This window comes from Streptomyces sp. NPDC104309 (assembly GCF_055584025.1).
Genome location: NZ_JBVJMV010000012.1, coordinates 1 through 57,671, shown reverse-complemented (window position 1 = coordinate 57,671; position 57,671 = coordinate 1). Strand labels below are relative to the sequence as shown.

Below are 57,671 nucleotides of genomic sequence, written 5' to 3'. Positions count from 1 at the left end.
CGCCAGGTCCAGCGCGGAGCCGAGGACCAGGTTCTCCAGGGCGGTGATCACCGTCATCACCTCGCTCATGGCGAAGCCGACGCCGAGCAGCAGCCGTACCGCGCGCTCGTACTGTTCCAGGACCTTCGGGGCGCGCACCGGTGACGTCGTCAGCAGCGGGATCGCCTGCGGGTGGGCGGCGAACGCGGCACGGTAGGAACGGGCCCAGGCCGTCATCGCCGCGTCCCACGGCTCCACGTCGAGGGTCGCCGAGTCGATCGCCGCACAGACGCGCTCCCGGACGAGCTCGACGACTCCGCCCCTTCCGTCCACATGGTGGTAGACCGACCCGGTCTGCACCCCGAGCCGCCGGGCTATCTGCGGGACGCTGAACTCACCCTGTTCATCGATGAGTTCGAGCGCCGTGGCGGTGATGCGCTCCCGGTCGAGCAGCGCCGTGCGCGGCCGTCCCATGTGCCGTTCTCCTGACGTATGCCTGCGGGCAAGTCTGCTGAAAGGTCTTCCCGGATGCCCATGGACGAGGCTACATTGCCGAAACCGAAAGCCTTTAGGTTTCTGGTCCCCGGTCCCTGCCCCGCCAGTCGCAGAAGGGCTTCCTTTCGTATGTCCGCGCCCACCCTCGGGAGAGGCACCCTCGGCACCGCCGACATCGCCTTCTTCGTCATCTCGGCCGCCGCACCGCTCACGGTGATGGCCGGGGTCGCCCCCATCGCCATCCTGCTCGGTGGCATCGGCGCCCCCGTCGGCTATCTGCTGGCGGGCATCACCCTCGCGGTCTTCGCCGTCGGGTTCACCACGATGAGCCGCCATGTCCGCAGCGGAGGCGCGTTCTACGCGTACATCACCCGAGGGCTGGGCCGCCCCCTCGGCATCGCCGCCGCCCTGCTCGCGATGCTCGGCTACAACGGCATGGAGATCGGCGTCTACGGGCTCCTCGGCGCGGCCACCGCCGACACCGCCCAGGCCCTGTGGGGCATCGACATCCCCTGGCTGCCGGTTTCCCTGGCCGGGCTGCTGCTCGTCTGGTACGGAGGCTTCCGCTCCATCGACTTCGGCGCCAAGGTCCTCGGGGTGCTGCTCGTCGCCGAGACCGGCATCCTCGTGCTGCTCGCGGGCGGTGTGCTGCTGGACGGCGGAGCCGACGGGATCTCGCTCGCCTCGTTCTCACCCGGCCATGTCTTCGTACCGGGCATGGCAGCCGTACTGGCCTGCGCCTTCGCCGCGTTCACCGGGTTCGAGTCCACGGTGATCTACCGGCGCGAGGCACGGAACCCGGACCGTACCGTGCCGCGCGCCACCTACATCGCCGTCGCGTTCCTCGGGCTCTTCTACTCGTTCATCGTCTGGACCGTCATCCAGGCCTTCGGTGACGCCCAGGTCGTCAAGGCCGCCGCCACCGATCCGGGCGGGCTGTTCTTCTCCGCCATCACCCACTACGTCGGCGGCTGGGCCGCGGACCTGATGCACATCCTCATCGTCACCAGCGTGCTCGCCTCGCTGCTCGCCTTCCACAACGCCATCAACCGGTACGGGCTCGCGCTCTCCGAGGAGGGGGTGCTGCCCGCCGCCCTCGGCCGCGTCCACCCCCGGCACCGTTCCCCGTACGTGGCCGGTGTGGCCCAGGTCGTGCTCGGCGCCGTGATCGTGATCGGCTTCGCGGCGGCCGGTGCCGACCCGTACGCGCAACTGCTGCTCTGGGTCAACACCCCGGGAATGATCGGCCTGATGGCGCTGCAACTGCTCGCCGCGATCGCCGTGCCGCTCTACTTCCGGCGGTTCGACCACGGCGAGGGCAGGCTCCGCACCGTCGTCGCGCCGGTTGTCGCGGCCGTGCTGCTCGCCGCCGCGATCGTCCTGGTCACGGACAACGTCGATCTGTTCTCCGGGGCCTCGACCGGCGTGAACGTCGTGCTCGTCTCGCTGGTGCCCGCGGTCTTCCTGATCGGGCTCGCGCTCGCGTACCGGCTCAAGCGCACCAGACCCGAGGTGTACGCCCGGTTCGCGGCCGAGCCGTCGCCGCCGGGAGAGGACGGGGCCGTGACCGTCCCCGACCCCACCGTGCCCGCCTCCACCACCGTCTAAGGAGCCCCACCGTGCCCGCAGCCGATCTCCTCCTCACCGGAGCCCATGTCCGCACCCTCGACCCGGCCCGGCCCGAGGCCACCGCCGTGGCGGTCAAGGACGGGGTGATCACCGCCGTCGGCGACGAGGCCGGGCTGCGCGAGTGGCGCGGTACCGGCACCGAGCGCGTCGACCTGGCGGGGGCCACGCTCACGCCCGGCCTGGTCGACGCGCACAGCCACCCCGTCTGGGGTCTGGAGATGGCCGACGGCACCGATCTCACCGCCGTCCGCGACCTCGACCAGCTGCGCGCCGCACTCGCCGGGGCCGAACGGACCGAGGGCTGGGTCATCGCCTGGGGACTGGACCACAACGCCTTCGGCGGCCGGCCCGTCGACCGGGCCCTCATCGAGGACGCCATCGGCGGCGCCCCCGCCTTCATCCGGCTCTACGACGGACACTCCGCGCTGGTCAGCGGCGCGGCCCTGGAGCGCGCCGGAATCACGGGCCCCCGCGCCTTCGCCCAGCGCTCCACCGTCGTCTGCGACCCCGACGGGCGCCCCACCGGCCATCTCGTCGAGCACGCCGCGATGGATCTGGTCGCCGGACGGCTGCCCAGGCCCTCGTCCGCCGAGCGCCGCGGCCGTCTCGTGGAACTCCTCTCCGGCATGGCCGCCACCGGTCTCACCGGGGCCCATGTGATGGATCTCGGCGACGGTTCCGTACCCGAACTGCTGGCCGCCGTGGAGGAGGAGACGGATCTGCCGGTACGGCTCCGGCTGGCCCCCTGGTGCATGCCGGGCGCCGACCAGGAGGCCCTGGACGAGCTGGTACGGGTGCAGAGCGAGGCGGGCCGACTCTGGCGGGTCGGCGGCGTGAAGTTCTTCATGGACGGCACGGTCGAGGGCGGCACCGCGTGGCTGGAGCACGCCGACTGCCACGGGGAGGGCACCGAGGCGTTCTGGCCGGACCCGGCGGCGTACACCGCGGCCGTGCACCATCTGCACCGCGCCGGGGTGGGGACCGCCACGCACGCCATCGGGGACGCCGCCGTCCGGCATGTGCTGGACACGGTGGAGGCGTTGGGGGAGAGCGGGCGGCTCCGCCACCGCATCGAGCACATCGAGACCGTGCCGGACGGTCTGGCGGCCAGGTTCGCCTCGCTCGGGGTGATCGCCTCGATGCAGCCCACGCACACCGCGTACACGCGTGCCGACCACACCGACGAGTGGTCGAAGCGGCTCGGCGACGAGCGGGCCGGGCGGGCCTGGCGCTGCCGGGACCTGCGGGACGCCGGGGCGTACCTGGCGCTGGGCTCGGACTGGCCGATCGCCCCCTACGACGTACGGCAGGTGCTGGCCACGGCCCGGCTGCGCCGGCTGCCCGGGGCGCACGGTACCGATCCGGTCACCGCCGAGCAGGCACTGACCGGGCTGATGGCGCTGGAGGGCTGCACCTCGCACGCGGCGGTCGCCGCCGGGGAGCAGCGGGTCGCGGGGCGGATCGCCGTGGGGTACCGGGCCGATCTGACGGCGCTCGGGGTGGACCCGGTGGCCGCCCCGGCGGACGAGTTGGGGGAGTCGCCGGTGCGACTCACGGTGTGCGGGGGGCGTGTGGTGCACCGGGGGTGAGGCGGTGGGGGGAGCGACCCCGACGGGCGCCTGCTCCCCCCATGGTTTCCGCATCGGCCCCGGTCCTCGGACGGGCGGGCCGGTGCCTTCAGCGGCGCGCCGTCGCGTCCGCCGTCGGACGCGGCGTCCGGACCGGCGTGCCCGTGGACAGGCCGGCCGGCCGCGGCCTCTCCCGTGTCGGCGGCACCCGTTTCGGGAGATGGTGCGGCAGCGAGCCGTGCCAGGCGTACGTGACCGCGTAACCGAAGGTCAGGCACGTCATACCGCCCAGCGCGTCCAGCCAGAAGTGGTTGGCCGTCGACACGATCACGAGCAGGGTGACCGCCGGGTAGAGCAGGCCCAGGACACGGGCCCAGGGGGCGGAGACCAGCGCGAACACGGTCAGGCCGCACCAGAGCGACCACCCGATGTGCATCGAGGGCATGGCCGCGTACTGGTTCGACATGTTCTTGAAGTTGCCCGAGGCCATCGAACCCCAGGTGTGATGGACCAGGACGGTGTCGATGAAATGGCCGCCGTTCATCAGGCGGGGCGGTGCCAGTGGAAACAGGTAGTAACCGAGCAGCGCCACGGCCGTCGTCGCGAACAGCGCCAGCCGGGCCGCCGCGTAGCGGCCGGGGTGACGGTGGAACAGCCACACCAGCACGCAGACGGTGACGACGAAGTGCAGTGTCGCGTAGTAGTAGTTCATCGACACGATCAGCCATGTCACGGAATTCACCGCGTGGTTGACGGTCTGCTCCACGGCGATGCCCAGGTGGGTCTCGACCGACCAGATCCGGCCGGCGTTGCGCAGGGCCTCGGATTTCTGCTCCGGGACGGCGTTGCGCACCAGCGAGTACACCCAGTAACTGGCTGCGACGAGCAGGATTTCGAACCAGATGCGCGGCCGGCGAGGGGATCGCAGAGAACGCAGTCTCGCCAGGTTGCTGTCGCGCCGCCTGACGTTCTGCTTCGCATGAGTCGCGGGGGCCGCCTCGTCCACGATGGGTGACGGGGTGGCCTCCGACCGGCCTTCCTGTGACCTCACACTCAATTCACCCATAGGCACAGAGTCTGCCAGAAATGTTCCTCCCGCCCGGTCATCCACCGCTCGGGAACGGGCCGCACATCTGACCGCCGGAACCGGGGAGTCCGCGCCGGGACCGCGGGCACACGACGACGGCTACGGCACCTCGCCGCGTTGTCGGAACGTCCGCATACATCCAGTATCCGGAATACGTCCAGTGTGCGGATGTCCCTCCGCCTTGCGATGCACCGCATCTGACGCCGCGCGCTGATCCACCAGGGATCGCGCTGATCCACCAGGGATTACGGGGCAGCCCTCAGGAGCGGGCGTGCGAACCTGGAACGGATCCGGTCGCGGCGGTCGGAGCGGGCCCGGGGCCCGCGGCCGTTGAACCACGAACGACCAGCTCGGGCATGAAGACGAACTCGCTGTGCGGAGCGGGGGTCCCGCCGATCTCCTCAAGGAGGGTGCGCACGGCGGCCTGGCCCATCGCCGTCACCGGCTGACGGATCGTGGTGAGCGGCGGATCGGTGAACGCTATGAGCGGCGAGTCGTCGAAGCCGACCACCGACAGATCGCGCGGCACCTCCAGCGACAGCCGCCGGGCGGCCCTGATCGCACCGAGCGCCATCATGTCGCTCGCGCACACCACCGCCGTGCAACCCCGCTCCATCAGCGCCGACGCGGCGGCCTGACCACCCTCAAGAGTGAACAGCGAGTGCTGGATCAGTTCCTCCACCGCGTCCGGAGCGAGGTTCAACTGCTCCTGCACGGTGGCACGGAAGCCCTCGATCTTGCGCAGGACCGGCACGAACCGCTTGGGCCCGACCGCCAGGCCGATCCGCTGATGGCCCAGCGACACCAGGTGCGTCACCGCGAGCCGCATCGCGGCCCGGTCGTCCGGTGAGATGAATGGCGCCTGTACCTTGGGGGAGAAGCCGTTGACCAGAACGAACGGGACGCCCTGGGCGCGCAGTTGCTCATAGCGCTGCATATCGGCCGAGGTGTCGGCGTGCAGCCCGGAGACGAAGATGATGCCCGAGACACCGCGGTCGACCAGCATCTCGGTCAGCTCGTCCTCGGTGGAGCCGCCGGGGGTCTGGGTGGCCAGCACCGGGGTGTAGCCCTGCCGGGTCAGCGCCTGGCCGATGACCTGGGCCAGCGCCGGGAAGATGGGGTTCTCCAGCTCGGGCGTGATCAGCCCGACCAGCCCCGCGCTGCGCCTGCGCAGCCGTACCGGCCGTTCGTAGCCGAGAACGTCGAGCGCGGCGAGAACGGATTCACGGGTGGCCGCTGCGACACCGGGCTTGCCGTTCAGTACGCGGCTGACCGTCGCTTCGCTGACCCCCGCCTGAGTTGCGATATCGGCAAGCCGTGCGGTCATGGAAGTGGACTGTACCGGGCGTATGTCGGATTGCCCACCATCCGCAGGAATCGGACGGCCGCACCCGACCGCTGGTCCGGGAGGGCGTCGCGGCAACTTCTTGCAAGGCCTTGCGGGCCCGGTTTGCCGACTGCGGTCAGATCGTCGTACCACGGGTTCGCGGGCTGTGGCCTGCCGCTGTCAGGAATCGACGGCTCCCGTCAAGAGGCTTGACGGCAACCGTGAGGACACGCGAATGTAACGATCGTCGAGGCTTGCAGAAATCTTCCGCAAACTCTTTCGGCGTTCTTTCATCCTTGTTACGTTCACGTCGACCCGGCGCCGCGACGGAGCGGTACGGCAGTTGAAGGAGTTCAGATGCGACGTGGCATAACGGCCACCGCCCTGGTCGCGGCCCTGGCGCTCGCGGCGACCGCCTGCGGCAGCGACGACAGCACCGACGGCACGAGCAAGAGCTCGGGCGAGCTCTCCGGCACGGTGACCTGGTGGGACACCTCCACCGCGGGCAGCGAGGACAAGGTCTTCAAGAAGCTCGCCGAGGGCTTCACGAAGCAGCACCCGAAGGTCCATGTCAAGTACGTCAACGTGCCCTTCGGTGACGCGCAGAACAAGTTCAAGAACGCGGCCCAGGCCGGATCCGACGCCCCCGACGTCATCCGCTCCGAGGTTGCCTGGACCCCCGAGTTCGCGGACCTCGGCTACCTGGCCCCGCTCGACGGCACCGCCGCGCTGCAGAAGCCGGACGACTTCCTGAAGCAGGCCGCCGCGTCCACCAAGTACAAGGACAAGACGTACGCGGTGCCGCAGGTCATCGACTCCATGGGCATCTTCTACAACAAGAAGATCTTCAAAGACGCGGGTGTCGAGGTCCCCACGACCATCGACGAGCTGAAGACCGTCTCCAAGAAGATCAAGGACAAGACCGGCAAGACCGGTATGTACCTGCGCGGCGACGACGCGTACTGGTTCCTCTCCTTCCTGTACGGCGAGGGCGGCGACATGGTCGACGCCTCCACCAAGTCCGTCACCATCGACAACCCCGAGGGCGTCAAGGCGATGAAGGTCGTCAAGGACCTCGTCGACTCCGGTGCGGCCAAGACCGATGCCACGGACGGCTGGGAGAACATGCAGGCGTCCTTCAAGGACGGCAAGGTCGCCATGATCATCAACGGCCCGTGGGCCGTCGCCGACACCTACGCCGGCAAGGAGTTCAAGGACAAGGCCAACCTGGGCATCGCCCCGGTCCCGGCCGGCTCCGCCGCGCAGGGCGCCCCGCAGGGCGGTCACAACCTGGCCGTCTACGCCGGCTCCAAGAACCTCGACGCCTCCTACGCGTTCGTCGACTACATGACGTCCGCGGACACCCAGGCCCAGGTCACCAAGGAGCTGAGCCTCCTGCCGACCCGTACCTCCGCCTACGCCAAGCAGGACGTCGTCGACAACGAGATCGTCGGCTTCTTCAAGCCCGTCGTCGAGACCGCCGTCGAGCGCCCCTGGATCCCGGAGACCGGCAGCCTCTTCGCGCCGCTCGTCACCGAGTACACCAAGGTCCTGACCGGCCAGACCACGCCGGAGAAGGCCGTCAAGACGACCGGCGACTCCTACCGCAAGCTCCTCAAGGGCTGGAAGTAACAGGAAGGCAGGCCGGCTGATGGCTGTCCACACCAGCCAGTCGGTGGTGAAGGCCGCGGGCGACGACGTCGCCCGCGGCCGGAGCCGCGGCACTGGCAACCCCCCGCCGCCCGGCAGGCTCCGGCGGGCCCTGTCGACCCACTGGTACGCGTGGACCATGGTCGCCCCGGTCGTCGTCGTGATCGGCGTGATCATCGGCTATCCGCTGGTCCGCGGCATCTACCTGTCGATGACCGACGCCAACGAGCGCAACGTCGCCCGGTCCATCGGTGTCAACCACATGCCCGCCACGTACAAATTCGTGGGCCTGGACAACTACACCGAAGCGATCACCGGCAATCAGTTCCTCGGCACGCTCGGCTGGACCCTGGTGTGGACGGTCTCCTGCGTGGCCGTCACCTTCTCCCTCGGCATGGCCCTCGCCAACATCCTCAACCGCCGGATCGCCGGACGCTCCGCGTACCGGATGGCGCTCATCCTGCCCTGGGCCATCCCCGGCTTCGTCTCCGTCTTCGCCTGGCGCTTCCTCTACAACGAGGACCGCGGGCTGCTCAACAAGATCCTCTCCGGCGGCGGGATCGACGGCATACCGTGGCTGAACGACCCCACCTGGGCGAAGTTCTCCGTCATCGCCGTCAACGTCTGGCTCGGCGTGCCGTTCATGATGGTCGCCCTGCTCGGCGGACTGCAGTCGATCCCCAGCGAGCAGTACGAGGCCGCCGAGATGGACGGCGCCACCGCCTGGCAGCGGTTCCGCCACATCACGCTGCCGGGACTGCGGCCGGTCTCCACCACGGTGATCCTGCTCTCCACCATCTGGACCTTCAACATGTTCCCGGTGATCTACCTGCTGACCCGCGGCGGACCCGGTGAGGCCACCCAGATCCTGGTCACCCAGGCGTACAAGTTCTCCTTCGAGATCAGCCCGCGCGACTTCGCGCAGTCCTCCACCTGGGGCGTGCTGATCCTCGTACTCCTGCTGATCTTCGCCGCCGTCTACCGGCGAGTCCTGCGCACCCAGGGAGACGACTGGTGACCACCGCCCCCGCGACCGCCGCCCGCGCGACCGCCGCACGGCACCCCGCGCGCAAGGTCCGGCTGCGCGGCGAGCGTTCGCCGATCGCCTCCGCCGGGCTGCACCTCACGCTGATCGTCGCGTCCGTGATCGCCGTCTTCCCCGTGCTGTGGGTCCTGCTCACCTCGCTGAAGCCCGCCGCGTACGCGACCACCACGGACTTCTTCAAGGAGACCACGTTCGAGAACTACACGAACCTGCTCCAGAACACGAAGTTCCTCACCTGGTTCGGCAACTCCCTGCTCATCGCGGGACTCACCACGCTGCTCGGCGTCATCGTCTCCGCCTCCACCGGCTACGCCGTCAGCCGCTTCCGCTTCCCCGGCAAGCGCGGGCTGATGTGGACGCTGCTGATCACCCAGATGTTCCCGGTCGCCGTCCTCATCGTGCCGATCTACAACATCATGGCGGGCATGGGGCTGCTGAATCAGCCCGCGGGCCTCGTCATCACCTACCTCACCATCTCGGTGCCGTTCTGCGCCTGGATGATGAAGGGCTTCTTCGACACCATCCCGCGCGAGATCGACGAGTCGGGGCAGGTCGACGGCCTCACCCCGTTCGGCACCTTCTGGCGGCTCATCCTGCCGCTCGCCAAGCCCGGCCTCGCCGTCACCGCGTTCTACTCCTTCATCACCGCGTGGGGCGAAGTGGCGTACGCCTCCGCCTTCATGGTCGGCGAGGACAACCTCACCCTCGCCGGCGGACTGCAGCTCTTCGTCAACCAGTACGGGGCCCAGTGGGGCGTGATGACCGCCGCGTCCGTGCTCATCGCGATACCCGCGGCCCTGGTCTTCCTCTTCGCCCAGCGCCACCTGGTCACCGGCATGTCCGCCGGAGCCGTCAAGGGCTGACACGGCACACCCCGTACGCCCCGCACGCACCAAGTCACGGCGACGCCGGGTACCCCCGGTCCCGGCGACGCTCCCCACCCAGACACCTCAGGGACGACATGACCCAGCACCTCGCTGCCCCCTCCACCGGCACGTTCGGCGACGCTCCGGCCCACCAGACCGGCTGGTGGCAGGACGCGGTGATCTACCAGGTCTATCCACGGAGCTTCGCCGACGGCAACGGCGACGGCATGGGCGATCTCGCAGGCGTACGCGGCAGACTCCAGCACCTCAAGGACCTCGGCGTGGACGCGGTCTGGCTCAGCCCGTTCTACGCGTCCCCGCAGGCCGACGCGGGCTACGACGTCGCCGACTACCGTGCCATCGACCCCATGTTCGGCACCCTGCTGGACGCCGACGCGCTGATCCGGGACGCCCACGACCTGGGCCTGCGGATCATCGTGGACCTGGTGCCCAACCACTCCTCCGACCGGCACGAGTGGTTCAGGCGCGCCCTCGCCGAGGGCCCCGGCTCGGCGCTGCGCGAGCGCTACCACTTCCGCCCCGGCAAGGGCGTGGACGGCGAACTCCCGCCCAACGACTGGGAGTCCATCTTCGGCGGCCCCGCCTGGACCCGGACCACCGACCCGGACGGCACCCCGGGCGACTGGTACCTCCACCTGTTCGCGCCCGAGCAGCCCGACTTCAACTGGGAACACCCGGCCGTCGCCGACGAGTTCCGCTCGATCCTGCGCTTCTGGCTCGACATGGGCGTCGACGGCTTCCGGGTCGATGTCGCCCACGGCCTCGTCAAGGCCGAGGGCCTGCCCGACCTCGGCACCCACGACCAGCTCAAGCTGCTCGGCAACGACGTCATGCCGTTCTTCGACCAGGACGGGGTCCACGAGATCTACCGTTCCTGGCGCATCATCCTCGACGAGTACCCCGCGAAGAAGGGGCCCGAGGGGCCTTCGTCGGAAGGGCGGTGGTGGGCGACGGGCGGGCGGATCCTCGTCGCCGAGGCCTGGACCCCCACCGTCGAGCGCACCGCCAACTACGTACGCCCCGACGAGATGCACCAGGCGTTCAACTTCCAGTACCTCTCCACGGCCTGGGACGCGGCCGAGCTCCGCGAGGTCATCGACACCTCGCTCGACGCGATGCGTCCGGTCGGCGCCCCCGCCACCTGGGTGCTGTCCAACCACGACGTGACCCGGCACACCACCCGGTTCGCCAACCCGCCCGGTCTCGGCACCCAGATCCGTGAGGCCGGCGACCGTGAGCTGGGCCTGCGCCGCGCCCGCGCCGCCACCCTGCTGATGCTGGCGCTGCCCGGCTCGGCGTACGTCTACCAGGGCGAGGAGCTCGGCCTGCCCGATGTCACCGACCTGCCCGACGAGGCCCGCCAGGACCCGTCGTTCTTCCGCGCGGAGGGCCAGGACGGCTTCCGCGACGGCTGCCGGGTGCCGATCCCGTGGATCCGCGACGGCAGCTCGTACGGTTTCGGCAGTGGCGGCAGCTGGCTGCCCCAGCCCGAGGGCTGGGGCGAGCTGAGCGTCGAGGCGCAGACCGGCGCCGCCGGTTCCACGCTGGAGCTGTACCGGTCCGCGATCGCCGCCCGCCGGGCGCACCCGGGGCTCGGCGCCGGGACCGGGGTGGAGTGGCTCCAGGCCCCCGAGGGGCTGCTGATCTTCGCCCGCCCCGGCTTCGTCTGCACCGTCAACACGACGTCCCGCCCGGTGCGCATCCCCGTGCGCGGCACCGTCCTGCTGTCCAGCACCCCGGTCGTCACCGACGGCGCCGAGATCGAGCTGCCCGCGGACACCACGGTGTGGTGGACGGTGTGACGGTCCCCCTGCCCAGGGCCTCTCTTCCGGATCGGGCCGAGCCCGGCAACCTCCGGAAGAAGGGCCCTGGAACCGGCGGTGCGCCGAGGCTCTCGGACATCGCCGGCCAGGCGGCGGTCAGCGAGGCGACCGTCAGCCGGGTGCTCAACGGGAAGCCCGGCGTCGCGGACACCACGCGTCAGCGGGTCCTCGCGGCGCTGGACATCCTCGGCTACGAACGCCCCGTACGGCTGCGCCGGCGCAGCGCGGGGCTGATCGGACTGGTGACGCCCGAACTCACCAACCCGATCTTCCCGGCCTTCGCGCAGTCCGTCGAACAGGTACTGGCCGGACACGGCTACACGCCGGTGCTCTGCACCCAGACGCCGGGCGGCGCCACCGAGGACGAGCTCGTCGAGCAGCTCGTCGAACGCGGCGTCGGCGGGATCGTCTTCCTCTCCGGGCTGCACGCCGACCTGTCGACCGACCCCGCACGGTACGCCGCGCTCACCGAACGCGGCGTGCCGTTCGTCCTGATCAACGGCTACAACGAACGGATCAGCGCCCCCTTCGTCTCACCCGACGACTCCGCAGCCGTACGGATGGCCGTCGGGCACCTCGCCGAACTCGGCCACCGCAGGGTCGGTCTGGCCGTCGGACCACAGCGCTATGTGCCGTCCCGTCGCAAGCGGGAGGGTTTCGTCGCGGCGGCCGTGAACCTGCTGGGGCTGGACCGTGCCGAGGCCGAACTCCTGGTGTGCTCCGCGCTGTTCGGTGTCGAGGGCGGCCAGGTCGCGGCCGGTGCGCTGCTCGACCTGGGGTGCACGGGCATCGTCTGCGGCAGTGACCTGATGGCGCTGGGCGTGGTGCGTGCGGCGCGGGAGCGCGGGCTCGACGTGCCGCGCGACGTGTCGGTGGTGGGCTTCGACGACTCGCAGCTGATCGCGTTCACGGATCCACCGCTGACGACGGTGCGTCAGCCCGTGCAGGCGATGGCGGCGGCCGCGGTGAGCGCCCTGCTGGAGGAGATCGGCGGCAGCCCCGTGCAGCGCACGGAGTACGTGTTCCAGCCGGAGCTGGTGGTACGGGGATCCACCGCGGCGGTCCGCGGCGTCTGAGGCCCGGCCGGGAGACGTCCGGGCGTACGGGATCCGGGCGTACGGGGTCCGGGCGTACGGGATCTGGGCGTACGGGGTCCGGGCGTACAGGAGAGGCACCGGGAGTCGGCCCTGAACGGGCCGGCGGGGAGTGAGCGACTCCGGGTGCCTCTCTTGTCCGTGACCGGCCCGGCCGGCCGGGCGCGTGGGGCCCCGGGGTCGCCGGAACCCCCGGCCGACCGGACCGGAGTCGGGAGCAACGTAACAGCACTGCAATGTTTTGCGTAAGTCCTTGCAGTAAGAAAACCGCTGGATTTCGTGGATGTGAGCGGCCGGTGTCCAAAGGGTTGACCGGGGCCGGGCGGGATCGTACGGTCTGCGCTGCGGCAAGGTTTGCATTCTTGCAGCAAGAACATTCAGGAGCCTTGAGGGCAGGGCGCGTTGCCACGTGAGGCTGCACCGTCACCCGCATTTCCCCCCACAGCAGGAGGAAGCATGGCACGCAGACCACTGTCCGCGGCGCTCGCGCTGATAGCGGGCGCCGCCGCCCTGGTGGCCCCCACCACGACCGCCCAGGCGTCCACGCCGGGCGACAAGGACGTCACAGCCGTCCTCTTCGAGTGGAAGTTCGACTCCGTGGCCAAGGCCTGCACGGACTCCCTCGGTCCGGCCGGCTACGGCTACGTGCAGGTCTCGCCGCCCCAGGAGCACATCCAGGGCAGCCAGTGGTGGACCTCGTACCAGCCGGTCAGCTACAAGATCGCCGGCCGGCTCGGCGACCGCGCGTCCTTCGCCCGGATGATCAGCACCTGCCACAGCGCCGGAGTCAAGGTCGTCGCCGACTCCGTCATCAACCACATGTCGGCGGGATCGGGTACCGGAACCGGCGGCTCCTCGTATACCAAGTACAACTACCCCGGTGTGTACTCCGCGCCCGACATGGACGACTGCACGGCGCAGATCAGCAACTACCAGGACCGGGCCAACGTCCAGAACTGCGAACTCGTCGGCCTCGCCGACCTGGACACCGGTGAGGAGTACGTCCGCGGCAGGATCGCCGGATACCTCGACGACCTCCTCTCCCTCGGCGTCGACGGCTTCCGCATCGACGCCGCCAAGCACATGCCCGCCGCCGACCTCGCCGACATCAAGTCGCGGCTGAGCAACCCGAACGCCTACTGGAAGCAGGAGGCGATCTACGGGGCGGGCGAGGCCGTCTCGCCCGACGAGTACACCGGCACCGGGGACGTCCAGGAGTTCCGGTACGCCCGCGGCCTCAAGCAGGTCTTCAACAACGAGAACCTCGCCTATCTGAAGAACTTCGGCGAGGGCTGGGGCTTCATGCCCTCGTCGAAGGCCGCGGTCTTCGTCGACAACCACGACACCGAGCGCGGTGGCGACACGCTGAACTACAAGGACGGCGCCAAGTACACCCTCGCCAGTGTCTTCATGCTGGCCTGGCCGTACGGCTCGCCCGACGTCCACTCCGGCTACGAGTGGTCCGACAAGGACGCCGGGCCGCCGGGCGCCGGCACGGTGAACGCCTGTTACAGCGACGGCTGGAAGTGCCAGCACGCCTGGCGCGAGATCTCCTCCATGGTGGGCTTCCGCAACACCGCCCGCGGCGAGTCCGTCACGAACTGGTGGGACAACGGTGGCGACCAGATCGCGTTCGGCCGCGGCTCCAAGGCGTATGTCGCGATCAACCACGAGGCCTCCTCGCTGACCCGTACGTTCCAGACGTCGCTGCCCGCCGGTGCCTACTGCGACATCCAGTCCGGCAAGGGCGTCACGGTCGACGGCTCGGGCCGGTTCACCGCGACGCTCGGCGCCGACACGGCCGTCGCGCTGCAGGTGAACGCCCGTACCTGCGCGGGCGGCGGCACCACGGAGCCCGGCACCGGCACCTCCGGCGCCTCGTTCGGCGTCGACGCCACCACCCAGCTCGGCCAGAACATCTACGTCACCGGCAACCAGTCGGCCCTCGGCAACTGGAACACCGGCAGCGCGCTGAAGCTCGACCCGGCGACGTACCCGGTCTGGAAGCTCGATGTGGACATGCCCGCGGGAACCTCGTTCGAGTACAAGTACCTCCGCAAGGACGCGAGCGGCAACGTCACCTGGGAGAGCGGCGCGAACCGCACCGCGACCGTTCCGTCGTCCGGCAGGGCGACGCTGACGGGCGACGTCTGGCGCAGCTGACGCCGGTGACCGGTCCGGGCCCGCCCGCGGCGCCCAGCACCGGCGCACGGGCCGGGCCGCGTCGGGGTGGGTCGCCCCACCCCGCCACCCGGTGGTCCGGCCCGCCCCGAGATCCTCACCCCGCACACAAGGAGACCTTGCCCGTGTCCCGTTCCACCCTCGGGCGGGGAGCCGTGGCCGCACTCTGCGCCGCGCTCCTCCCCGTCCTCCCGGCGGCATCCGCGTCCGCCGCGCCGAGGCCCCCGGGCCCGCCCTCGGACGCCCGGCTGGCCGCCGAGCCCGCCCGTCACGATCTGACGCGTGAGCAGTTCTACTTCGTCATGCCCGACCGGTTCGCCAACGGGGACACCTCCAACGACCGTGGCGGGCTCACCGGTTCGCGGGTGGAGACCGGCTACGACCCCACGGACAAGGGCTTCTACCAGGGCGGCGACCTCAAGGGCCTGACCGAGCGGCTCGACTACATCAAGGGCCTCGGCACCACCGCCATCTGGCTCGCCCCGATCTTCAAGAACCGCCCCGTCCAGGGCACCGGCAAGGACGCCTCGGCCGGCTACCACGGCTACTGGATCACCGACTTCACCCAGGTCGACCCCCACTTCGGGACCAACGCCGACCTGTCGAAACTGATCGACAGGGCCCACGGCAAGGGCATGAAGGTCTTCTTCGACGTCATCACCAACCACACCGCGGACACCGTCGACTACGCCGAGAAGACCTACGGCTACCGGCCCAAGGGCGCCTATCCGTACCTGGACCGGGACGGCCGCCCGTTCGACGACAGCAAGGGCCTGGCGAAGGTGGACGCGGACTCGTTCCCGTACACCCCCCGGAACACCGGGACCAAGGTCCCGTCCTGGCTCAACGACCCGACGATGTACCACAACCGCGGCGACTCGACCTACGCCGGCGAGTCCACCACGTACGGCGACTTCTCCGGGCTCGACGACCTGTGGACCGAGCGGCCCGAGGTCGTCTCCGGCATGGAGAAGATCTACGAGAAGTGGGTCCGGGACTTCGACATCGACGGCTTCCGGATCGACACCGTCAAACACGTCGACCTGGACTTCTGGACCCAGTGGGCGACGGCACTGGACACCTACGCGGCCCGGCACGGGCGCAAGGACTTCTTCATGTTCGGCGAGGTCTACTCCGCCGACCCGGCCGTCACCTCGCCCTACGTCACCCGGGGCAGGCTCGACGCGACGCTCGACTTCCCGTTCCAGGAGGCGGCCCGGCAGTACGCCTCGCAGGGCGCCCCGGCCTCGAAGCTCGCCGCCGTCCTCGGTGAGGACTACCGCTACACCACCGACAAGGCCAACGCCTACGAGCAGGTCACCTTCCTCGGCAACCACGACATGGGCCGCATCGGGTCGTTCCTCAAGCAGGACAACCCGAAGGCGGACGACGCGGAACTCGTCCAGCGGGCCCGGCTCGCCAACGAGCTGATGTTCCTCAGCCGGGGCAACCCCGTCGTCTACTACGGGGACGAGCAGGGCTTCACCGGCGCGGGCGGCGACAAGGACGCCCGCCAGACCATGTTCGCCTCGAAGACCCCCGACTACCTCGACGACGACGAACTGGGCACCGACCGCACCCACGCCTCCGACGCGTACGACACGAGCCACCCCCTGTACCGGAACATCGCCGCGCTCTCCGAGCTCACCAGGAAGAACCCGGCACTGCGCGACGGCGTCCAGACGGAGCGGTACGCCGAAGGCCCCGTCCACGCCTTCTCCCGTACGGACCCCGAGCGGGGACACGAGTACGTCGTCGCCACGAACAACGGCACCGGGCCGAGGACCGTCGCGCTTCCCACCGCGTCCGCCGGTATGAACTTCCGTACGCTGTACGGGGGTTCGGGAACGGTCCGCAGTGGCGCCGACAGGAAGATCACCGTGACGGTGCCCGCCCTGTCCAGCCTCGTCCTGCGCGCCGAGAAGACGATGGGCGAGCCCGCCGCCAAGCCGTCGATCACCCTCAAGGCCCCGGCCGCCGGAGCCACCGGCACCGTCGAGATCTCCGCGGACGTCGATGGCGGACAGCTCAACCGCGTGGTCTTCGCCGCCCAGACGGGCAACGGGAAGTGGGTCACCCTCGGTTCCGCCGACCACGCCCCGTACCGGGTCACCCAGACCGTGGGCGACCCGGTCGCCACCGGAACTCCCCTGCGGTACAAGGCCGTTGTCGTCGACCGTGCCGGCCGGACCGCGAGTGCCCTCGCCTCGTCCACGGCCGGAGCGGCGCCCGTCGCCGAGAAGCCCGTCGCGGTCGAACGCGACTACGCCGTCGTCCACTACCGGCGTGCGGACGGCGACTACGACGGCTGGCAGCTCAAGGCGGGCGACGAGGCCGCCGCGTTCACCGGGCGGGACGCCTACGGCGCCTTCGCCTGGATCAAGCTCGACGAGGGCGCCTCCTCCCTCCCGTACACCGTGGAGAAGTCCGGCACCGCCGACGGTCCGCAGCGCACCGTCGACCTCGCGAGGACCGGACAGGTCTGGATCGAGCAGGACAAGGACGGCCAGGCCGACGAGGCCCCCGCCGGTGCCTACCCGCCGCAGGACACCACGAAGGCCGTACTGCACTACTACCGGGCCGACGGCGCCTACGACGGCTGGGGGCTGCACACCTGGACCGGTGCCAAGAACCCCACCGACTGGGCCAAACCGCTCCAGCCGGTGAAGAAGGACGCCTCCGGCGTCACCTTCGAGGTGCCGCTCACCGACGGCGCGACCTTGCTCAGCTACATCCTGCACAAGGGCGACGAGAAGGACCTCCCCAGCGACCAGTCGCTCGACCTCGCCACCTACGGGCACGAGGTCTGGATGCTCGGCTCCACCCCCGGCTATCTGCTGCCGCAGAGCGGCGGCGTACCCACGCCCGACCTCACCAAGGCCGAGGCGCAGTGGATCGACGCCGACACCGTCGTATGGAAGGTGAAGGCCACCGAGGCCACCAGCCAGCAGCTCGTCCACGCGAAGGACGGAGGTATCTCCGTCGTCGACGGGGCACTCTCCGACGAGGGGCAGTGGCTGCGGCTCACGCCGTCCGCGCTGACCGACGCACAGAAGGCGAAGTACCCGCACCTCAAGGACTATCCGGCGTTCACCGTCGACGTCCGCGACCGGGACCGGGTGCGCGAGGCGCTGCGCGGCCAGCTGATCGCCACCCAGCGCGCCGCCAACGGCGCCCTGCTCGCCGCCACCGGCGTACAGAGCGCGGGAGTGCTCGACGACCTCTACGGGAAGAACGCGGCCACCGCCTCGCTCGGCCCGGTCTTCGACCGCGGCCGCCCCACGCTGTCCGTCTGGGCGCCCACCGCGCAGACCGTCGCCCTGGAACTCGACGGGAAGAACGTCCCGATGCGGCGCGACGACCGCACCGGCGTCTGGTCCGTCACGGGCACCAAGAAGTGGACGGGCAAGCCCTACCGCTATGTGGTGGACGTCTGGGCGCCCACCGTGCAGAAGATCGTCACCAACAAGGTCACCGACCCCTACTCCACCGCGCTGACCACGGACTCCGCGCGCAGCCTCGTGGTCGACCTCGACGACCCGGGCCTCGCGCCGAAGGGCTGGTCCGGGCTGAAGAAGCCCGCCGCCGTCCCACTGCGTGACGCCCAGATCCAGGAGCTGCACATCCGCGACTTCTCGATCGCGGACCGCACCTCGAAGCACCCCGGCGCATACCTCGCCTTCACCGACACCCGCTCCGACGGGATGCGGCACCTCAAGCGGCTCGCCGAGGCCGGCACGAGCTACGTCCACCTGCTGCCCGCCTTCGACATCGGCACCATCCCCGAGAACAAGTCCGACCAGCGGAAACCGGCCTGCGACCTGTCCGTGTACGCCCCCGACTCAGAGGAGCAGCAGGCCTGTGTCGCGAAGACCGCGGCGCGCGACGGCTTCAACTGGGGCTACGACCCGCTGCATTACACCGTCCCGGAGGGCAGCTACGCCTCCGATCCGAACGGCACCCGGCGCACCGTCGAGTTCCGGCAGATGGTCCAGGGGCTGAACGGCGCGGGCCTGCGGACCGTCATGGACGTCGTCTACAACCACACCGTCGCCTCCGGCCAGGACGACAAGTCCGTACTCGACCGGATCGTCCCCGGCTACTACCAGCGGCTGCTGGACGACGGCACCGTCGCCACCTCCACCTGCTGCGCCAACACCGCGCCCGAGAACACCATGATGGGCAAGCTCGTCGTGGACTCGGTCGTCACCTGGGCCAAGGAGTACAAGGTCGACGGCTTCCGCTTCGACCTCATGGGCCACCACCCCAAGGCCAACATCCTCGCCGTCCGCAAGGCGCTGGACGCGCTGACCCCGGCGAAGGACGGCGTCGACGGCAAGAAGATCGTCCTGTACGGGGAGGGCTGGAACTTCGGCGAGGTCGCCGACGACGCCCGCTTCGTCCAGGCCACCCAGAAGAACATGGCCGGCACCGGCATCGCCACCTTCTCCGACCGGGCCCGCGACGCCGTCCGCGGCGGCAGCCCCTTCGACGAGGACCCGGGCGTGCAGGGCTTCGCCACCGGCCTCTACACCGACCCCAACGCCTCGACCGCCAACGGCACGAAGGCCGAACAGAAGGCCCGGCTGCTCCACTACCAGGACCTGATCAAGGTCGGCCTCACCGGCAACCTCGCCGACTACACCTTCACCGACTCCTCCGGGAGGACCGTCAAGGGATCCGGCGTCGACTACAACGGCGCCCCCGCCGGATACGCCGCCACCCCCGGCGACGCCCTCGCCTACGCGGACGCCCACGACAACGAGTCGCTGTACGACGCACTCGCCTTCAAGCTCCCGGCGGGCACCTCGGCGGCGGACCGGGCCCGCATGCAGGTCCTGGCGATGGCGACGGCCACCCTCTCGCAGGGCCCCTCGCTCTCCCAGGCCGGCACCGACCTGCTGCGCTCCAAGTCCCTGGACCGCAACTCCTACGACAGCGATGACTGGTTCAACGCCCTGCACTGGGACTGCCGCGACGGCAACGGCTTCGGCCGCGGGCTGCCGCCGGCCGCCGACAACGCGTCCAAGTGGTCCTACGCACGGCCGCTGCTGGCGGACGCCGCGCTCAAGCCGGGGTGCGCGCAGATCGACGGCGCATCGGCCGCCTACCGGGACCTGCTCACCATCCGTGCGACGGAGAAGGACTTCGATCTCGCCACTACCGGGCAGGTGCAGTCCACCCTGTCCTTCCCGCTCTCGGGGAAGGACGAGACGCCGGGGGTGATCACCATGCGGCTCGGCAGGCTGGTGGTCGTCCTCAACGCGGCCCCCGGCACCGAGACCCAGCGGATCTCCGGTCTGGCGGGGAAGCGGTACGCCCTGCATCCCGTCCAGGCCGCGGGCGCGGATTCTACCGTGAAGAAGTCCACGTACGGGCGGAGTTCGGGAAGCTTCACCGTCCCGGGCCGCACAGTGGCGGTGTTTTCCCTGAACTGAGCCGCGACGGTCTACGTTGGGAGGCCGCAGCCGTCCGGGAGTGCCGCAGTACCGCACTTCCGGGCGCGCCCTCCCACCTCCGGCCGGTCCCGGCCCCCTTTCCGGTACGTCAGGTTCCTCCCATGCCTGAACCGTACGGAACCAGGGGCCGGGACCGGTCGGTCCATCTGTTTTCGGCGACGGTGACCATGGCGAGCAACATCCCCGAGGAGACAACGAGCTTTGTCGGACGGAAAGCGGATCTTGCCCGGCTCGAACACGCCCTCGCCACGCACCGGCTGACCACCCTCACCGGCAGCGGCGGCGTCGGCAAGACCAGGCTCGCGGTCCGCGCGGCCCGGCAGGCGGCGCCCGCACACCGCGACGGAGCCTGGTGGGCGGACCTTTCCCCGCTCCACGACGACGGACTGCTCATCGCGACCGTCTCCGACGCCGTCGGGCTCTGCGACCACACCCTGCGCATGCCCATCGACGCGCTGTGCGAATGGCTCGCCGACAAGGAAGTGCTGCTGGTCCTCGACTCGTGCGAGCATCTGCGCTCCGCATGCGCGCATCTGCTCGGCGAGATCCTCACCACGTCACCCGGCCTCACCGTGCTGGCCACCAGCCGGCAGCCCCTGGGCATCAGGGGCGAACGCCTCGTCGAGGTGCAACCGCTGCCCGTCGAGGGCGCCGGTGACGCACTGACCCTGTTCCGGGACCGGGCGGCCGCGGCGGCACCACGGCTGGCCCTCGACGCGCCGGGCAACGCCGAGGCCGCCGAAGAGATCTGCCGCCGTCTCGAAGGCATTCCGCTCGCCATCGAACTCGCGGCGGGAGCCCTCGGCCGGGACACCGTCGAGCAGGTGGCCGTACGGATCGGCTCCCGCTTCGACGTACCGACCGACGCGTCGGCCTGGCCGCCGCGCCACCGTGCCCTGCGGACCGCCATCGGCTGGAGCCATGAGCTGTGCACCCCGCTGGAACGGCTGCTCTGGGCGCGGCTGACCGTCCTGCGCGGCGACTTCGACGAGGCCGCGGCGCGCGAGATCTGCGCCGAGGGACCGCTCACCGCGGACGGCGTGGCCGAGGCGCTGAGCGGCCTGGTCGCCAAGTCCGTCGTCAGCCGGGACGGCGCACGCCACCGGATGCTCGACACCATCCGCGAGTACGGACGGATGTGGCTCGCCGAACTCGGCGAGGAACGGGCCGCCGCCGACCGGCACGCCGCCTGCTTCCTCGGCCTGGCCCGCTACGCCCACGCGGGCTGGACCGGCGACGACCAGATCTTCTGGTACCACCGCATCGCCGAGTCGCACGCCGACCTGTGCGCCGCCCTCGACCACCTGCTGGCCCACGACACCGTGGCCGCCCAGGAGATGGCGGGCCGGATCGGCTTCTTCTGGTGCTGCTGCGGTCATCTGCCGCAGACCCGTGAATACGCGCAGCGCGCCCTGGACGTCGGACCGGCCGAGGGCCCCCACCGCACCCGCGCCCTGTGGGTGCTGGGCATCACCGTCATGCTCCAGGGCGACTACCCGGCCGCCCAGCGCCTGGGCAGGGAGTGCACCCGGTCGGCGGCGCACGACGGGACCGACGAAGGCATCCTCGCCGCCGCCTATCTGTGCGGGCTCACCCATCTGATGACCGGCCGCCCCGAGGCGAGCCTGCGCCAGGTCGACCGGGTGCTGCGCACCACCGGCGCCGCCACCCCGCTCGAATCGGCCTACCGGCTGCGCTGCCACCTCATCACGGTCTTCGCGCTGACCGGCCTGGGACGGCTGGACGAGGCGGCGAAGGCGGCCATGGCCCTGCGCGCGGCCTGCGAGGCCCAGGACGAGTGCTGGACCCGCAGCTACGTCGACTACCAACTCGCCCTGATCGCCCTGCTGCGGGGCGACGCCGAATCCTCCGCCTCCTACGCGCGCTCGATGCTCGCGGGCAAGCACCGCATGCGCGACAGCTTCGGTATCGCGCTCGGCCTGGACATCCTGGCCGCGGCGATCGCCGCCCAGGGCGCGGGCGCCCGCGCCGCCCGGGTGTACGGCACGGGACAGGTCTACTGGCGCATGGTCGGCCACCCGCAGCGCGGCACCCCGGAGCTGGGCCCGTTGCGCGAGGCGTGCGAACGCCAGGCCCGCGCGGCCGTCGGTGACGCCGCCTACCAGCGCGCCTTCGACCGGGGCCGGACGGACAACGCGGAGGTCGGCCTGGCGGCCGCGCTCCAGGTCGAACTCCTCAGCTGAGGGGCGTCCCGTCCAGGGCTACGGCAGTCGTTGCACGGGAACGGCCGGTACGGCGGGCGCCAGCGCGGAGAGCCGGTTCCACAGCTCCCCGAACGGCCCGTCCGCCGGCTCCTGCCCGAGGACCCGCAGCACGACGCCCGCCATCTCCGTGCTGTACGCGGCACTCACCGCGGCCAGCGCCGCGAAGTCGTGCACCAGCTGCAACTCCAGCTCCTCGCGCGGGATCCGCCGCCCGTCCAGCCAGATCAGCGCCGTCGACTCGGCCAGCGACACCCACGAGCGCACGACCAACTCCAGCCGAGCGGGGGGATCCTCGACCCCCAGATGGGCCAGGATCTGCTCGTACGCCGCCTGCCGCACCCCGTCGATCATCGCGTTGGCCGTCGACGACCCGACCGCGGGTCCGCCCCGCATCAGCGCCGAGAACCCCGGCCCGTGCTCCTCGACGAAGTCGAAGAACCGGCCCATCACCCTCAACAGCCGTTCCCCGAGGGGGCCTTCGGGCGGCTCCACGAACCGGGCCGCCAGCTCGTCGGCCGCCCGTCGCAGCGCCGCCTCGTACAGGCTCTGCTTCCCCGGGAAGTAGTGGTAGACCAACGGCCGCGAGATCCCGGCGGCGGCCGCGATCTCGTCGATCGACACCTCGTCCGGGGAACGGTGACTGAACAGCTCCAGCGCGACACCGATCAGCTGCTGCCTGCGCTCCTCGACGCCCATCCTGCGCCGCACCCCGGTCGTCATGGTGGACAGCGTACCGAGTGGGGCCGTGGGGGAGGGGTGGCGGGCCGGGCCGGCCCACCGCGCCGGGCGACATCCGGCCATCCGCCGTCACAGGTCCAGCACCAGCCTCTCCCCCCGGCACCGCGACACGCAGATCAGCATCGAATCGTCCCGTTCCGAGTCCGTCAGGAGTTCGTCACGGTGGTCGATCTCGCCCTCCAGGACGCGCTGTCGGCACGTTCCGCAGAAGCCCTGCTCGCAGGAGTACGAGACGTGACGAAGCTCCTCGCGCACCGCGGCCAGCACCGACTGGTCCGGTGCCACCCGGACCGTGCGGCCGGAGCGCCGCAGTTCGACCTCGAAGGGGCCGGAGCCGGTGGACGACGCGGTCGCCGCCGTGAAGCGTTCCAGATGCAGGGTGCGGCCGGGCGGGAGGGCGGCGGCGACCGCGTCCATCAGGGGCTCCGGGCCGCAGCAGTGGACGGCGGTGCCCTCGGCCGTGTCCGCCAGGGCCGCGGCGGCGTCCGGGTGGCCCGCCTCGTCGGCGGGGACGATCGTCACCCGGCCGCCCTCCGCGCCCAGCTTCTCGATCTCGTCCAGGAAGGGCATCGAGGCGCGGGACCGCCCGCCGTACAGCAGCCGCCAGTCGGCGCCCGAGGCGGCCACGGACCGCAGCATCGGCAGGATCGGGGTGATGCCGATGCCGCCCGCGACGAAGAGGTACGCGGGGGCCTCGGCGAGGGGGAAGCGGTTGCGGGGGGTGCGGATCTCGACCTCCATGCCCTCGTGGAGCCGGGTGTGCACCTCGTGGGAGCCGCCCCGGCCGTCCTCGACCAGCCGGATCGCGATCGTGTACGTGTCACGGTCGGCCGGGTCCCCGCAGAGGGAGTACTGGCGGACCAGGCCGGAGGGAAGGAGGAGATCGAGATGCGCGCCCGGCTGCCAGGCGGGCAGGCCGGGGCCCTCCAGGCGGAGCCGGACCACGCCCTCGGCGGGGCTGGTCCGCTCGGTGATCAGCAGCCGGCGGGTGGTGGTGGAGCGGCGGTCGGAGTGGCCCGAGACCGGGTTCTCCAGGGCCGGCAGCGGCCAGAGCGGGGAGTTGCGGACGCGCTTGCGCATGGCCCGCTTCGCGAGCAGCGCGGCGCCGGTGACGAGGACGGCGGTGCGCAGGCGGGGCAGGGGGAGCGGCATGGTCAGCTGGTTCCCGTCATACGGGCCTCGGCGGCCGTGGCCGCGGGCGACCGGGCGAGATAGTCGACGGCCTGGGCGGTGCTGCCCTCCTGCGAGGGGTGGTAGGCGTGGCTCAGGTAGCGGGGGATGGAGCGCAGCAGATCACCGGTCGCGGGCAGGGTGCCGCGCCTGCCGCTGGCGCAGAACTCCTTGAACGAGGCCTTGCCGTGCGGCAGGGTCGGGTCGTTCTCCATGAAGAAACGCGTGCCGCGCTGCCAGAAGAAGAGCAGTGCGGTGAATGCCGTGGCCCAGGTCCGTACCCGCCGCCGGTAGCTGCCGTCGACATACATGAACACGTCGAACGCGACCGAGCGGTGCTCGACCTCCTCCGCGCCGTGCCAGCGCAGCAGGTCCAGCATCGTCGGATCGGCGCCGCGCCGGTCCAGCTCGTCGGCGTTCAGCACCCAGTCGCCCAGGAAGGCGGTGTAGTGCTCGATCGCCGCGATCGTCGCCACTCGCTCCATCAGCCACCACTTGCGCGCCCGGCCCGGCGGCAGCGTCCGGTCGCCCAGCAGCTTCTCGAAGAACCAGTCGACCTGCGCGGTGTACGGCGTTGGATCGAGACCGAGCTCCTTCAGACGCGGCAGGACGTCGTCGTGCGCCTGGGAGTGCACGGCCTCCTGGCCGATGAACCCGATGACGTCCTGGCGCAGCTGCTCGTCATGGATGTACGGCAGCACCTGCCGGTACACATGGATGAACCATCGCTCCCCGGCGGGCAGCAGCAGATGGAGCACATTGATGGTGTGCGTGGTGAACGGATCGCCCGGCACCCAGTGCAGGGGCGTCTTCTCCCAGGCGAAGGAGACCTTGCGGGCCATGAGTTGCGTCCGCTCCGACGCGACCGGCGCTGGCTGCGTGTTAGACATGGTGTCAATGTACTGATGGGTAAGCCACGGGAACAGAGGCGTGCGTGGAAATTCCCGGCCCTCCCCGGGAGTTCGGGGCGGTCAGCGCAGGGCGCCCACCCGGCCGCCGTCCGCCAGTGTTCCGTTCAGCCGTGCCCGGTCGCCCGCCCCGGCGGGTACGGCGAGGAACCGGCCGTCGGACCTCCCCTCCACCCCGCCCGACGTGGTCAGCGAGACGAACTGCTCGCTGCCCGCGGCCAGTACGTACCAGTGGCCGCCGTGCGACTTCCACAGCACCCCGGCCAGCACCCGTGGATCGCGCGTTCCGCACGCCGGTGAGTCCTCGGCACGGGCCGCGACCGCTCCGGGCGGCCCGCCCGTCGCCACGGACGGGGCCGACGGGGCCTGGAACTGGGCGAGCACCCGGCTCCCGGTGCCCCGCCAGGTCTCCGCCCTGGTGCACAGCCAGCGCGCCGAGCCGTTGCCCTCGGGCAGCGGCTGCTCGGCGTACTGCCAGGAGTTCACCGCTCGCACACCGTGCGAACGGACCGCCGGCAGCAGGCAGGCGGTCCGCGCCCAACTGTCCCGCTCCGCCCGCCCGTCGACATCGTGCGGTGCGGACGGCGGGCCCGACGTCAGCCGGACGGGGGTCAGCTCGCCGAGATCCGTCATCAGACGGGTCGTCGAGCCGTCACGCAGTTCGATCGCGTCCCAGACGCGACAGCTCCGGGCCATGACCGTGCTCCTCAGCGCGGCGGTCACGCCGTCGGCGGTACGGTGCAGGGGCCGCGCGCCGCCGCCCGGAGCGAGCAGATCCCGTACGGACACCGCACGCACCCAGGGCGCGGTGAGGTAGCGGATCCGGTCGCCCGTACGATCCGCGACCAGGGCACCCGCCGAGGCCCTGTCGGCACCGTCGACCCGGGCGAAGTCGAGCGCCGCGCCCACGGCCGGAGCGGGGCCCTGCGGTTCGGCGTACCGCACGACGCGCAGCCCGTCGTAGAACAGCACCACCGTCGCCCGGCCCACCCCGCCCGCGTACAGCAGCTGAGGAGCGCCCATCGGCGGCCCCGTGGGAGTGCCCGCGGTCGCCGACACGCGCACCGCGCCGTCCGGCCGCGCCCACGCGGTGAGCGCGCGGCGCAGCAGCCGGACGTCCCGGGCGCGGTCGCCCCGGGTGGGCCAGGAGCTGAAGTCGGTACGGGGCGAGCGCCGCCAGTACGTCGCCGGCACCCGGCCCAACGTGCCGGGATCCGGGGTCTGTGCGGCAAAGGCCTGACGGGGACGCGGCGACGCGGGCGACGTGTCGCGTCCCCAGCCGCCGCCCGGCAGCCCCAGCAGTGCCGCACACACCAGCAGCGCGGCGACGGCCGCCACCGCCGCCTTCGCGCGCCGGCGACGGCGCGGCAGATCCGGCGGGCGGGCCTGGAGCGAACAGGGATCGAACTCCGGGGACGCGAGGAGCGCGTACGGTGCCGCCACGCCGTCCGCCTCCGCGAGCGCCGCATGCGGGTCCGCCACCCCGGCAGCGGCCAGCACCCGCCGCACCTCGGCGTCGGCCAGCCGCTCCAGGCCGCGCAGGACGTGAGCGGCGCGCCCGGGACCGGACAGCGCGGACAGGACGTGCTCCAGGGCGAGTTCATCCGACCCGCCCGAGTGCGGCAACAGGCGCAGCCCCCACACCAGCGGGAGGAGCGGCGGCAGTCGGACGCGGTGCCATGGACGGCCCGCCGCCAGCGCCGCACGCAGCACCCGCTCGCGGACATGGGCGTAGGACGGATCCTCCGCCGGGCCGCCGGGCCGACGCTGCGGCGGGACGCGGCCCTCGGCCGGACCCTCTTCCCGGCGCACCGACAACAGCGACCGCTGGGCCAGCGTGTGCGCCGTCAGAACGCGGCGATGGCTGCCGAGGGACGGCGACAGCACGAGATAGCCGAGCCGGACCAGCCGCGGATAGTGCGCGACGAGCGCGGCCTGCGCCGCCCTGGCCGGGGCGGCTGCGAAAGGTACTTCGGGCAGTGGGCGCACGATCGGCAGAACGAGCGAATCGTGCGATGGTCACCCCGGTGTGCGGTGGCTCGCCCCGATCCAGCCGCTCGGCCACCGCAACCGGGTGGGCGGGCCTCCTTCTCCTGGGGAGAGAGATGGCGGCCGAGGGTCAGGCGAAGGCGGCCAGTTGGGAATCCAACGATGCCCCTGTCATCCGGTTGCCCAGCGTCGACATCGTGTACGCGCCGATGCCCAGGACCACTTCCAGGGCGTTGCGGGCGGTGTACCCGTGGGCCAGGAACGCCTGGAGCGTCCCGTCGTCCACGGCGCCGGCCGTCGCGATCACGGAGAGGGTGAACTGCCGTATCGCTTCCAGTCGTTCGTCCGGGACCACGCGCTGCTCCCGCAGTGCGGCGAGCACCTCGGGGTCGGCGTCGAGCGCGGTGAGCTTCGCGCTGTGCATCGCCACGCAGACGTGGCACTCGTTGCGGACCGCCATCGTCATGATCAGGGCCTCGCGGGAGAGCGGGTCAAGGGTGGTCGACTCGAAGAGCGCGCTGATCTTCAGGAAGCCGTCGAGCAGCTCGGGGGACGAGGCGAGCCGGGCGACCGCGGAGGGCAGGTAGCCCTGCTTCCGCGACACCGCCTCCATGGCGCCGCGGGCGGCGGGCGGGGCGGATTCGAGGGTGTGGTCGGGGAACGTGGACGTGGGCATGGGTGACCTCTCGTGGTGGGTTCTCACCGTGGGTGCTCACGCTAAACTCGACAACGTGATTGACGAAAAAGTAAACCAGGTTGTCGAGTTTTGCAATGCCTGAGCCGAGGGCCGGGGTGGCGGGAGGGTCGTCCGCGAGCGCCGGGGCGGGCTTCGAGCTGCCCCTGCTGATGTTCGCCGGATTCCGGTCGATCATCGATGAGTTGCACCGTGAGCTCGCCGAGCGGGGTCACCCCGATGTGCGGCCCGCGTACGGTTTCGCGCTCCAGGCCGTCGGTCGTGACGGGGCGACGGCCAGCGAGATCGGCCGACGGCTCGGGGTCTCCAAACAGGCTGCGGGCAAGACCGTCGAGAAGCTGGAGGGGCTCGGTTACGTGGAGCGCGTCGACGACCCCCGCGACGGTCGGCGCAAGCTGGTCCGGCTGGCTGCGCGGGGCGTCGACGTCCTGGTCGCATCGGCCGAGGGCTTCGACCGGCTGCGTGCCGAATGGGTCCGGGTGCTCGGCGAGGGCCGGGTGCGCGCGCTGGAGGACGATCTGCGCGCGATGGTGCCCGCGGGTGCGTTCCGGCTGGACGTGCCGGGCTGGTTCGGCGACTGAGGCCGGGCGCGGGTGCGGGTGTGGGCGGGAATGCCGGGAGCCGGTTCCGGCCCCGGGTTTCGCGCTTGGACTTTAGAGGTGAGAGATAGGACGTATGTTGTGCGCGCCCTTCCCGTGAGCCGTTCTGTGCGGCAGCATGCGCACGTCGACACCCAAGAGATCCGACCAATGCTGGTCGGGAATGGGAGGGAACCATGGCACGACGTACCCGTGTGCTCAGTGCGCTCGCACTGGCGGCGGCCGCCGCGCTCGTCCCCGTACAGGCCGTCGCGCAGCAGCCCGCGAACCAGCGGTCGGCGCCACCGGGCACCCCGTGCACCGCGCCCGTGAAGCCCGCCTCGCAGATGACCGTCGAGTCCTGCGACAGCCCGGACCGGATCATCGAGAAGGCCGCGAACATCGTTCCCACCCGCGGTCAACTCGCCTGGCAGCAGCGGGAGGTCACCGCCTTCACGCACTTCGGGATGAACACGTTCACCGGCCGCGAGTGGGGCTCCGGCACGGAGGACGAGAAACTCTTCGCACCCAAGGCCATCGACGCCGACCAGTGGATGCGCGCCTACAAGGCCGCCGGTGTCGAGCAGGTCATGCTCACCGCCAAGCACCACGACGGCTTCGTGCTCTACCCGAGCCGGTACACCGACCACTCGGTCGCGCTCAGCCCCGGCAGCCCCGATGTCGTGGCCGCGTACGTGAAGGCCGCCCGCAAGGCGGGCCTGAAGGTCGGGCTCTACCTCTCGCCCTCCGACGGCGCCGAACTCCCGCACGCCTGGCACGCGCAGTGGGTCGACTCGATCCGGGAGAAGCAGGCCGAGGGCAAGCCGCTCAGCCTGCCCGAGCGCATGGCCCTGGAGGACGGCGACCGCGCCCCGGCGGGTGAGGGCCGCTTCGGCAACGGCAGCGCGGTCACCCGGCGCACCATCCCCACGCTCGTCCCCGGCGACGACCGGGCCGCCGCGGTCGAGCGCGGCAAGCTCCCCACCTTCACGGTGACGGCCGACGACTACGACGCGTACTACCTCAACCAGCTCTACGAACTCTTCACCCAGTACGGGCCGATCGAGGAACTCTGGCTGGACGGCGCCAACCCCTGGTCCGGCTCCGGCATCACCCAGAAGTACGACGTCAAGCAGTGGTTCGACATGGTCAAGGCGCTCTCGCCGAACACCGTCGTCTTCCAGGGCCCGCAGGGCGTGCGCTGGGTCGGCAACGAGAGCGGCATCGCCCGCGAGACCGAGTGGAGCGTCACCCCGCACGTCACCGACCCGTGGACCGGGCTCGGCAGCCTCCCCAACGACTCGACCGACCCCGACATCGGCTCCCGGGCCATGATCCTCGACCCGGCCGTCAACTACCTGCAGTGGTACCCGGCAGAGGCCGACGTCTCGATCAGGCCCGGCTGGTTCCACCACCCGGACGAGAAGCCCAAGACGCCCGCGCAGTTGATGAACCTGTACGAGAAGAGCGTCGGCCGCAATGCCTCCCTGCTGCTCAACGTCCCGCCGGGCAAGGACGGCCGGATCGACGACGCCGATGTCGCGTCACTGACCGCCTTCGGTTCCGACGTACGCCGGATCTACGGCACCGACGTGCGCAAGCAGGGCCCGGCCCCGTACACCTTCGACCGGGTCGCCGTCCGTGAGGACGTCCGGCACGGGCAGCGGGTGGAGAAGTTCGCCGTGGAGGCCCGGATCGGCGGGACCTGGCAGCGGATCGCCGAGGGGACGACGATCGGTCACCGCCGCATCCTGCCCCTGGCCGCTCCGGTCACCGCCACCTCGGTACGGGTGAAGGTGCTGGAATCCCGGGCGACACCGCACCTGGGGGCGACGACACTGCACCTGACCACGGCGCCGTGACCGCCGGGGCCGCGCACCCCACGGGGCCGCGCGGCCCACGGCCGCGGGCCCGGTTCAGCCCCGGTCGAGATAGGCGAGCACCGCCAGCACCCGGCGGTTGTCGTCGTCGGACGGCGGCAGGCCGAGCTTCCCGAAGATGTTCGAGGTGTGCTTGGCCACCGCCCGCTCCGTGATCACCATCTGCGAGGCGATCGCCGCGTTGGAACGGCCCTGGGCCATCAGCTCCATGACCTCCCGCTCACGCGGGGTCAGTCCGCCCATCGGCTTGTCCTGCGCGCGCCGCGACAGCAGCTGCGAGATCACCTGCGGGTCCATCGCGGTGCCGCCCGCGGCGACCCTGCGCACCGCGTCGATGAACTGGTCGGCGTCGAAGACCCGGTCCTTGAGCAGATAGCCGATGCCGCCGTCGCCGTCCGCCAGCAGCTCGCGCGCGTACAACTGCTCCACATGCTGCGAGAGCACGAGCACCGGCAGCCCCGGCCTGGCCCGCCGGGCCGCCAGCGCGCACTGCAGGCCCTCGTCCGTGTGCGACGGCGGAAGCCGGACGTCGACGACCGCGACGTCCGGCGCCGACTCGGCCAGGGCCCGGGTCAGTTCGGGCCCGGTCTCCACAGCCGCCGCGATCTCGAAGTCGTACGCCTCCAGCAGCCGGACCAGGCCGTCGCGCAGCAGGAAGAGATCTTCGGCTAGGACAACTCGCAAGGGATCTCCATGGTCACCATGGTGGGACCGCCCGCGGGGCTGCTGACGGCCATGATGCCGTCGAATGTACCGAGTCGGCGTTCGATTCCGCTCAGACCCGAGCCGGCTCCGACCGCGGCACCGCCCTTGCCGTTGTCCGTGACGGTGACCCGCAGCATCGCGTCCGCGTGGTGGATGTCCACCCAGACCCGGTCGGCCCCCGAGTGCTTGGCGGTGTTCGTCAGCGTCTCGCTCACCGCGAAGTACGCCGCCGACTCGACCGCGGCGTCCGCCCGGCCGCTCAGCTCCACCCGGACCTCCGACTCGATCGGCAGCCGCAGCGCCAACGCCTTGACCGCGTCCCCCAGTCCGCGCTCGGCGAGAACCGGCGGGTGGATGCCACGGACCAGATCGCGCAGCTCCGTGAGGGCTTCGGCCGACGACTCGCGAGCCATGGCGAGGAGCTTCTTGGCCTGCTCCGGGTCCTTCTCGATGAGCGCCTCCACGGCGCCCAGGTTCATCCCCATGGCGACCAGCCGGGCCTGTGCCCCGTCGTGCAGGTCCCGCTCGATGCGCCGCAGTTCGGAGGCGGCGGTGTCCACGGCCTCGTGCCGCGTCTCGGTCAGCCGGTCGATGCGCCGGGCCAGCTCCTGCTCCTGGGTGGGGGCCAGCATCGCGCGGGCGATCACGAAGTGCAGCCGCAGCAGCGGCCGGCCGACCAGCAGGCCGATCGCGAAGAACACCACACCGAGCGCGGCGGCGGCAAGGCCCGTCGCCTGGCTGTCGACCGGCACGAACGCGTACCAGTAACGGTCATCGGTGAAGACCCGCCACAACCCGGCCGCCAGGACGAAACCCTCCACCGGATACACCAGCAGCGCGGAGGCCAGGACCGCCACCACATACCCGGCGGTCATGTCGACCAGCAGCCACTGGATGTCCCGCCAGGTCGCCGGGTCCTTCAGCAGCAGCGTGGTCCGCTCCACCTGCCCGGTGAAGCCGGAGCGCACATCCTTCGGGAAGGGGCGGTACGGGACCGGAATGCGGATGTCGCACCAGGTGACCGCGAGCAGCCGGCGCCGGTTGGCGTGCTTGCGGACCAGCTCCAGCACGTAGGGGGTGGTGACCAGGCCGACGCCCAGCGGGATGAAGACGATGGAGAGCACGGCCCACACGAAGAGAGTGATCGACCCGATCAGGCTGGCGATCGACAGCACAACGCCCCGCCCGGCTGCCAGCAGCGCGCCCCGTGTCCGGGTCCGTATCGCGTTCATCTCGGTCCGTCTCCCCTCGCCGGGCCCTCGTGCCGGACCCGTCCGGAGACAGTCTCACCCGGCCGGCTCCCCGGGCGTCAGCCGTTTCGCCACCCGGGCGGGGTGTATCCAGCACCACCCCGACGACCTCGCCCTACGGCTCCGTGAGAGGGGGGCCCGACGGCTGGGGCGGCCGGCCGGCCGTTCCTAGATTCATCAGCGTCCGTCAGCGACGCGTCCGGCGTCGGCTGCCATTGACTTCGATTCGACTTCTGGGGGCGAACACGCCATGAGGCGTAACCTCGCGGCAGGCATCGGTGGGTGGAGCGCACACCACCGCAAGACCGCCATTCTCGGCTGGCTGCTCTTCGTCGTGCTCACCACGGCCATCGGCGGGGCGTCCGGTCTGGTCGAGATGTCCGACGCGGAGAACGCCGCCGGTGATTCGGCGCGGGCCGAGCGGATTCTCGACGACGCCGGGCTCGGGCAGCCCGCCGGTGAACTGGTCATGGTGTCGACCGCGAAGGCGGGCGACTGGCGGGGAGCCGCCCGTGAGGTCGCCGCGGCCATCGGCAGGACCGGCGAGGTGACGAACGTCGCGGCGCCGATCCCCTCCAAGAACGGCAAGGACGCGCTGATCACCTTTGACATGAAGGGGGACGCGGCGACGGCGCCGGACAGGGTGCCGCCCGTGCTCGACGCCGTGGCCGGCGTCCGGGCGGACCACCCCGGCGTCACCATCCACCAGTTCGGCGAGGCCAGCGCCGGGAAATGGCTCGGCGACCTGCTGTCCGAGGACTTCAAGAAGGCCGAGTTCACCGCCGTACCCCTGGCCCTGGGCATTCTGCTGGTCGCCTTCGGGGCGGTCGTCGCGGCCCTGCTCCCGGTCGGGCTGGCACTGACCGCCTGCATGGCCGCCTTCGGACTGCTCTCGCTCGCCAGCCACCAACTGCACCTGTTCCAGACCACGTATTCCGTGATGTTCCTGATGGGCTTCGCCGTCGGCGTCGACTACTGCCTCTTCTACCTGCGGCGCGAGCGCGACGAGCGGGCGGCGGGGCGCGATGCCGAAACGGCCCTGCGGATTGCGGCGGCGACCAGCGGCCGGGCCGTACTCGTCTCCGGGGTCACGGTCATGGTCGCGATGGCCGGCATGTTCCTGTCCGGCCTGATGCTGTTCAAGGGCTTCGCGCTCGCCACGATCATCGTGGTCTTCATCGCGATGCTGGGCTCGGTGACGGTGCTGCCCGCACTGCTGTCCTGGCTGGGCGACCGGACCGACGCGGGACGGGTGCCGTTCCTCGGGCGCCGGGGAAACCGGCGGGGGAACCGGCGCGCAGGCACCGGCGGCGGATTCGCCGGCACGGTGCTGAAGCCGGTCCTGTCGCGGCCGAAGATCTTCGCGGCGGCCTCGGTCGTCGTACTGCTCGCCCTGGCCGCGCCCGCCCTGGGCATGAAGACCGAACAGCTGGGCCTGGAGAAGCAGTTCGGCTCCGACTCGCAGCTCTCGGTCGCCTACCGGCAGATCAACGAGAACTTCCCCGGCGGCCCCGCTCCGGCACGCGTCGTGGTCAAGGCCGACCACATCGGGACACCCGCGCTGCGCAAGGCGTTCGGCGGCTTCGACAAGGTCACCGTCCACACGGCGCAGAACGTCGCCGAGATCGAGGTACCGCTCCCCGGCGGTGAGGACGACCTCGCCGAGCTGCGCGAGAAGCGGTTGCCCGCCGCGTTCGACGGTACGGGGGCCCAGGTGTACGTCACCGGGGAGATCGCCGGGTCCGTGGACTTCAACGACCAGCTGAAGCGCGGCATCGTCCCGGTCTTCGCCTTCATCACGGCCGTGACCTTCCTGCTGATGCTGTTCTGCTTCCGCTCGTACGTCATCGCCGTGACCTCGATCGTGCTCAACCTGCTCTCCGTGGCCGCCGCGTACGGAGTGATGGTCGCGGTCTTCCAGCACGGCTGGGGGGCCTCGCTGATCGGTTCGGAGGGGGTCGGCGCGATCGAGGCCTGGATTCCGCTGTTCGTCCTGGTCGTGCTGTTCGGACTCTCCATGGACTACCACGTGTTCGTGGTCTCCCGGATCCGTGAGGCCCGTGACCGCGGTCTGCGCACCCGGGCCGCCATCGACGAGGGCATCCGGCGGACGGCGGGCGCGGTGACCGGTGCCGCCATGATCATGGTCGCGGTGTTCGCGGTCTTCGGGACGCTGTCGATGCAGGACATGCAGCAGATGGGCGTCGGCCTGGCCGTCGCGGTACTGCTGGACGCCACGATCGTACGGATGATCCTGCTGCCCTCCGTGATGGCCCTGCTGGGGGAGCGGAACTGGCGGACCCCGCGCGGACTGGCCCGGCTGCCGGGCCTGGAGCACGGCGAGCCGGAGACGGGGACGACCGAGGCGCCGGCCACGTCGGGCACGCGCGGCTGACCGACGGCCCCGGCCTGCTCACCATGGGCCGGGGCGGCTGCGGCAGGTACCTCTGGCAGTGTTCGCACGTTCAACAGAGCGAGCGAGTGGTGCCAGGGTCACCCCGGCGCACTTGTGCCGTGCGATGCGCCGCGGTGCCATCTGCGGACGTCACTCGCACCAGCTGTTACCCGCTGAACCCGGCCGTGCCGGGCAGCCCGATTCCCCCGTTCGCCGCGCTCAGAAGAACCCCACGTCCTGGACCGGGGCCGCCCCCGGTCCAGGACGACCGTGGCCACCGCCCGTCGGCTCGACCCGTGCGCCATACCCGCGGAAGCTCGGCCGGAGGGCACCATTCCTTGCCCCCGATTGGGACAATTCGACAACTCTCGGCAGGTAGAGCAGCATGGCTAAGCGGGAGGTGTAAAGATCGCTGGCCCTCAGCAATGGCGGCGCGGCCGGTCGACGGGCGCCGGGTAAACCGACCCCTACGCGATCCCAAAGCCATGAGCTCATATGATCTCGCTTTCTCTCCGCCCCCCACCAGGCTCGGGCCGTCCGTGAGCATCTCTCTTCTCGGCGGTTTCGACATCGTGGTCGGCGATGAACCGGTGACCGTCCCGGTCGGCTCGAAGCGACTTCTGGCGTTCATCGCGCTCAACTACCGGGCCGCTGTCCCTCGGGCTCTGGTCGCCGGGAGTCTTTGGCCCGAAGCATCCGAGCAAGGTGCGAACACGAACCTGCGGTCGGCACTGTCCCGCCTGCAGGGCCTCGGGAAACAAGCACTGAACATCTGCCCCGCCGAGTTGCGCCTCGCGCGGGAGGCCACCGTCGACCTGTACCGAGCTCGGTCGTTGGCCCAGCACATACTCGATCCCCGTGTCCCGGCCGAGGAGCTCGACCTCAACGCGGCGACCGTCGACCAGCTCTCCGTCGATCTGCTGCCCGGCTGGTACGACGAGTGGACGTTGCCGGAGGCGGAGCAATGGCGGCAGCTTCGACTCCACGCCCTTGAGGCTTTGACGGGTGTTTTCATCGACACGAAGGAGTTCGCCGGGGCTGTGACGGCCGCCCATGCGGCCGTCCAAGCGGATCCGTTGCGGGAGAGCAGCCAGGCTTCGCTGATCCGCGCCCACCTGGCGGAGGACAATCGGTCCGAGGCACTGTGCGACTTCGAACGCTACGAGCAGCACCTCCACGACGAGTTGGGGCTTCGGCCCACACCGCGGCTGCGCCGGCTCGTGTCCGAACTGCAGCGGTCGCCGCGCCCCGGTGACGGATCCCTGTAGCTGTGACTGCGTGAGCGGCCATGCACGTCGGAGTACGAGCCGACGTGCATGGCCGCTCACCTGAACGGGCTCTTGCGAGATCTTCGTGATGAGGGCGACAGCACGTCCTTTGTTCACGCCAAGAGGATGTGCTCGCGAAGGAGCGGGAGGCCGGTGCGGCCGTAGCCGCGGCGCTTGAGGAGCTCGGCTCAGGTCACCTGGCCTCCGCACTGCCCGGAGCCCCACGTACGGGACCGCCCCGGCGGTGATCGCTTCGAAGTCGCTCTGCAGACCACCGGCGAACTGTTTGGTGCAGGTACTGCGGCCGTGGCGCACGGCCGGCCCCTCGACCTGTTCGGCGAACGTCCGCCGTACGCGGCCGGGACTGTCTCGGAACAAGTGCCGTACCGACAGGTCGATCACCACCGGGCGGCCACCGACCGCGAGATCAGCCACAGTCCGGGCGTACCGGCTGTGCACCCGCGATGAGGCGCAGCTGCAGTCCGGACAGGTCAGCTCCACGTGATCGCCGGTACAGGCGGCCATACGCACCAGGCCGCCCTCCACGGACACCGCTCCACCGACACCGCACTCAGTGCGGATGCACGGTTCTGAGAAGGCCGTTACGCTTGTCGGCCATTCCAGGTGCTGTGTCGGAGCGTCGCCGGTGCGCAGGAGTTGTACGGCCGACGTCACGAAAATCTTGCAAGACCCATTGAATTCGTACCGACTGCGTACGTTCACGTGTATGCCGACAGGCATCGCCAAATCCACGTTCTTGTCCTCCCGCGGCAGTCATGCTCGTTCTGGATCGACGGGCTGCCGTCACTCACTCGGTCCTCTTGGGTTCCCGTCGTGGCGTGGAGTCATTGATCGCAGGGAAAGTGGCCGAACTCGGCCTGGACGCCCGCGTGGTGAAGCGCCGCGGAGGTCTGACCAGGCAGAGGAAGGGCCTGGCTGCTCCGGATCACATGAAGCGACATTTCGTCGCTGAGGAACCCGATGTCGTCCGGGTGGGCGACATGAGGAGATCGTCACGGCCGTGTCGGGTCGTGCTTCGACTACGCCGTGAGCGAGGCGTTCGACACCCCTTAGGTCAAGTACGTCCACCGCCGTACCTTCCCCGGCCACCCGCTCGCCCGGCCGCCCGCTTGCCCGGCCGGGCCGAGGCCCGGATCAGGGCGACGCGAATACCGGACCGGCCTCGCCGCGGAGCTGGTTGCATCGGAATGACTCCACAGTTCGAGAGGATGGAATTATCACGGAACTGGCGAACCCGCCACTGCCCAGTGGCGGGTTCGCGTTGTCGAGCTGGTCGGTGGGTTTGGCGCGGTCAGCACGCGACAGGGGTCACGTCTGTGCGCCTTGCTGGAGGACGTTGCCGTTGTCGCCGCCGGTCTGTGCGCCCTGCTGGAGGACGTTGCCGTTGTCGCCGCCGGTCTGTGCACCTTGCTGGAGGACGTTGCCGTTGCCGCCGGTCTGTGCGCCCTGCTGGAGGACGTTGCCGTTGCCGCCGGTCTGAGCGCCCTGCTGGAGGACGTTGCCGTTGCTGGGGCCGGTCTGTGCGCCCTGCTGGAGCACGTTGCCGTTGCTGGGGCCGGTCTGTGCGCCCTGCTGGAGGACGTTGCCGTTGCCACCGGTCTGTGCACCTTGCTGGAGCACGTTGCCGTTGCCACCGGTCTGTGCACCTTGCTGGAGGACGTTGCCGTTGCCACGGCCGGTTTGTGCGCCCTGCTGGAGGACGTTGCCGTTGCCGCCGGTCTGTGCACCTTGCTGGAGGACGTTGCCGTTGCCACGGCCGGTTTGTGCGCCCTGCTGGAGGACGTTGCCGTTGCCACGGCCGGTTTGTGCGCCCTGCTGGAGGACGTTGCCGTTGCCACGGCCGGTCTGTGCACCTTGCTGGAGGACGTTGCCGTTGCCACGGCCGGTCTGTGCACCTTGCTGGAGGACGTTGCCGTTGCCACGGCCGGTCTGCGCGCCCTGCTGGAGGACGTTGCCGTTGCCACGGCCGGTTTGTGCGCCCTGCTGGAGGACGTTGCCGTTGCAGAACTGTGGCTGGAACCGATTGCAGACTGCGGACGGGGCCGTCGACGGGGTCTGGGGCGCTGCTGCGGCGCTCGTCGCGCCTACGCCGCCCGCGAGGGCCGCGGCCAAGCACGACGCGCCGATGATGCGGGGAATTCCTTGCCGAATGCTTCTCATCATGGTGGATTCCTTGCGTGTGAAAGCGGGTTTGCGCTTGCCTGCACCAGCCAGCGTGGGGTGCCGGGCATCACCGCGGCGTGACGCCGGCGTGACCGGGCTCAGCTGGCGGCAGCCTGTGGACACTCCCCGCAGGCGGCCACGTGCGCCCCAGACCTGGCCGAGGGCTTCCCTACGGACGGCCATGTCTCCCGGGACTCGAACCGATTCCGGTCGGCGAAACCGACCGGTGTGAAGAGCAGCAGGAAGGCCCAGGAGATCCTGGAGGCACGCGACCTCACCGGGGAGCTACCGAGCGGCAGCCGAGCCGGCTGCGGCTACCGCACGGGCGCCCGATATGCGCAGCTGAGGGCAAGAATCCGACCGAATGGTGTGCTTGGCTGCGTACGGTAACAGGCCTCAGGGGGCGTATTTGTAGCCGACGCGCCGCACCGTCTGGATCGTCCGGCGGTGCTCGGCGCCCAGCTTGCGGCGCAGCCGGGCGACATGGACGTCCACGGTGCGTCCATCGCCCACATGCCCGTAGCCCCAGACGGTGGTCACCAACTGATCGCGGGTGTGCACCCGGTGCGGGTGCGCGACGAGGTGGGCGAGCAGCTCGAACTCCAGGAAGGTGAGGTCGAGCGTGTTCCCGTCGACCGCGGCGATGCGCTGTACGGGGTCGATGCGCACCGGACCCGCGACCGGGTCCTTCACCGGCGACGGCACCACGTACTGGGCCGCCGCGGCGGTCGCCGGGGTGACGGCCGGCTGCTGGTCGGCCGGTACGAGCACCAGGTAGCCGATCATCGGCGGGCGGCCCGGCAGCGCGGGAAGGGTGTGCTGGGGTGCGGGCAGCCAGGTGGCACCCGGCGGCAGGAAATCGGCCACATCGGCCAGCTGGACGACCTCGTCGGGGGCGACGGCGCGCAGCCGGTGGCGGTTGGGGGAGAGCGGGCGGGCGGAGGTGGTGGCCGCAGCGGTCGCCGTAGGCGCCGCGGTGGCAGCGGCTGCGGCGGAGAAGGCATCAGTGTTCGCCATGAGGGTCAGCTCTTTCGCGCGAAGGAGTCGTCGAGGGACGGACTTACTGGCGCGCGGACCGAAGGCCGGGGTGAGCGGCTTTAGAGGGCCTGCGCGTTCAACGCGCGGCAACACACCCGGTCGAAGTCGTGATGCTGACGGGACGGCCAGAACGGTTCGAGGTCGCTGCGACCTGTCGAGGTGTACTGGATGCTGGCCATGCCCCCATTGAACCAGAGAACGTGACGGCGCAGCAGGCCTCTCCCAGCCGTCGATACGGACCCTTGGCGTTATGTTCCTCACGCGCCCGGGAGGCGGGCCCGCGGGGCGGCGGAGGCGCTGAGGGGGCGTCCAACCGGCCGGTTGGACGCCCCTCGTGCTGACGACGGTCGAGGATCAGACCTGGTCGGCCTTCTCCAGCGCGGTGCAGCAGGTGTCGACGATCAGCCGCGTGACGACGTACGGGTCGACGTTGGCGTTCGGGCGGCGGTCCTCGATGTAGCCCTTCCGGTCCTGCTCGACCTGCCACGGGATGCGGACCGAGGCGCCTCGGTCGGAGACGCCGTAGCTGTACTCGTTCCACGGGGCGGTCTCGTGCAGACCGGTCAGACGGTCGTCGATGCCCGCGCCGTAGTTCTTGACGTGGTCCATCGGCTTCGAGCCCTCGCCCAGCGACTCGCACGCGGTGATGATCGCGGCATAGCCCTCAGGTCCTTCGCGCATCGCCTTGGTGGAGAAGTTGGTATGCGCACCCGCTCCGTTCCAGTCGCCCTTGACCGGCTTCGGGTCGAGGGTCGCGGAGACGCCGAAGTCCTCGGCGGTGCGGTACAGCAGCCAGCGGGCGACCCACAGCTGGTCGGAGACCTCCAGCGGGGACAGCGGGCCGACCTGGAACTCCCACTGGCCGGGCATCACTTCGGCGTTGATGCCCGAGATGCCGAGGCCCGCCTTCAGGCAGTTGTCGAGGTGCTTCTCGACGATGTCGCGGCCGAAGATCTCGTCGGCACCGACCCCGCAGTAGTAGCCGCCCTGCGCGGCCGGGAAGCCGCCCTCGGGGAAGCCGAGCGGGCGGTGGCCGTCGAAGAAGGTGTACTCCTGCTCGATGCCGAAGATCGGCTCCTGGCCGGCGAACCGCTCGGCCGGCGGACGAAGCTCGGCACGGGTGTTGGACTGGTGCGGCGTCATGTCGATATCGAAGACCTCGCACAGGACGAGGATGTCGTCGCCGCCGCGGATCGGGTCCGGACACGTGAAGACCGGCTTCAGCACCCGGTCGGAGGCGTGGCCCTCGGCCTGGTTGGTGCTCGAACCGTCGAAGCCCCAGATCGGCAGCTCCGCCACATCCTGCGACGGACTCCCGGCCATGATCTTCGTCTTCGAACGAAGCTTGGCGGTCGGCTCGGTGCCGTCGATCCAGATGTACTCAGCCTTGAACGTCACGGAAGCCATCCTTCGCGGGTGTTGCGGTGCTGCGGTCCGGTCTCTGCAGCGCAGCTTCGCAAGACGCGATTTCCCGTCCGTTGCCCGAATGTGAACCCCGTGTTACCGAGGTTCACTGCGCTACGCGCGGGCTCTGAGCAGGGTCTCGAAACCGGCGGCGCGGATCCGTCGCACCAGTTCTTCCTCACTGGTGCCCAGCGCCTCGGCCGCCCGCGCGAGCCGCCAGCCGGCGTCGGAGAGCCGGTGCAGCAGATGTCCGCGCCTGATCTGGGCCTCGGACAGCCGGAACGTCTTCAGATACGCGACCTGCCCCTTGTGGTCGGTGATCGTCTCGCCGATGTGGCGGCCCTCCCCGTTACGGAGGAACGGCGGCAGGAACCGCCACAGCGTGAACGAACCCATCCGGTACACCCGGTCGAAGGTGTACGGGGTGTCAAGCAGTTCACGCGCGAACAGCGTGTCGTGTGCCTCGGCCCACTCCCGTTCCTGCGCCAGCGCCGCCGCCCGCAGACCGGCGAGCGTTCCCAGCCGCGGACCGTCGGGAATGCGTGCCGCGAACTCCGGGACGGGCGCACCGTAGAGCGCGTACTGGTGGACCAGCTCACCGTACAGATCCTCGATCAGCGAAGGGTGCAGCAGACGGTAGTCGTCCGGATGCGGTGTCACGAAGGCGGCGGCGAGCGCGTCGGCCGCGTACACCATCACCCCGCACTGGCCGGGATGGATCTCGAAGGCCCGCAGCGCGTCACCGAGCCCGCGCACCGACCACCCCAGGTACGCGTCCTCCGCGCGCGGCGAGAGCCCGTCGCGCAGCGCCTGGCGCGACCACTCCTCCCAGGCGACGGCGGGGCCACCGAAGTGCAGGGCGAGATAGCCCTCCAGCGCGAGGTGCAACGGCAGGAAGCGCAGCCGGTCGCCCGGCTGCCGCTTGGCCATCCGATGGTGGTGGCGCTGGAGCCGGGCGGTCCGGAGCGGCGGGTTCCCGGCCGGGGCGCCCGGTCCGGCGCCGAGCTGCGTACCGTACGCGACGGACTGTGCGCCCTCGCCGGACCAGTCGGCGACGAAGCCGTGCGGGATGTACGAGGTGTAGCGCGTGCGCGGACCGACGTCCACGACGCCGTTCCCGTACCCCGTGTAGAGCACCCGGTGCAGCCGGAGCCCCTCGACCGGCTGCTCACGCACCAGCGGCACCAGCCGGATGCCGCCCCACACCTGGGCGGGGCGGGCGGCGAGACCGGACAGTTCGAGCCTGTTCACGCCGCGGCCCCCCTCTGCTCACCGGTGAAACGTGCGACCTGGCGGTCCAGATAGGCGTACAGGGCCGCCGTTCCCGTACGTCCCTCGGCGAACTGCGCGATCTCCACCAGCGCGGGCAGATCCTCCGCGTCCCGGATACCGGCGGTGGGGACGCCCGGTGCGAGGTGCCGCACGTCGAATCCGTCCGCGTCGTATACGGGGTTCACATGCACCACCGCCGTGTGCCGGTCCGGGTCGAGCCGGGTCCGCCACACCCGCAGCACCTCGCCCGCGAGTCCGGGCGGCGCGTTGTCCCAGCCGTCCGAGACGATGACCAGCCGGTCCGGACCGTGCTCCAGGGCGTCCAGGACCCGGATGCCGAGCGGGGTCGGTCCCCAGGGCCTGACCAGCAGCGGATCGGTGCCGCCCGAGGTCCACAGCGCGGTGTACGCCCCCGGCGCGGCCAGCGCCTCCAGCAGGAAGTGGCAGGCCAGCGCCACGGCGAGCGGACGGCGTCGCTTCTCGCCCGATCCGGACGACGAGTAGCTGTCGTCCAGTACGGCGGCGACCCGGCCCCAGCTCCCGGCATGCGGTCCCGCCGTACGGCGGGCGGCGGCCCGCAGGGCACGGGTCAGCTCCTCGCGGTGGAGCCGGCGCGCCCCGAAGCCGAGCGACAGGACGTACAGGGCGAGCCGGGTCAGCGGCATCACGGTCAGGTCGACGCCCTGGGGCAGCGGAGCCTCGTCCCCGGCGGCGCGCTGCCCCAGGCTCCGCAGCCGCTCCAGCCGGGTCATCCTCGGCACCGCCCGCTCAAGGAACACCTCGCGCTTCATCCCGTGCCGGGCGGCGAAGCCCTCCGCGACGTGAAGGGCAGCTCGCCGACGGCCCCCTGCTCGTAGTGGGCGCGCCGCCACGCGTCGAGCAGCCGGTGCCGGTAGCGCGGCCGACGCCCCGGCCGGAACAGGAAGTCCCCCGTCTCGTCCGGCCCGTCGAACCGAAGGTGGACATGGCGCGCGGCGGTCTTCAGCCCGGAGCGGTACTTCACCGCGTCGTGCGCCGGATCCGGCCGGGCGGTCAGCCAGTCGCGCACGATCGCGCGGGTCCGCCGGTTGTTCACCTTCGCCCCGCGCAGGGCCCGGAACAGCCGGTAGACACGCTGCGGCGGCAGCTTCGCCAGCCGGGCGGCGATCAGTCGGCCCTCGGTGCGCTTCTCCTCGGTGGTCGCGTCGGCGGCGGTCTCCAGCAGCCCCTGGACGATGCGCGCGGCGTTGTGGTCGTTGATGTCGAGGGCGAGCGCGGCGGCGTACACGCGGCGGTAGTTGACCCGTACGTACTCATGGAGGAAGTCCAGCGAGAGTTGCTGCTGGTACGCGGTCGTACGGAACTCGCGCTGTCCGGTCGCGGTGATCGCCGCGTTGACGAAGAGGAGCACGTCCTCGGCGGCGACGAGGCCGGAACCGGCCCCGGCGCGCGCGGCCTCGCCGCTGGTCGTCATGGTTTCCCCCGTGGTGTCGCGCGCCCCGGTGCGAAGGGGCGGAACGCCGGCCGGGGAATGGGGGCGCGAACAGCGAAATCAGTGCTTCAGAGGCAAGTCCCGGAAGTCGCGCCGGAGTCCCGCGGCCGGCACCGCAAACGTAGCCAGGAAGTCCACTCCCCGCCAGTTCAATACGGGAGCGGTCCGGCGAACCCGGCAGACTTGCCCCATGACGACACTTCCCCCGACCCCGTTGCGTATCGGCCTCGTCGGCGCGGGCCCCTGGGCCCGGAACACCCAGGCCCCCGCCCTCGCAGCCCACCCCGGCGTCGCACTGAGCGGCGTGTGGGGCCGACGACCGGAAGCCGCGAACGCGCTGGCCGCCGCCCACGGCACCACGCCGTACACCGGCGAGGCGGGCATCGACGAGCTCTTTGCGGCCAGCGACGCGATCGCGTTCGCCGTGCCGCCGGACGTCCAGGCCCCGCTCGCCGCCCGCGCCGCAGCCACCGGCCGTCATCTGCTGCTGGACAAGCCGGTCGCGACCACCGTGGCGGCAGCCCGCGAGGTCGCCCGGGCCACGGAGCATACGGGGGCCGCGTCCATCGTCTTCTGCACCCTGCGCTTCGCGGCCGAGACATCCGACTGGGTCGCCGAACAGGCTGCCGTGGACGGCTGGTTCACCGCCCGCGCCGAGTGGATCGGGGCGCTGTTCGCCCCCGGCGCGACCAGTGAGTACGCGGCCTCGCCCTGGCGCCGCGAGAAGGGCGGTCTGTGGGACGTCGGTCCGCACGTCCTGTCGGTCCTGATCCCGGTCCTGGGCGACGTCACACAACTGACCGCGGCCCGCGGTCCGTCCGACACCACGCACCTGATCCTCCGCCACACCTCCGGCGCCTCCAGCACGGTGACGCTCGCACTGGGCGCCCCGGTCGGCGCGGTGGGCGCGGAGATCGAGCTCAGGGGCGAAGAAGGAACCGTCGCACTGCCGCGGTGGAGCGATCCGGTCGGCTCCTTCCGGTCAGCGGTGGACGCCCTGATCGACTCGGTGCGCACGGGGGAGCCGCACTCCTGCGACGTACGGTTCGGCCTGCGTCTGACGGAGCTGCTGGCCGAGGCGGAGGAGCGGGCGGGGGAGTAGCGGGAGCGGGGCATGGGGCGGCGGCGCGCGGGTCCCTGCGCGCGAGGGACTGATCCATCCGTTCCGGCCGCCCCGTCAGTACCCCGCCCGGACGGGGGAGGTGGTGCGACGGCCCGGTGAGCGGTGTGCAGGAAGCGTCGGACCGCGACCGTCTCGTTCTCGTCGAATGTGCGCAGCACTGCCACCGTGTCGTCGATCAGCGGCCCGAAGAAGGGCCGGCCCGGCTCCATGGCACGTGGCGTCACGCTCAGTAGGACCCGTCGCCGGTCCCGACCGCTTCCGCCCCGCGACGAGTTCAGCGCTTCATGGCGTCCCGTACCGCCTCGTCCGTGCGTGCCACGACGGCGGTCCCGTCGTCAGCCGTGATGATCGGCCGCTGGATCAGCTTCGGGTGCCCGGCGAGCGCCGAGATCCACCGCTCTCGTGAACCGGCTTCGCGCGGCCACTCCTTGAGCCCGAGTTCCTTCGCCTCCGCCTCCTGCGTCCGCGTGATGTCCCACGGCTCCAGCCCGAGCCGGTCGAGCACCGCCCGGATCTCGTCCGGCGAAGGCACGTCCTCCAGGTAGCGGCGGACGGTGTACTCGGCACCCTCCGCGTCGAGCAGTTCCATCGCGCCGCGGCACTTCGAACAGGCGGGATTGATCCAGATCTCCATGGGGCCAACGGTACGGGAAGGACGTTCCGAAAGCCCCGCCGGCCAGCGACGATTGTCAGTGGTGGGCCGTAAAATAGAGGGAGTTCGTGAGGGTTCCACGACCGTGCCAGGAGGTTGCCCATGGCCGTTGCCGTAGTCACGACCGAGCCGCTCCACAAGCCGCTGCGGAAGAAGCCGCTCCCCGCGGGCCGGCCCCGCGAGTGGTACGTCACCCACAACCGCCGCCTGAAGGCCATGCGCCTGGCGATCGCCCTGCTCGACACGGGCGTCTACTACCCGTCGACCGCGACCAACGACAAAATACACACGATCGCCGAGCGCATCGGCATCCACCCGCCGTCCGACACGACCTGCCGCATGGTCCGCGCCCTGATCCGATACGGCCGCTGACGCTCGACTGCTCGCACACCCGAAGCCTGTGCCCTCGGAGACCCCGGGGGCACAGGCACGTACGACCGCACCCGGCTCAGAACCCATTACAGGTGGCAGTGGCAGTGGCACGGGACAGGTGGCAGTGGCACGGGCCCCGGACGCCGAGGCCGTCCGGGCGGTCCCGTCGTCCACTGTCACGACGCAGGCTCCGGGACACCGCGCCTCCAGGGGACAGCCGTTCCCTGCGCGCGACTGCCGCTCCGGCGCTCACCCGTTCGGCGCACACGGCATGCGGCCCCGCCCGCCGTCCCTTTGACTGAGGGGATGGGCCGGTGCTGGGAGGCGCGATGACGAGGAAGGCCGCGCGAGCTCCGTGGGCCGTCCTGCTGACGACGGCCGTGACGTCGACGGCCGCCGCCTGTTCCGACGACGGCGGCAACGCCTCCGAACAACGGAGTCCAACGCCGCGTCCGCCGCGGCGTCGGTGACATCCAAGAACTCCGACGTGGTGACCTCGGCGACAGCTGGATGTATTCGGACGTTCCGACCACGCAGCGAGGCGCCGTATCTGTCGTCGTGCGCCCGCCAGGGAATGCGTGTGACAGCCCTCAGGCTCCGGCGTACGCCGGAGCCACGGTCTGCGGGGAGCCCGGCGGTCCCCGGTGAAGGCGGTCTCAGCCGGCTGGTGGCTGGAGCGACTGTCCGGTGCCGTGGGAAGAATCCCCTGGAGGCAGATCCGGCGGGGGCGGCGGCAAAACATTCACGACGGTCGGAGCTGGGGGATTCGAAGGCGTGGGCACCTGAATGAGGAAGGGGAAGAATACAATCCGGCTACCCGTATTCAGAGCCCGCTGCGAAACCCGATAGCAAACGGTCTCGTTCGGATTGTGAATGGATGTATAGCACTTGAGTACCGACGATGCGACCTGAGAATTCTTCGGTGAGGCAACGGAGTCACTCGCCGATGTGCCCAATATGCCAGCCGCCAAGAGGGAGGCCGCCGCTGCGACACCGATGTTCCGCAAGGTTGTCTTCTTCATGTTCATCAGCCCAAAGGCTCGGAGTGAACTGGAATGTCCCACCAGCGCGCTTGGGCTTCAGCGGCCCCAACGTCATGGCTGAACAGGGACGATTCTCGTAGAACTGGTACTGGGCGTCGACAATCATTGTATCGTTCGGTCCGGTCTGCTGCTGGCCCGTCTCGTTCAGCTGGGTCACATTCTCCGGGTTGCGCCTCATACGGCACTTGTTCCAGCCGTCGCAGTTCCTTCACGTACATTTTCTCACGCTTCTCCTGCTCTTCAGTTGTTTCCCGCCTGCACCCGTTGTTTCCCGCGTATCGGCGCCCAGCGAACGGTCACAAGTCAACTCCCCAGTGATGACTGGTTGAATCTGGGAAAAGCGTTCGGCGCGACATCCTCAAAAAGTATGCGCAAGATGTACGAGGAGGGATTCCGGGATTCCACTCGGAGTTGCTGCTGCCAGTTCCGTCACTACGTCAGCGTCACGCCGGAGCCACGCCGTGGCTCTGGCCCGCCGCTCACGACGGTGACTGGAACAGCAAGCACAGTGCCGAAAAGGAGAAAACCGTGAGAGGAAACGTCGTCCTGAGTTCCGCCGCGACAGTCGCGCTTGTCGGAGGGTTGGCTGCGACCACTGTCGTACCTGCTTCCGCTGCCCCGACCCCAACGTGTCGGGTGGTAGCAAGTACCTTGACCGGAGAGAACTTCGATCCCAACGGGACGTTCACCGTCTCCCCTGGGGGAATGGTGCTGCGCCCTTCTCCTGACGGTCGTATCGGACCGAGCGCCGTAACGGGCGCGGGCAGCTTCTCCATAGGCCCTGTGGCCTGCACCGGAGGGGGATCGGCGACATCGGCAGGAGCAGGTGCGGCCGCTGCCGCGGCTGCCGGAACGAACGCGGCACAAGCAGCGAGAAGCAGAGGCGCCTCCCCGCAAGAGGCGAGGGCGCAGGGCGTAGCGGCGGCGCAGGCCACCGGGAGAAGCCTTGGCCTGTCGCAGACAGTGATCAACCAAGTCGTCAATCAGACAACCAACAACCTGAACCAAATCATTGGTTCCACCATCGGTGGCTCCGTCATCGCGGGGAGTGGCAATACCGTCGGCGGCGGTAACACGGTCGGTGGTGGCACGACTGCGCCGACGACTGGTGGCGGGACGACTGCGCCGACGACTGGTGGTGGCACGACTGCGCCGACGACTGGTGGTGGCACGACTGCGCCGACGACTGGTGGTGGCACGACTGCGCCGACGACTGGTGGCGGGACGACTGCGCCGACGACTGGTGGCGGGACGACTGCGCCGACGACTGGTGGCGGGACGACTGCGCCGACGACTGGTGGTGGCACGACTGCGCCGACGACCGGTGGCGGGACGACTGCGCCGACGACCGGTGGCGGGACGACTGCGCCGACGACGGGTGGTGGCACGACTGCGCCGACGACGGGTGGTGGCACGACTGCGCCGACGACCGGTGGTGGCACGACTGCGCCGAGCACCACGACGGGGACCATGTAATCCGGCACAGGGCCCGGCGAGCAACCAGTGGTAGCGCAGGCCCAGTCATTCCCTCGTGGTGTCCTGCGCCCGATAGTTGATCGTCAGCCTCGATCGTTCATGAGCCCTCATCGGTTACTCGATGAGGGCTCATGAACCTGTGCGGTGCGTCCGACCCGGAGCGGGGCCAGCTGGATGCCTTCAGCGACGCCCTGCATAACCTGGCCGACGCCACTCACGGCCCCCACCAGGCCGAACTACAGGCAGCAGCGACGGCGTTCAACCGTTCCCGCCGCTCGGCGATCCGGGCCGACCACCAGGCCGGCGCCTCCCTGCGGGACGCCGCCAAGGAACTCGCCTACGCCGCAAACGAGCCGGGCGGGCTGGCCATCGCCCTCATCTTCGCCGCACTCCACCTGGCTCGCGCCGCCGCCAATTGGCACGCACAGCGCGGCCACCAGCAGGCCAGCGAGCCGATCCTGGCAGACCTCTCCCACCGAGCCCCACGCCAGCAGACCATCGACCGATTCGAGGCCACCGTGCGCCAAGCACTCCCCGACCGCGCCGACCAGATCCAGGCTGATCCTTTCTGGCCCGCCCTCACCACCACGCTTGCCCGCGCCCAGACCGCCGGCCACAATGCCCGCCAGCTCCTGAGCGAGGCTGCTGCCGAGCGTGAACTCGACACCGCGGACTCACCGGCACAGGTCCTGGTGTGGCGCATCACCGCCCAGCCGAACAAGCCCGTGCAGGCAGCGCGCAGGCGAAGCACCGTGAGCGCCACGTCCTTCGTGTCCGCACCTCAGCCTGCGCCTACGGCGGTGCGCGAGCAGAGCGCCGAGCGCAGCCAACGCCAAGCACGTGGCGGACCACGCCATGGTCGGTGATATCGAGCAGTCAGTGGGTCTGCTTCAGTCCTGCCTGTGCCTGACCGCAGACAGCGCCGCCACGAGCGCGTCCAGGTCTCCGGTGTGGGCGATCACTTCTTCGTCGTCGGCCGGGGAGTCGAATCGGGCGAAGAAGTCGTCGAGGGCTTCGGGGGTGAGGGCGTTGGCGTCCTCGCGCTCGTTGCGCTTGGCGAGGCGTCGCAGCAGCTCCTCGCGGTCGGCGGGGAGGTAGACGACGAGCGGGTGGCCGCCCGCTTCGCGGGCGGCCTGCTGCCAGGCGTCGCGCTCGGCGCGCCGCCACAGCCCGTGGTCCAGGACGACGTCGTTGCCGGCCTCCAGCTCCTTGACGAACCGCTGCCGGATCGCCTCGACCACGGGCCGTTCGCGCTCGAAGTAGGTGTCCTCGGGGTAGTCCACGCCGTATCGGCCGTGGAGGCGGTGCACCTCCTCGTCCACGGACAGCCGCATGTAGCCGTGGTCGGCCAGGGCCTGGGCGACGGTGGTCTTCCCGGAGCCGGTGAGACCGGCCAGGAGAACGGCGAGGGGCACGTGGTCATCCCTTCCGCGACGAGCTGTCCGTGGGCGCGGTCATTTTCCATCCTGGCAGGTGTGCGCGTGCGGTCGCCAGGTCGTGACGATGCTGCGGGCCTCGCTGGGCCAGCCGAACGGCATGCGGTTTAGGCTCACCCGGCGGAAGGCGAACCGCAGATCGCTGGTGTTGATCACGCCGCCGTGCCGGCCGACGTGCGACAGGAGGCGGCTGGCCTCGTCGCGCACGGCCGGGCTCTGTTCCTGCCATGCGCCGGTCGAGAAGTGCTGGACCCGGCGGCGGAGGTCGTCCAGGACGCCCGAGCGCCACTTGAAGTGGTGAACCGCGCAGATACGGTCGGCATCCGGACGCTGTCCGGGGGCCCTGTGGTTGCCGCCCGCCACGGTGACATCGTGGCGGGCGAGAACGATCTTGCGGGGGTCTCCGTGCAGGAGCCGGTGGGTGAGGTGCCCACCGAGGGGGTAGGCGAGATCCAGTCCGACTTCGGGCCTCCAGCTGGTCAGGCGCCCACTCGCGGCGATCCGGTCGAGCATCAGGCCGCCCACCACGCGGTGCCCGGACTTCTCGGCCTGGGCGATCACCTCACTCAGCGGGGCGGGGTATTGCTGGAACTCGTCGGCATCGGCGAGCAGATGCCAGCCCGGGCCGGCCCGGTGCCGCAGGGCGTCCCTGAGCTGGGCGTTGGTGTGCTCGTGCCATGGGCCGGTGATGGTGCCGGTGGGGATGATGCCCAGTTCGCGGCTGGCGGCCTGGAGTTCGTGCCGCTGCTGGTCGGACACGTGCTCGGGGAAGTGGAAGGCGATCAGGAACCGCTCGACACCCAGCCACCGGTAGTGGCGGACCCAGGCGGCCAGCAGCGGGGGTTCGACCGGGCCGACGACGGCGATCAGCGCGGGAGGGGTGCTCAGCATCGGGACTCCTTCGTACGCAGTGAGGCGAAGGTGCGGGTGAAGAAGTCGGCCTGCCCGGCCGCCGACCACATCCCCAACAGGTGGGGTGCCTCGGGGCCGGGCCGCTCGGGCGGCTGACGGATGACGCTGTGCAGGGCCTCCGCGAGGGTGTCCGGGGCGCTGGCGGTGAAGGTCAGGGCCCAGGGCCGGCCGCTCAGGCGGGCGGTGAGACCGGGGTCGTGGTCGGAGACGACCAGGGGGACGCCGAGGCGGGCGGCGTCCATCACGAGCCCGGACTCCTTGCCGACGCCGGGGCGGCGGGTGACCAGGGCGGCGTCGGCGGCGGCGTAGACCAGCCGCAGCACCGATTGGCTGACCGGTCCGGGCACCGTGTGGAGGCGGACGTTCGGCAGGTCACGCCATCGGGCGAGCATGGCTTCGTCGAGCGGGATGCCGGTGACCACCAGGTGCAGCGGCTCCTTCAGCAGGGTCAGGGCGGCGTCGATGACTCCGATGTCCTTGTAGGGCCACCAGCCGCCGACCAGGCACACCGCGGCTTCGCCGGTGGGGATGTCGAAGGCGGTACAGCCGCCGTCGCGTTCGGCGTCGGTGAGGCGGCGGCCGTCGTCGACCGCGAAGGCCCGCACCACCGCGGGCAGGTCCGGGAAGGCTGCCGCGCACTGATCGCCTACGGCCTGGGTCGGGCACACCGCCAGAACCTGCCTCTCGCCCCGGCGGGCGAGCCGGCCGAGGAACCGCACGGCGGCGTCCTCGGTAGTGACCTGTTCGTGGATGAACCGCAGGTGTGGTAGTCCGCCGAGGAGAGCGGCGGCACCGTGCAGGGCCTCGCTCGCGCTCAGGATCACCACCGCCTCGGCGCCGGGCTCTAGTCGGCGGGCGGTCCGCAGGGTCGACGCCTCCGCAAGGCACCGGGCGATGAGGGTGGTCTGGTGCGGAAGCCGCCGGAGGAAGCGCGGCCGGCGGCGCGAGCGGAAGACCGGCAGCCCAGCCCTGGAGAACCCGGCCGCAAGGCGGGAGACGGCCAGCAGTATGGCCGCCGGGTGCCCGGCCGGTGCAGTCACAAGCCGGGGCCCAGCCTCCCGCAGGGCCGCCACCACCTCGCAGGCGATCCCGTGTGGGGCGATGACCAGGCTCCCGGGCCGCGCCTGAGCGAGGGCCACCAGCGTGCGCTGGTGGTGCCCGCCCAGGCGGTCGGCGTATGGCTCGATCAGCACCAGGGGTCCGGTCACCCGCCTACCGCCTGGTCCCCGTGGGCGGCGGTGAACCTTGCCCGCAGCCACGTGGGGTCGTTGAGGTGGTCGAACTGTCCGGAGGCGCGGGTGCGCTCCTTGGCGAAGGCGACCCCTTCGCGAGCCCCGGCGGCGGCGTACGGGGCGAACTCGCCATTGCGGCTATTGGCCCATGCCTCCACCCGCTGGCGGGAGTCATCGTCGGCCATGCCGTACTCGCTTCCGCGAGCGAGCATCGCGCACTCCCGGAAACCGGCCTTCCACGCGTGGAAGGGGCTCTGGTTGAACCGCGTGATCCCCGCGGTCTGCTGGGCGAACTCGATCCGTCCAGGCAGGGCAGCGAGCACGTCCACGGCCTCGCCCATCTCACGCAGGGCACTGCGGCGGATGAGCTTGAGCCCGCCGTATCCATAAGCCAGGCCGTTGACCGGGTTGATCGCTCGCCACACCCGCATGGAAACCCCCTCGTTCAGCGGTTCGACTGCAGCCACATCGAAGTCGGCGGCAATGGCAAAGTCCCCGTCGGCGAGGAGGAACTGCTCGCGGTCCACGACCTCGGCGCACAGCCGGTAGGCCCTGCGCATCCCGTGCACCCCGTGCAGGCGCTTGACCGAACCCCCGAGGGTCCGTTGCAGCCGCGAGTGCAGGGCGTCGGCCATCGGCTCGTCGTACGACAGGAGAAGGGCGTCGAAAAGCGTCACGACAGGGCCTCCAAGTAGCGTGCGGCGACCCGTGCGGGCGTGAAGTCAGCGGTGGAGGCGTAAGCACGCTTGGCGTGCACGGCGTGGAACTCATCGTCAGTGGCGAGGCGCTCGGCGAGTTCGACGGCTTCAGTCGGTGTGGTGAAACACAGCTCGGGGTCGATGTGCTCGGCGAGCCAGCCCAACCGGGGCGCGATGACCGGCAGGCCCATGCCCTGGCAGTCGATCACGCTCATCGACCAGGGGCAACCGGGGCGGAACGGGGCGATGCCGAAGCGGGCACCGGACAGCAGGTTCTTGTAGCGGACGCGGTCACCCCGGTCAGACACGATCTGCACGTGCGGCAGGGCGGCGAGCTGGTCGCGCATCCGCTCGGGACTGTCGTCCAGGCTCTTCCGCTCCGCGCGGCGCGCCCCGAAGAGATCCATGACTCGCAGCCGGACCGTGCCAGGAGCGGCGAGATCCACGAACTGCTCGGTGCCGTAGTGCGCGTACAGCCGGTGGTTGTAGACGCCGATCGCACCAGCGCGGTACTCGGGTTTGGCATGGGCGGGGTCCCGAACGAGGCGTTCGTCGCGGGGAGCGGGCACGACCCGCAGCTTGTCGTCGAGATCCACCGTCATTCGAGTGGCAGCGGCAGACACCCAGGACGCGGCCATGCCGGAGTGGACCATCACCCGGTCGCAAGCGGCCAACCCAGCGGCGAATGCCAGCAGTACGGGCCTGCCCAGTCCGGCGTCGTTCATGGAGGGGTCGAGCAGTAGCTGCCCCTCGGCAGTGAACGAGAACGGAAGGTAGTGGCAGTAGCCGACCAGCAGTGCGTTCGATCCGGCCTCCATCAAGGCGACACGTAGGGCGGAAGCCTCCTCGATCTGGTTGGCCACCACCGCGTCCGGCCGCTCGTCACGAATCAGTTCCACCAGTTCGTCGAGGTCGGACGAGAACCGTGCCCGGTACTTCGTTTCCGGCACCCCGGTCAGGTAGAAGCCGCAACGTTCGTCTCCGACTGCGGCCGGGGAGGCTACGGTCACGCTCGCTCCGGCATCCACCAGTGCCGGAGCGAGCAGGTCCGCGAAGATCCATCCGGAATCAGCGGACAGACGGTCGGGATTGGAGATATTGAGCAGGTACAACACGTGCATCGAGTGCCTCCTTCATTTACCCGGACAGGTCGATCCGGGGGTGATGAGGGAAGGAAACCGGTGACGTAGGTCGTGACGGGATGATGAACTGGGATCACTCACGGTTCATTCATGCTCACTGACCATCACGCGGGGGCGGGCCTTCGATGGACGCGCAAGGCGAAGAGATCACCGTCGACCAGGCGGCCGAGGACTTCGCGGCGGAAGTGGCACGCTGGCGCGAGGTGCGCGGCATGCCCAAACGGGCGCTGGCTAGGGCGATGGGGTTCGACCCCTCCTACGTCAGCCACGTGGAGTCGGGCCGCCACAAGCCCAGCGAGGACTTCGCCCGGCTCGCCGACGAGGCGCTGAACGCGGGGAAGGCCATCTGGCGGCGATGGCGTGAGTACGAGAAGGCGCGGGCGCGCACCAGCCTCACGTCTTCGGCTCCGCCGGCTCCCCGCCGCCCCGAGCAGCCATACGCAACCGATTCCGCCCTCGTCGTCGAGCACGACGCGGCCTTCCTCCACTACGACGGCCGCTCCTACCGGCTCACCATGCGCCGACTGTTGCGTAACACCGGCACCGAGCCGGTGACCCGCTACCTGATCCGCGTCTCCGTCGACCGCTACCCCGGTGATCCCGAGCGATCCAACGCCCATTACCGAGCACATCCCCTGACCTGGGACGAACTCGATCTCACTGCCACTTGCCGCGGCGAGGCGATGCGGTGGCAGGCGAAGCACGACCGCGACGCCTTCAAGGAAGTCTGGCTGCTCTTCGACAACGAGCACGGCCGCTTCCCCCTCTACCCGGGCGAGTCCGTCTGGATCGAGTACGCGTACACCGTGGGCCATGAGAAGTGGGGCAACTGGTTCCAGCGAGCCGTACGACTGCCCACTGAGCAACTCGAAGTCCGGCTAGTCTTCCCGGCTGCCCTCGACCCCGTCGTCTGGGGCACTGAGACATCTATGACCGCCGAAGCCTCCCCCCTGCGAACCCCACCCATCCGCAGTGACGACGGTGAACAGCGGACTTTCACGTGGATCACGACCACGCCCGCACTGCACGCTCGGTACCGTCTGGAATGGCGGTTCCGGGCACAGCCCGAACCCGATACGAACCAAGGGGAGTTCAGGTGATGGACATGCGGCCCAGCCAGCGGATGCGAGACCTTGGAGTCGTCCAACAGGGCGCCGCCATCCTCACCGAACCTGCCCGCGCCTTCGACCTGCCCGCCGAACGGGATGAAGCAGAACGGGTCGTAGACGAGTTGTTCGCCGCCATGGACCGAATCGGCCAGGTCCACCCCTTCGCCAAGGGCATGGGCCTCGCGGCCCCACAGATCGGCATCAGCCGCGCCGCCGCTGTCGTCCAGCCGCCGGGCGACGCGCCCGCCATTGTTCTGCTCAACCCACGGATCACCGACTGCTGCGACGAGACGGACGAACAGTACGAGGGCTGCTTGAGCTTCTTCGATGTTCGAGGCATCGTCCCACGGCCCCTGAAGATCACTGTCGAGACCGCCGCACTGACCGGTGAGACGGTGACCACCGCGTACGAGCGGGGCCTCGCCCGTCTTGTCCACCACGAGATCGACCACTTGGGCGGGCTCGTCTACACCGCCCACATGCGGGCTGGTGTTGAGCCGATCCCGGTGGAGGAGTACCGGCAGACTGGTATGGCGTGGGCCTACAAGAGCGGCTGAGTCTCTTGGCAATCCCCTGGATGGCTTACGGCACCCCGAAAGTGCGGCGCTGAAACGCGTCACTCCGCAGCGTCGAGGCCTATCGCGTGAAGGTCGCCGTTTCCGGTGACGACATAAAGGACACTGCCGTGCAGCAGGGGCATGCCTTGTACGTCAGGATTCCAGAGCAAGCCCTCACGGCTACCTGCGAGGCGTCGCCGGGTGCCCAGATCCCAGCCTTGGAGCACTCCCGCACGACTCACTGCCCAAGCCGAGTCGCCCGCGAGGTACGCGGGAGTCATGAGCGCGGCGGTCGGCCGGACCGCGCCGCGCCATGCGACCGTTCCGTCAGCGTCGTCCAGGGCGATGAGCCGGCCGGGATCCCAAGACGTGATCAGCACATGTTCGCCCGCCGCCATGGGCCGGGTACGGAGAGATTTCGCGACCTCAACCGTCCAGCGATTGTCGCCGGTCAGCGCATCCCAGGACGAGACGTGGCCGTCGGGGTGAGCCAGATGGATTGACGTCTCGGACGTCGTCGGGCTTCCGACGACCAAGTCGCTCAATGGCCTCTGCCACAGCAAAGTTCCGCTGTGCACGTCGTACGTCGCCAAACAAGCTGCCCTCGTGCCGGGTTCGGGGGCTATCGCGAGGAGTCTGTTGCCGGAGACCAGCCAGTGCTGCGGAGGGAGAAGGCGGAGCGGTTCGGGCCAGCGTGGGTGGCCTGTGTCGGCATGGAGAGCCTGAACTGCCCATGGCCGGGAGGAGTTGGGGCAGAACCAGGTAACGAACACAGTGCCATCGACCATGCGCGGGGGCTCAAGGAAGCCCGTGGCCGTCGGCTCAGGACGCCAGCTCCACAAGCGCCGCCCCAAGGCCGTGTCGTAAGCGTGCAAGGCGCCCCTTAGATCCGGCACATACAGCGTGCCGCGATCGCACACCGCCTGTGCCGCCGCGCAACGGTCCAGGCGGGGGCCGGTCTCTGCGCCCGAGCGGATGTCCCGGGGGCGGAGTGTGTTTCCCATCCCCGAGGTGAAGACGGTGGTGCCGTCCACGGGCGGCTGGTTGTTGTGCCCCATCGGCTTCGGTCTCCACAGCGGCTCGCCCGACTTGGCGTCGAAACCGTGCAGGACGTGGCCGTCCACGACCAGCAGCGTGTCGCCGTGGAGCCGGGGTTAGGCGCCTGACCGCAAACGATCCGAACGCGACCACAGGGGGCGTGGAAGTCTCCGACTCGCGGCTCGCTTGCGGCGGGGTCGTGGCGTGTCTGGTGGGGTGGGTGGAGTCGGGGCTTGAGTCAGCGGCCAGCCTGAGAGGGCCTGGAGCAATGACTCGCGGGTCACAATCGCACCGGTCGGAGCGTAGTCGCTCGCGCATTCCCTCAGCCGCGAGAACAGCGCGGATCCATCGGCCGCTGCTCCCTGGGCGGCCACCGGCTGGAGTCGCTCCACGGCTGCCGTGCGGTCTTCGGGACGGATGCCCTCCAGGCGAAGGTCCAGGATGGACAGGTGAGCCAGCAGCCGAAACGTCAGGGCATCCGGGGCGAGCCCGGAATCAGGGGCACCGGAGTTCACCGCGCCCGTGACCAAAGCCTCCAGGTCTCTGAGCGCACGGTGTGCCGACTTTTTCAGCCGCCCCGGCTCGGCCACGAGGTCACGAAATACGCGGGCACTCCCGGCGGCGGCGACAGCATATCTGGCCAGATCTTGCAGGGATTCTGCTCGCGGGAAGGGTGAGGCCACGGCCAGTGCCAGATGCCAGCGGCCTGCGTTCAGAGACGCCCACTGTTCTTGCAAGGTGGTCAGGAACGACGTCATCAGCTCGACCGACGGGGGGTTCGAGACGGCCAGCTTCGGGCGGCGGCGTACGGCGACCGAAAGGCTGTGCCGAGGTCCATTGTCCGCGCAGCCGGTGACCAAGTAGTCGTCCACGGCGGTCACGGCGCGCGCCTGAAAGCGGACCTCGACAGGTGTCACCTCGTCACCCAGACCGGGCACCGGTGTGCGGGTGAGTAGGTGTGAGAGCAGGACGGCACCATAGTGGTGCTCGAATACGGTCCCGCCCCCGCCGGTCGAGTACGGACTCGCGCCGGCCGATGCGTTCATGTAGGCCCTTGTCCTCTCAGGCCGTCCGCGGGACTGCCTCTCGCTGAGTCCCCTACCGCCTGAGGCAGGTATGAACGTGCCGCCCGAAAGTCTACGTATCGTCCCACTGGAGTGTTTCGCGAAGTGGTGTCCGTAAAGTGTGGCGACCGCCGGGAGGACGGGAACGCAGACGAACGAGGGCCGCTACCCCGTGGTCGGGGTAGCGGCCCTCGTTCATGCCGCTGACGTCACGTCAGCGAATTGGCCGCGCGGTGCACACTCGGTGCACAAGGGCATGGAAACCGACCGGTGACAGTGAGAACTGCTGAGAAGAGTTTTCGCAGGTCACCCGACCCCGTGGTCTAGAGGCAACGCCGTTCAGTTAGGGCGGGGTCTGGGGTGTCAAGGGCTGCTCGTGAGCATGTTGATGCTGATGGTGGCTTTGTAGGTGGTGCGGTCGATG

Annotated in this window: 42 protein-coding genes and 3 pseudogenes (1 of these 45 running past the window's edge); 20 read left to right on the top strand and 25 right to left on the bottom strand. The window is 70.3% G+C overall.

Annotated features, from left to right (window positions below; genetic code table 11):
• Positions 1 to 453 carry the 5' portion of a TetR/AcrR family transcriptional regulator C-terminal domain-containing protein gene (locus ACZ68L_RS19120; RefSeq protein ID WP_469578320.1) on the bottom strand. 177 nt of this gene lie to the left of the window's left edge, so 453 of the gene's 630 nt are visible here — the first part of the coding sequence; its start codon is at positions 451 to 453; the stop codon falls past the left edge of the window.
• 150 nt (positions 454 to 603) lie between these two features.
• Between ACZ68L_RS19120 and ACZ68L_RS19115 the strand changes: the two genes are divergently transcribed.
• Together ACZ68L_RS19115 and ACZ68L_RS19110 are read left to right on the top strand one after the other, a co-directional pair.
• Entirely contained in the window at positions 604 to 2,082 is a 1,479-nt protein-coding gene (locus ACZ68L_RS19115) for an APC family permease (RefSeq protein ID WP_469578315.1), read from the top strand.
• Between the two features lie 11 nt (positions 2,083 to 2,093).
• On the top strand, positions 2,094 to 3,692 hold the full coding sequence (locus tag ACZ68L_RS19110; protein ID WP_469578312.1) for an amidohydrolase: 1,599 nt from the start codon (positions 2,094 to 2,096) through the stop codon (positions 3,690 to 3,692).
• A gap of 88 nt (positions 3,693 to 3,780) precedes the next feature.
• Here ACZ68L_RS19110 and ACZ68L_RS19105 read toward each other — a convergent pair whose 3' ends face one another.
• Both ACZ68L_RS19105 and ACZ68L_RS19100 read right to left on the bottom strand, forming a co-directional pair.
• Positions 3,781 to 4,737 (bottom strand): phosphatase PAP2 family protein, encoded by a 957-nt coding sequence (locus ACZ68L_RS19105; protein ID WP_469578309.1) that lies wholly within the window; start codon positions 4,735 to 4,737, stop codon positions 3,781 to 3,783.
• 280 nt (positions 4,738 to 5,017) lie between these two features.
• Positions 5,018 to 6,085: a LacI family DNA-binding transcriptional regulator gene (locus ACZ68L_RS19100; protein ID WP_469578303.1), complete on the bottom strand. Its 1,068-nt coding sequence runs from the start codon at positions 6,083 to 6,085 to the stop codon at positions 5,018 to 5,020.
• A 357-nt stretch (positions 6,086 to 6,442) separates the two neighbouring features.
• On the opposite strand from ACZ68L_RS19100, the gene ACZ68L_RS19095 reads away from it, so the two are divergent.
• The 8 genes from ACZ68L_RS19095 to ACZ68L_RS19060 all read left to right on the top strand — a co-directional run bounded on the left by ACZ68L_RS19095 (position 6,443) and on the right by ACZ68L_RS19060 (position 22,428).
• Entirely contained in the window at positions 6,443 to 7,717 is a 1,275-nt protein-coding gene (locus ACZ68L_RS19095; RefSeq protein WP_469578298.1) for an extracellular solute-binding protein, read from the top strand.
• Positions 7,718 to 7,736: 19 nt separating this feature from the next.
• On the top strand, positions 7,737 to 8,753 hold the full coding sequence (locus tag ACZ68L_RS19090) for a carbohydrate ABC transporter permease (protein ID WP_469578295.1): 1,017 nt from the start codon (positions 7,737 to 7,739) through the stop codon (positions 8,751 to 8,753).
• A complete protein-coding gene (locus ACZ68L_RS19085) occupies positions 8,750 to 9,643 on the top strand; it encodes a sugar ABC transporter permease (RefSeq protein WP_469578289.1) in 894 nt (297 codons plus the stop codon). The genes ACZ68L_RS19090 and ACZ68L_RS19085 overlap by 4 nt, the downstream gene beginning before the upstream one ends.
• 98 nt (positions 9,644 to 9,741) lie before the next feature.
• The gene (locus ACZ68L_RS19080) at positions 9,742 to 11,469 is read left to right on the top strand and encodes a glycoside hydrolase family 13 protein (protein ID WP_469578284.1); all 1,728 of its coding nucleotides are present in this window, start codon (positions 9,742 to 9,744) and stop codon (positions 11,467 to 11,469) included.
• A complete protein-coding gene (locus ACZ68L_RS19075; RefSeq protein WP_469578282.1) occupies positions 11,454 to 12,566 on the top strand; it encodes a LacI family DNA-binding transcriptional regulator in 1,113 nt (370 codons plus the stop codon). Before ACZ68L_RS19080 ends, ACZ68L_RS19075 begins: the two co-directional genes overlap by 16 nt.
• A gap of 474 nt (positions 12,567 to 13,040) precedes the next feature.
• Positions 13,041 to 14,747, top strand: coding sequence for a carbohydrate-binding module family 20 domain-containing protein (locus ACZ68L_RS19070; protein WP_469578280.1), 1,707 nt, complete (start codon positions 13,041 to 13,043; stop codon positions 14,745 to 14,747).
• Between the two features lie 143 nt (positions 14,748 to 14,890).
• Positions 14,891 to 20,203, top strand: a complete 5,313-nt coding sequence (pulA, locus tag ACZ68L_RS19065; protein WP_469578277.1) for a pullulanase-type alpha-1,6-glucosidase — start codon at positions 14,891 to 14,893, stop codon at positions 20,201 to 20,203.
• 188 nt (positions 20,204 to 20,391) lie between these two features.
• Positions 20,392 to 22,428 carry an ATP-binding protein gene (locus ACZ68L_RS19060; protein WP_469578701.1) on the top strand — a complete coding sequence of 679 codons (2,037 nt, stop codon included), beginning with the start codon at positions 20,392 to 20,394 and terminating at the stop codon, positions 22,426 to 22,428.
• An 18-nt stretch (positions 22,429 to 22,446) separates the two neighbouring features.
• Here the strand turns inward: ACZ68L_RS19060 and ACZ68L_RS19055 are convergent, their stop codons facing one another.
• From ACZ68L_RS19055 to ACZ68L_RS19035, 5 genes are all read right to left on the bottom strand, one after another.
• Entirely contained in the window at positions 22,447 to 23,169 is a 723-nt protein-coding gene (locus ACZ68L_RS19055) for a TetR/AcrR family transcriptional regulator (RefSeq protein ID WP_469578272.1), read from the bottom strand.
• A gap of 87 nt (positions 23,170 to 23,256) precedes the next feature.
• Positions 23,257 to 24,339: a PDR/VanB family oxidoreductase gene (locus ACZ68L_RS19050; RefSeq protein ID WP_469578269.1), complete on the bottom strand. Its 1,083-nt coding sequence runs from the start codon at positions 24,337 to 24,339 to the stop codon at positions 23,257 to 23,259.
• Positions 24,340 to 24,341: 2 nt separating this feature from the next.
• Positions 24,342 to 25,247: a metal-dependent hydrolase gene (locus tag ACZ68L_RS19045; RefSeq protein WP_469578264.1), complete on the bottom strand. Its 906-nt coding sequence runs from the start codon at positions 25,245 to 25,247 to the stop codon at positions 24,342 to 24,344.
• Positions 25,248 to 25,328: 81 nt separating this feature from the next.
• Entirely contained in the window at positions 25,329 to 27,254 is a 1,926-nt protein-coding gene (locus ACZ68L_RS19040; RefSeq protein ID WP_469578259.1) for a hypothetical protein, read from the bottom strand.
• 130 nt (positions 27,255 to 27,384) lie between these two features.
• Complete coding sequence (locus ACZ68L_RS19035; protein WP_469578255.1) at positions 27,385 to 27,930, bottom strand: carboxymuconolactone decarboxylase family protein; 546 nt, start codon at positions 27,928 to 27,930, stop codon at positions 27,385 to 27,387.
• 95 nt (positions 27,931 to 28,025) lie between these two features.
• Here ACZ68L_RS19035 and ACZ68L_RS19030 point away from each other — a divergent pair, with 95 nt between their 5' ends.
• Positions 28,026 to 28,529 carry a MarR family winged helix-turn-helix transcriptional regulator gene (locus ACZ68L_RS19030; RefSeq protein WP_469578252.1) on the top strand — a complete coding sequence of 168 codons (504 nt, stop codon included), beginning with the start codon at positions 28,026 to 28,028 and terminating at the stop codon, positions 28,527 to 28,529.
• A 194-nt stretch (positions 28,530 to 28,723) separates the two neighbouring features.
• Positions 28,724 to 30,388, top strand: a complete 1,665-nt coding sequence (locus ACZ68L_RS19025) for an alpha-L-fucosidase (RefSeq protein ID WP_469578248.1) — start codon at positions 28,724 to 28,726, stop codon at positions 30,386 to 30,388.
• Between the two features lie 54 nt (positions 30,389 to 30,442).
• Here the strand turns inward: ACZ68L_RS19025 and ACZ68L_RS19020 are convergent, their stop codons facing one another.
• Positions 30,443 to 31,090 (bottom strand): LuxR C-terminal-related transcriptional regulator, encoded by a 648-nt coding sequence (locus tag ACZ68L_RS19020; protein WP_469578243.1) that lies wholly within the window; start codon positions 31,088 to 31,090, stop codon positions 30,443 to 30,445.
• Positions 31,075 to 32,343, bottom strand: coding sequence for a sensor histidine kinase (locus tag ACZ68L_RS19015; protein ID WP_469578238.1), 1,269 nt, complete (start codon positions 32,341 to 32,343; stop codon positions 31,075 to 31,077). The genes ACZ68L_RS19020 and ACZ68L_RS19015 overlap by 16 nt, the downstream gene beginning before the upstream one ends.
• Before the next feature lie 268 nt (positions 32,344 to 32,611).
• Between ACZ68L_RS19015 and ACZ68L_RS19010 the strand changes: the two genes are divergently transcribed.
• Together ACZ68L_RS19010 and ACZ68L_RS19005 are read left to right on the top strand one after the other, a co-directional pair.
• Entirely contained in the window at positions 32,612 to 34,756 is a 2,145-nt protein-coding gene (locus ACZ68L_RS19010) for an MMPL family transporter (RefSeq protein ID WP_469578232.1), read from the top strand.
• 539 nt (positions 34,757 to 35,295) lie between these two features.
• The gene (locus ACZ68L_RS19005) at positions 35,296 to 36,024 is read left to right on the top strand and encodes an AfsR/SARP family transcriptional regulator (protein WP_469578227.1); all 729 of its coding nucleotides are present in this window, start codon (positions 35,296 to 35,298) and stop codon (positions 36,022 to 36,024) included.
• 393 nt (positions 36,025 to 36,417) lie between these two features.
• On the opposite strand, the pseudogene ACZ68L_RS19000 reads toward ACZ68L_RS19005, so the two are convergent.
• The 6 genes and pseudogenes from ACZ68L_RS19000 to ACZ68L_RS18975 all read right to left on the bottom strand — a co-directional run.
• Positions 36,418 to 36,549: pseudogene (locus ACZ68L_RS19000) on the bottom strand (transposase family protein); the annotation flags it as partial.
• A gap of 804 nt (positions 36,550 to 37,353) precedes the next feature.
• Complete coding sequence (locus ACZ68L_RS18995) at positions 37,354 to 38,208, bottom strand: hypothetical protein (RefSeq protein ID WP_469578224.1); 855 nt, start codon at positions 38,206 to 38,208, stop codon at positions 37,354 to 37,356.
• A 396-nt stretch (positions 38,209 to 38,604) separates the two neighbouring features.
• Positions 38,605 to 39,225 carry a winged helix-turn-helix domain-containing protein gene (locus tag ACZ68L_RS18990; protein WP_469578221.1) on the bottom strand — a complete coding sequence of 207 codons (621 nt, stop codon included), beginning with the start codon at positions 39,223 to 39,225 and terminating at the stop codon, positions 38,605 to 38,607.
• 375 nt (positions 39,226 to 39,600) lie between these two features.
• Positions 39,601 to 40,644 carry a glutamine synthetase gene (glnII, locus tag ACZ68L_RS18985; protein WP_469578218.1) on the bottom strand — a complete coding sequence of 348 codons (1,044 nt, stop codon included), beginning with the start codon at positions 40,642 to 40,644 and terminating at the stop codon, positions 39,601 to 39,603.
• A 120-nt stretch (positions 40,645 to 40,764) separates the two neighbouring features.
• On the bottom strand, positions 40,765 to 41,901 hold the full coding sequence (locus tag ACZ68L_RS18980; protein WP_469578214.1) for an ARPP-2 domain-containing protein: 1,137 nt from the start codon (positions 41,899 to 41,901) through the stop codon (positions 40,765 to 40,767).
• Positions 41,898 to 43,375 (bottom strand): annotated as a pseudogene (locus tag ACZ68L_RS18975) (hypothetical protein). Before ACZ68L_RS18975 ends, ACZ68L_RS18980 begins: the two are co-directional and overlap by 4 nt.
• 208 nt (positions 43,376 to 43,583) lie before the next feature.
• Here ACZ68L_RS18975 and ACZ68L_RS18970 point away from each other — a divergent pair.
• Positions 43,584 to 44,495, top strand: a complete 912-nt coding sequence (locus ACZ68L_RS18970) for a Gfo/Idh/MocA family protein (RefSeq protein WP_469578211.1) — start codon at positions 43,584 to 43,586, stop codon at positions 44,493 to 44,495.
• A gap of 295 nt (positions 44,496 to 44,790) precedes the next feature.
• On the opposite strand, the gene ACZ68L_RS18965 is transcribed toward ACZ68L_RS18970, so the two are convergent.
• A complete protein-coding gene (locus ACZ68L_RS18965) occupies positions 44,791 to 45,150 on the bottom strand; it encodes an arsenate reductase family protein (RefSeq protein ID WP_469578207.1) in 360 nt (119 codons plus the stop codon).
• A 120-nt stretch (positions 45,151 to 45,270) separates the two neighbouring features.
• Here ACZ68L_RS18965 and ACZ68L_RS18960 point away from each other — a divergent pair, with 120 nt between their 5' ends.
• Positions 45,271 to 45,540: a hypothetical protein gene (locus tag ACZ68L_RS18960; RefSeq protein WP_376222640.1), complete on the top strand. Its 270-nt coding sequence runs from the start codon at positions 45,271 to 45,273 to the stop codon at positions 45,538 to 45,540.
• Positions 45,541 to 46,476: 936 nt separating this feature from the next.
• Here ACZ68L_RS18960 and ACZ68L_RS18955 read toward each other — a convergent pair.
• Positions 46,477 to 46,740, bottom strand: coding sequence for a hypothetical protein (locus ACZ68L_RS18955; RefSeq protein WP_469578200.1), 264 nt, complete (start codon positions 46,738 to 46,740; stop codon positions 46,477 to 46,479).
• Between the two features lie 927 nt (positions 46,741 to 47,667).
• Here ACZ68L_RS18955 and ACZ68L_RS18950 point away from each other — a divergent pair.
• A complete protein-coding gene (locus tag ACZ68L_RS18950; RefSeq protein WP_469578197.1) occupies positions 47,668 to 48,093 on the top strand; it encodes a hypothetical protein in 426 nt (141 codons plus the stop codon).
• A gap of 127 nt (positions 48,094 to 48,220) precedes the next feature.
• Positions 48,221 to 48,895 (top strand): annotated as a pseudogene (locus ACZ68L_RS18945) (relaxase/mobilization nuclease domain-containing protein); the annotation flags it as partial.
• A gap of 54 nt (positions 48,896 to 48,949) precedes the next feature.
• On the opposite strand, the gene ACZ68L_RS18940 reads toward ACZ68L_RS18945, so the two are convergent.
• Genes ACZ68L_RS18940 through ACZ68L_RS18920 form a run of 5 tightly spaced genes read right to left on the bottom strand, consistent with a single transcriptional unit; the run spans position 48,950 to position 53,458 of the window.
• Positions 48,950 to 49,474, bottom strand: a complete 525-nt coding sequence (locus tag ACZ68L_RS18940; RefSeq protein ID WP_469578194.1) for a P-loop nucleotide/nucleoside kinase family protein — start codon at positions 49,472 to 49,474, stop codon at positions 48,950 to 48,952.
• Positions 49,475 to 49,513: 39 nt separating this feature from the next.
• The gene (locus tag ACZ68L_RS18935; protein WP_469578192.1) at positions 49,514 to 50,386 is read right to left on the bottom strand and encodes a glycosyltransferase family 2 protein; all 873 of its coding nucleotides are present in this window, start codon (positions 50,384 to 50,386) and stop codon (positions 49,514 to 49,516) included.
• Positions 50,380 to 51,615, bottom strand: a complete 1,236-nt coding sequence (locus ACZ68L_RS18930; protein WP_469578190.1) for a glycosyltransferase family protein — start codon at positions 51,613 to 51,615, stop codon at positions 50,380 to 50,382. The genes ACZ68L_RS18935 and ACZ68L_RS18930 overlap by 7 nt, the downstream gene beginning before the upstream one ends.
• Entirely contained in the window at positions 51,612 to 52,316 is a 705-nt protein-coding gene (locus ACZ68L_RS18925; RefSeq protein WP_469578187.1) for a hypothetical protein, read from the bottom strand. Before ACZ68L_RS18925 ends, ACZ68L_RS18930 begins: the two co-directional genes overlap by 4 nt.
• Positions 52,313 to 53,458 carry a glycosyltransferase family protein gene (locus tag ACZ68L_RS18920; protein WP_469578185.1) on the bottom strand — a complete coding sequence of 382 codons (1,146 nt, stop codon included), beginning with the start codon at positions 53,456 to 53,458 and terminating at the stop codon, positions 52,313 to 52,315. The genes ACZ68L_RS18925 and ACZ68L_RS18920 overlap by 4 nt, the downstream gene beginning before the upstream one ends.
• Positions 53,459 to 53,604: 146 nt before the next feature.
• Here ACZ68L_RS18920 and ACZ68L_RS18915 point away from each other — a divergent pair, with 146 nt between their 5' ends.
• Complete coding sequence (locus ACZ68L_RS18915) at positions 53,605 to 54,579, top strand: helix-turn-helix domain-containing protein (protein ID WP_469578183.1); 975 nt, start codon at positions 53,605 to 53,607, stop codon at positions 54,577 to 54,579.
• A 5-nt stretch (positions 54,580 to 54,584) separates the two neighbouring features.
• Positions 54,585 to 55,145 (top strand): peptide deformylase, encoded by a 561-nt coding sequence (locus tag ACZ68L_RS18910; protein ID WP_469578180.1) that lies wholly within the window; start codon positions 54,585 to 54,587, stop codon positions 55,143 to 55,145.
• A 59-nt stretch (positions 55,146 to 55,204) separates the two neighbouring features.
• Here ACZ68L_RS18910 and ACZ68L_RS18905 read toward each other — a convergent pair whose 3' ends face one another.
• Both ACZ68L_RS18905 and ACZ68L_RS18900 read right to left on the bottom strand, forming a co-directional pair.
• Entirely contained in the window at positions 55,205 to 56,149 is a 945-nt protein-coding gene (locus ACZ68L_RS18905; RefSeq protein ID WP_469578700.1) for a PQQ-like beta-propeller repeat protein, read from the bottom strand.
• A gap of 150 nt (positions 56,150 to 56,299) precedes the next feature.
• On the bottom strand, positions 56,300 to 57,229 hold the full coding sequence (locus tag ACZ68L_RS18900) for a hypothetical protein (RefSeq protein WP_469578178.1): 930 nt from the start codon (positions 57,227 to 57,229) through the stop codon (positions 56,300 to 56,302).
• Positions 57,230 to 57,671: the final 442 nt, after the last annotated feature.

Excerpts from the sequence above, each read along its gene's own strand:
- ACZ68L_RS19035 (WP_469578255.1), bottom strand. The coding sequence starts at position 27,930 with ATGCCCACGTCCACGTTCCCCGACCACACCCTCGAATCCGCCCCGCCC.
- ACZ68L_RS19105 (WP_469578309.1), bottom strand. The coding sequence starts at position 4,737 with ATGGGTGAATTGAGTGTGAGGTCACAGGAAGGCCGGTCGGAGGCCACC.
- ACZ68L_RS19060 (WP_469578701.1), top strand. The coding sequence starts at position 20,392 with ATGGCGAGCAACATCCCCGAGGAGACAACGAGCTTTGTCGGACGGAAA.
- ACZ68L_RS19010 (WP_469578232.1), top strand. The coding sequence starts at position 32,612 with ATGAGGCGTAACCTCGCGGCAGGCATCGGTGGGTGGAGCGCACACCAC.
- ACZ68L_RS19070 (WP_469578280.1), top strand. The coding sequence starts at position 13,041 with ATGGCACGCAGACCACTGTCCGCGGCGCTCGCGCTGATAGCGGGCGCC.
- ACZ68L_RS19045 (WP_469578264.1), bottom strand. The coding sequence starts at position 25,247 with ATGTCTAACACGCAGCCAGCGCCGGTCGCGTCGGAGCGGACGCAACTC.
- ACZ68L_RS18905 (WP_469578700.1), bottom strand. The coding sequence starts at position 56,149 with ATGGGAAACACACTCCGCCCCCGGGACATCCGCTCGGGCGCAGAGACC.
- ACZ68L_RS19030 (WP_469578252.1), top strand. The coding sequence starts at position 28,026 with ATGCCTGAGCCGAGGGCCGGGGTGGCGGGAGGGTCGTCCGCGAGCGCC.
- ACZ68L_RS19055 (WP_469578272.1), bottom strand. The coding sequence starts at position 23,169 with ATGACGACCGGGGTGCGGCGCAGGATGGGCGTCGAGGAGCGCAGGCAG.
- ACZ68L_RS19015 (WP_469578238.1), bottom strand. The coding sequence starts at position 32,343 with ATGAACGCGATACGGACCCGGACACGGGGCGCGCTGCTGGCAGCCGGG.
- ACZ68L_RS18960 (WP_376222640.1), top strand. The coding sequence starts at position 45,271 with ATGGCCGTTGCCGTAGTCACGACCGAGCCGCTCCACAAGCCGCTGCGG.
- ACZ68L_RS19050 (WP_469578269.1), bottom strand. The coding sequence starts at position 24,339 with ATGCCGCTCCCCCTGCCCCGCCTGCGCACCGCCGTCCTCGTCACCGGC.
- ACZ68L_RS18910 (WP_469578180.1), top strand. The coding sequence starts at position 54,585 with ATGCGGCCCAGCCAGCGGATGCGAGACCTTGGAGTCGTCCAACAGGGC.
- ACZ68L_RS19090 (WP_469578295.1), top strand. The coding sequence starts at position 7,737 with ATGGCTGTCCACACCAGCCAGTCGGTGGTGAAGGCCGCGGGCGACGAC.
- ACZ68L_RS18990 (WP_469578221.1), bottom strand. The coding sequence starts at position 39,225 with ATGGCGAACACTGATGCCTTCTCCGCCGCAGCCGCTGCCACCGCGGCG.
- ACZ68L_RS18995 (WP_469578224.1), bottom strand. The coding sequence starts at position 38,208 with ATGATGAGAAGCATTCGGCAAGGAATTCCCCGCATCATCGGCGCGTCG.
- ACZ68L_RS18935 (WP_469578192.1), bottom strand. The coding sequence starts at position 50,386 with ATGCTGAGCACCCCTCCCGCGCTGATCGCCGTCGTCGGCCCGGTCGAA.
- ACZ68L_RS19095 (WP_469578298.1), top strand. The coding sequence starts at position 6,443 with ATGCGACGTGGCATAACGGCCACCGCCCTGGTCGCGGCCCTGGCGCTC.
- ACZ68L_RS18900 (WP_469578178.1), bottom strand. The coding sequence starts at position 57,229 with ATGAACGCATCGGCCGGCGCGAGTCCGTACTCGACCGGCGGGGGCGGG.
- ACZ68L_RS19115 (WP_469578315.1), top strand. The coding sequence starts at position 604 with ATGTCCGCGCCCACCCTCGGGAGAGGCACCCTCGGCACCGCCGACATC.
- ACZ68L_RS18915 (WP_469578183.1), top strand. The coding sequence starts at position 53,605 with ATGGACGCGCAAGGCGAAGAGATCACCGTCGACCAGGCGGCCGAGGAC.
- ACZ68L_RS18965 (WP_469578207.1), bottom strand. The coding sequence starts at position 45,150 with ATGGAGATCTGGATCAATCCCGCCTGTTCGAAGTGCCGCGGCGCGATG.
- ACZ68L_RS19100 (WP_469578303.1), bottom strand. The coding sequence starts at position 6,085 with ATGACCGCACGGCTTGCCGATATCGCAACTCAGGCGGGGGTCAGCGAA.
- ACZ68L_RS18970 (WP_469578211.1), top strand. The coding sequence starts at position 43,584 with ATGACGACACTTCCCCCGACCCCGTTGCGTATCGGCCTCGTCGGCGCG.
- ACZ68L_RS19080 (WP_469578284.1), top strand. The coding sequence starts at position 9,742 with ATGACCCAGCACCTCGCTGCCCCCTCCACCGGCACGTTCGGCGACGCT.
- ACZ68L_RS19025 (WP_469578248.1), top strand. The coding sequence starts at position 28,724 with ATGGCACGACGTACCCGTGTGCTCAGTGCGCTCGCACTGGCGGCGGCC.
- ACZ68L_RS18920 (WP_469578185.1), bottom strand. The coding sequence starts at position 53,458 with ATGCACGTGTTGTACCTGCTCAATATCTCCAATCCCGACCGTCTGTCC.